Source organism: Burkholderia sp. MSMB1835 (assembly GCF_001526365.1).
GTDB lineage: Bacteria > Pseudomonadota > Gammaproteobacteria > Burkholderiales > Burkholderiaceae > Burkholderia.
Genome location: NZ_LOYP01000012.1, coordinates 56933 through 112634, shown reverse-complemented (window position 1 = coordinate 112634; position 55702 = coordinate 56933). Strand labels below are relative to the sequence as shown.

55 protein-coding genes (2 of these 55 cut by a window edge) are annotated in these 55702 nt (G+C 68.1%); 44 read left to right on the top strand and 11 right to left on the bottom strand.

All coding sequences use genetic code 11. From position 1 onward, the window contains the following. The 7 genes from WS96_RS05980 to WS96_RS05950 all read left to right on the top strand — a co-directional run. Nucleotides 1-210, top strand: partial view of an acyl-CoA dehydrogenase family protein gene (locus WS96_RS05980; RefSeq protein WP_059831195.1) — the final stretch only. It extends 927 nt beyond the left edge of the window; 210 of the gene's 1137 nt are visible here — the last part of the coding sequence; the start codon falls outside the window, past its left edge; the stop codon is at nucleotides 208-210. 29 nt (nucleotides 211-239) lie between these two features. Continuing rightward, nucleotides 240-1445, top strand: a complete 1206-nt coding sequence (locus tag WS96_RS05975) for a CaiB/BaiF CoA transferase family protein (protein ID WP_059831230.1) — start codon at nucleotides 240-242, stop codon at nucleotides 1443-1445. 103 nt (nucleotides 1446-1548) lie between these two features. Beyond that, nucleotides 1549-1854 carry a DUF485 domain-containing protein gene (locus WS96_RS05970; protein ID WP_034208474.1) on the top strand — a complete coding sequence of 102 codons (306 nt, stop codon included), beginning with the start codon at nucleotides 1549-1551 and terminating at the stop codon, nucleotides 1852-1854. A gap of 11 nt (nucleotides 1855-1865) precedes the next feature. After that, complete coding sequence (locus WS96_RS05965; protein ID WP_059831194.1) at nucleotides 1866-3551, top strand: cation acetate symporter; 1686 nt, start codon at nucleotides 1866-1868, stop codon at nucleotides 3549-3551. Between the two features lie 356 nt (nucleotides 3552-3907). After that, a complete protein-coding gene (locus tag WS96_RS05960; RefSeq protein ID WP_034208472.1) occupies nucleotides 3908-5197 on the top strand; it encodes a dicarboxylate/amino acid:cation symporter in 1290 nt (429 codons plus the stop codon). 4 nt (nucleotides 5198-5201) lie between these two features. Further along, complete coding sequence (locus WS96_RS05955) at nucleotides 5202-7211, top strand: sensor histidine kinase (RefSeq protein ID WP_059831192.1); 2010 nt, start codon at nucleotides 5202-5204, stop codon at nucleotides 7209-7211. A gap of 82 nt (nucleotides 7212-7293) precedes the next feature. Beyond that, nucleotides 7294-8646: a sigma-54-dependent transcriptional regulator gene (locus tag WS96_RS05950; protein ID WP_034208470.1), complete on the top strand. Its 1353-nt coding sequence runs from the start codon at nucleotides 7294-7296 to the stop codon at nucleotides 8644-8646. A gap of 98 nt (nucleotides 8647-8744) precedes the next feature. Here the strand turns inward: WS96_RS05950 and WS96_RS05945 are convergent, their stop codons facing one another. Then, nucleotides 8745-9281, bottom strand: a complete 537-nt coding sequence (locus WS96_RS05945; protein ID WP_059781412.1) for a peroxiredoxin family protein — start codon at nucleotides 9279-9281, stop codon at nucleotides 8745-8747. 157 nt (nucleotides 9282-9438) lie between these two features. Between WS96_RS05945 and WS96_RS05940 the strand changes: the two genes are divergently transcribed. Then, nucleotides 9439-10011, top strand: a complete 573-nt coding sequence (locus tag WS96_RS05940; protein WP_059831228.1) for a hypothetical protein — start codon at nucleotides 9439-9441, stop codon at nucleotides 10009-10011. Nucleotides 10012-10344: 333 nt separating this feature from the next. On the opposite strand, the gene WS96_RS05935 is transcribed toward WS96_RS05940, so the two are convergent. Next, on the bottom strand, nucleotides 10345-11949 hold the full coding sequence (locus WS96_RS05935; RefSeq protein ID WP_059831190.1) for a YifB family Mg chelatase-like AAA ATPase: 1605 nt from the start codon (nucleotides 11947-11949) through the stop codon (nucleotides 10345-10347). Nucleotides 11950-12226: 277 nt separating this feature from the next. Beyond that, the gene (locus WS96_RS05930) at nucleotides 12227-12478 is read right to left on the bottom strand and encodes an accessory factor UbiK family protein (protein WP_006489451.1); all 252 of its coding nucleotides are present in this window, start codon (nucleotides 12476-12478) and stop codon (nucleotides 12227-12229) included. Between the two features lie 355 nt (nucleotides 12479-12833). Here WS96_RS05930 and WS96_RS05925 point away from each other — a divergent pair, with 355 nt between their 5' ends. From WS96_RS05925 to ptsP, 7 genes are all read left to right on the top strand, one after another. Continuing rightward, on the top strand, nucleotides 12834-13172 hold the full coding sequence (locus WS96_RS05925; RefSeq protein ID WP_006398175.1) for a P-II family nitrogen regulator: 339 nt from the start codon (nucleotides 12834-12836) through the stop codon (nucleotides 13170-13172). 37 nt (nucleotides 13173-13209) lie between these two features. Next, nucleotides 13210-14721 carry an ammonium transporter gene (locus tag WS96_RS05920; protein ID WP_059825185.1) on the top strand — a complete coding sequence of 504 codons (1512 nt, stop codon included), beginning with the start codon at nucleotides 13210-13212 and terminating at the stop codon, nucleotides 14719-14721. Nucleotides 14722-14964: 243 nt separating this feature from the next. Further along, nucleotides 14965-16254: a glutamate--cysteine ligase gene (gshA, locus tag WS96_RS05915; RefSeq protein ID WP_034208466.1), complete on the top strand. Its 1290-nt coding sequence runs from the start codon at nucleotides 14965-14967 to the stop codon at nucleotides 16252-16254. 26 nt (nucleotides 16255-16280) lie between these two features. After that, nucleotides 16281-17237 carry a glutathione synthase gene (gene gshB, locus WS96_RS05910; protein WP_059825182.1) on the top strand — a complete coding sequence of 319 codons (957 nt, stop codon included), beginning with the start codon at nucleotides 16281-16283 and terminating at the stop codon, nucleotides 17235-17237. 231 nt (nucleotides 17238-17468) lie between these two features. Further along, nucleotides 17469-17939, top strand: coding sequence for a PTS sugar transporter subunit IIA (locus tag WS96_RS05905; RefSeq protein ID WP_034208464.1), 471 nt, complete (start codon nucleotides 17469-17471; stop codon nucleotides 17937-17939). A gap of 73 nt (nucleotides 17940-18012) precedes the next feature. Continuing rightward, nucleotides 18013-18282, top strand: coding sequence for an HPr family phosphocarrier protein (locus WS96_RS05900; protein ID WP_006477716.1), 270 nt, complete (start codon nucleotides 18013-18015; stop codon nucleotides 18280-18282). A gap of 201 nt (nucleotides 18283-18483) precedes the next feature. After that, nucleotides 18484-20256 carry a phosphoenolpyruvate--protein phosphotransferase gene (gene ptsP / locus WS96_RS05895; RefSeq protein WP_034208770.1) on the top strand — a complete coding sequence of 591 codons (1773 nt, stop codon included), beginning with the start codon at nucleotides 18484-18486 and terminating at the stop codon, nucleotides 20254-20256. 67 nt (nucleotides 20257-20323) lie between these two features. On the opposite strand, the gene WS96_RS05890 is transcribed toward ptsP, so the two are convergent. The 3 genes from WS96_RS05890 to gpmA all read right to left on the bottom strand — a co-directional run bounded on the left by WS96_RS05890 (nucleotide 20324) and on the right by gpmA (nucleotide 23724). After that, entirely contained in the window at nucleotides 20324-21076 is a 753-nt protein-coding gene (locus WS96_RS05890) for a HesA/MoeB/ThiF family protein (protein ID WP_059781419.1), read from the bottom strand. A 104-nt stretch (nucleotides 21077-21180) separates the two neighbouring features. Continuing rightward, complete coding sequence (locus tag WS96_RS05885) at nucleotides 21181-22734, bottom strand: S41 family peptidase (RefSeq protein ID WP_034208462.1); 1554 nt, start codon at nucleotides 22732-22734, stop codon at nucleotides 21181-21183. A gap of 243 nt (nucleotides 22735-22977) precedes the next feature. Continuing rightward, nucleotides 22978-23724, bottom strand: coding sequence for a 2,3-diphosphoglycerate-dependent phosphoglycerate mutase (gene gpmA, locus WS96_RS05880; protein WP_034208461.1), 747 nt, complete (start codon nucleotides 23722-23724; stop codon nucleotides 22978-22980). 134 nt (nucleotides 23725-23858) lie between these two features. Here gpmA and WS96_RS05875 point away from each other — a divergent pair, with 134 nt between their 5' ends. The 5 genes from WS96_RS05875 (at nucleotide 23859) to WS96_RS05855 (ending at nucleotide 26777) form a co-directional block, all read left to right on the top strand. Then, nucleotides 23859-24281: a rhodanese-like domain-containing protein gene (locus WS96_RS05875; RefSeq protein ID WP_034208460.1), complete on the top strand. Its 423-nt coding sequence runs from the start codon at nucleotides 23859-23861 to the stop codon at nucleotides 24279-24281. Next, the gene (grxC, locus tag WS96_RS05870; RefSeq protein ID WP_006477722.1) at nucleotides 24278-24538 is read left to right on the top strand and encodes a glutaredoxin 3; all 261 of its coding nucleotides are present in this window, start codon (nucleotides 24278-24280) and stop codon (nucleotides 24536-24538) included. Before WS96_RS05875 ends, grxC begins: the two co-directional genes overlap by 4 nt. A gap of 107 nt (nucleotides 24539-24645) precedes the next feature. Continuing rightward, entirely contained in the window at nucleotides 24646-25137 is a 492-nt protein-coding gene (gene secB / locus WS96_RS05865) for a protein-export chaperone SecB (RefSeq protein ID WP_006481561.1), read from the top strand. A 25-nt stretch (nucleotides 25138-25162) separates the two neighbouring features. Then, entirely contained in the window at nucleotides 25163-26161 is a 999-nt protein-coding gene (locus WS96_RS05860) for an NAD(P)H-dependent glycerol-3-phosphate dehydrogenase (RefSeq protein ID WP_059831188.1), read from the top strand. Nucleotides 26162-26252: 91 nt separating this feature from the next. Continuing rightward, nucleotides 26253-26777 (top strand): O-acetyl-ADP-ribose deacetylase, encoded by a 525-nt coding sequence (locus WS96_RS05855; protein ID WP_059831186.1) that lies wholly within the window; start codon nucleotides 26253-26255, stop codon nucleotides 26775-26777. 33 nt (nucleotides 26778-26810) lie between these two features. Here WS96_RS05855 and trmL read toward each other — a convergent pair whose 3' ends face one another. Then, on the bottom strand, nucleotides 26811-27281 hold the full coding sequence (gene trmL, locus WS96_RS05850) for a tRNA (uridine(34)/cytosine(34)/5-carboxymethylaminomethyluridine(34)-2'-O)-methyltransferase TrmL (RefSeq protein WP_059831184.1): 471 nt from the start codon (nucleotides 27279-27281) through the stop codon (nucleotides 26811-26813). Between the two features lie 101 nt (nucleotides 27282-27382). Beyond that, entirely contained in the window at nucleotides 27383-28180 is a 798-nt protein-coding gene (locus WS96_RS05845; RefSeq protein WP_059831182.1) for a phosphoribosyltransferase family protein, read from the bottom strand. 81 nt (nucleotides 28181-28261) lie between these two features. Here WS96_RS05845 and WS96_RS05840 point away from each other — a divergent pair, with 81 nt between their 5' ends. From WS96_RS05840 to WS96_RS05810, 8 genes are all read left to right on the top strand, one after another. Beyond that, nucleotides 28262-29227, top strand: a complete 966-nt coding sequence (locus WS96_RS05840; protein ID WP_059831180.1) for a methyltransferase domain-containing protein — start codon at nucleotides 28262-28264, stop codon at nucleotides 29225-29227. Nucleotides 29228-29422: 195 nt separating this feature from the next. Beyond that, complete coding sequence (locus WS96_RS05835) at nucleotides 29423-29947, top strand: DUF2244 domain-containing protein (RefSeq protein ID WP_052100358.1); 525 nt, start codon at nucleotides 29423-29425, stop codon at nucleotides 29945-29947. Between the two features lie 56 nt (nucleotides 29948-30003). Further along, entirely contained in the window at nucleotides 30004-31590 is a 1587-nt protein-coding gene (gene coxB, locus WS96_RS05830; protein ID WP_059831178.1) for a cytochrome c oxidase subunit II, read from the top strand. 43 nt (nucleotides 31591-31633) lie between these two features. Then, nucleotides 31634-33241 (top strand): cytochrome c oxidase subunit I, encoded by a 1608-nt coding sequence (ctaD, locus tag WS96_RS05825; RefSeq protein WP_006477731.1) that lies wholly within the window; start codon nucleotides 31634-31636, stop codon nucleotides 33239-33241. A 91-nt stretch (nucleotides 33242-33332) separates the two neighbouring features. After that, nucleotides 33333-33473, top strand: a complete 141-nt coding sequence (locus tag WS96_RS34000) for a cytochrome oxidase small assembly protein (protein ID WP_006486385.1) — start codon at nucleotides 33333-33335, stop codon at nucleotides 33471-33473. A 35-nt stretch (nucleotides 33474-33508) separates the two neighbouring features. After that, on the top strand, nucleotides 33509-34120 hold the full coding sequence (locus WS96_RS05820; RefSeq protein ID WP_034208453.1) for a cytochrome c oxidase assembly protein: 612 nt from the start codon (nucleotides 33509-33511) through the stop codon (nucleotides 34118-34120). A gap of 16 nt (nucleotides 34121-34136) precedes the next feature. Then, the gene (locus tag WS96_RS05815) at nucleotides 34137-34337 is read left to right on the top strand and encodes a DUF2970 domain-containing protein (RefSeq protein ID WP_034208452.1); all 201 of its coding nucleotides are present in this window, start codon (nucleotides 34137-34139) and stop codon (nucleotides 34335-34337) included. Nucleotides 34338-34496: 159 nt separating this feature from the next. Next, the gene (locus tag WS96_RS05810; RefSeq protein WP_034208451.1) at nucleotides 34497-35354 is read left to right on the top strand and encodes a cytochrome c oxidase subunit 3; all 858 of its coding nucleotides are present in this window, start codon (nucleotides 34497-34499) and stop codon (nucleotides 35352-35354) included. 182 nt (nucleotides 35355-35536) lie between these two features. On the opposite strand, the gene WS96_RS05805 is transcribed toward WS96_RS05810, so the two are convergent. Further along, nucleotides 35537-35746 (bottom strand): twin transmembrane helix small protein, encoded by a 210-nt coding sequence (locus WS96_RS05805; RefSeq protein ID WP_006752055.1) that lies wholly within the window; start codon nucleotides 35744-35746, stop codon nucleotides 35537-35539. A gap of 84 nt (nucleotides 35747-35830) precedes the next feature. On the opposite strand from WS96_RS05805, the gene WS96_RS05800 reads away from it, so the two are divergent. Genes WS96_RS05800 through WS96_RS05780 form a run of 5 tightly spaced genes read left to right on the top strand, consistent with a single transcriptional unit; the run spans nucleotide 35831 to nucleotide 39913 of the window. After that, nucleotides 35831-36541 (top strand): SURF1 family protein, encoded by a 711-nt coding sequence (locus tag WS96_RS05800; protein ID WP_059831176.1) that lies wholly within the window; start codon nucleotides 35831-35833, stop codon nucleotides 36539-36541. A gap of 60 nt (nucleotides 36542-36601) precedes the next feature. Further along, a complete protein-coding gene (locus tag WS96_RS05795; protein ID WP_059831174.1) occupies nucleotides 36602-37228 on the top strand; it encodes an SCO family protein in 627 nt (208 codons plus the stop codon). A 25-nt stretch (nucleotides 37229-37253) separates the two neighbouring features. Continuing rightward, nucleotides 37254-38366 carry a COX15/CtaA family protein gene (locus WS96_RS05790; RefSeq protein ID WP_059831172.1) on the top strand — a complete coding sequence of 371 codons (1113 nt, stop codon included), beginning with the start codon at nucleotides 37254-37256 and terminating at the stop codon, nucleotides 38364-38366. Between the two features lie 8 nt (nucleotides 38367-38374). Continuing rightward, nucleotides 38375-39277 (top strand): heme o synthase, encoded by a 903-nt coding sequence (gene cyoE / locus WS96_RS05785; RefSeq protein WP_059831170.1) that lies wholly within the window; start codon nucleotides 38375-38377, stop codon nucleotides 39275-39277. An 18-nt stretch (nucleotides 39278-39295) separates the two neighbouring features. Next, nucleotides 39296-39913 carry an SCO family protein gene (locus WS96_RS05780; RefSeq protein ID WP_034208447.1) on the top strand — a complete coding sequence of 206 codons (618 nt, stop codon included), beginning with the start codon at nucleotides 39296-39298 and terminating at the stop codon, nucleotides 39911-39913. Nucleotides 39914-40060: 147 nt separating this feature from the next. On the opposite strand, the gene WS96_RS05775 is transcribed toward WS96_RS05780, so the two are convergent. Beyond that, on the bottom strand, nucleotides 40061-40351 hold the full coding sequence (locus tag WS96_RS05775; protein ID WP_059831168.1) for a YciI family protein: 291 nt from the start codon (nucleotides 40349-40351) through the stop codon (nucleotides 40061-40063). Nucleotides 40352-40591: 240 nt separating this feature from the next. Between WS96_RS05775 and WS96_RS05770 the strand changes: the two genes are divergently transcribed. Together WS96_RS05770 and WS96_RS05765 are read left to right on the top strand one after the other, a co-directional pair. Next, complete coding sequence (locus WS96_RS05770) at nucleotides 40592-42229, top strand: methyl-accepting chemotaxis protein (protein WP_059831166.1); 1638 nt, start codon at nucleotides 40592-40594, stop codon at nucleotides 42227-42229. 233 nt (nucleotides 42230-42462) lie between these two features. Next, nucleotides 42463-43278, top strand: a complete 816-nt coding sequence (locus tag WS96_RS05765; RefSeq protein ID WP_059831165.1) for a MetQ/NlpA family ABC transporter substrate-binding protein — start codon at nucleotides 42463-42465, stop codon at nucleotides 43276-43278. An 87-nt stretch (nucleotides 43279-43365) separates the two neighbouring features. Here WS96_RS05765 and WS96_RS05760 read toward each other — a convergent pair whose 3' ends face one another. After that, nucleotides 43366-43683, bottom strand: coding sequence for a VF_A0006 family four-cysteine protein (locus WS96_RS05760; protein ID WP_059781438.1), 318 nt, complete (start codon nucleotides 43681-43683; stop codon nucleotides 43366-43368). Between the two features lie 335 nt (nucleotides 43684-44018). Between WS96_RS05760 and WS96_RS05755 the strand changes: the two genes are divergently transcribed. The 9 genes from WS96_RS05755 to WS96_RS05715 form a co-directional block, all read left to right on the top strand. Next, nucleotides 44019-44984: an ABC transporter substrate-binding protein gene (locus WS96_RS05755; RefSeq protein WP_059831163.1), complete on the top strand. Its 966-nt coding sequence runs from the start codon at nucleotides 44019-44021 to the stop codon at nucleotides 44982-44984. Nucleotides 44985-45123: 139 nt separating this feature from the next. Further along, nucleotides 45124-46020: an ABC transporter permease gene (locus WS96_RS05750; protein WP_059831161.1), complete on the top strand. Its 897-nt coding sequence runs from the start codon at nucleotides 45124-45126 to the stop codon at nucleotides 46018-46020. A gap of 1 nt (nucleotide 46021) precedes the next feature. Then, nucleotides 46022-46816, top strand: a complete 795-nt coding sequence (locus tag WS96_RS05745) for an ABC transporter ATP-binding protein (protein WP_059831159.1) — start codon at nucleotides 46022-46024, stop codon at nucleotides 46814-46816. Between the two features lie 337 nt (nucleotides 46817-47153). Then, the gene (gene imuA, locus WS96_RS05740; RefSeq protein ID WP_059831226.1) at nucleotides 47154-47861 is read left to right on the top strand and encodes a translesion DNA synthesis-associated protein ImuA; all 708 of its coding nucleotides are present in this window, start codon (nucleotides 47154-47156) and stop codon (nucleotides 47859-47861) included. Next, a complete protein-coding gene (locus tag WS96_RS05735) occupies nucleotides 47794-49281 on the top strand; it encodes a Y-family DNA polymerase (protein WP_059831157.1) in 1488 nt (495 codons plus the stop codon). Before imuA ends, WS96_RS05735 begins: the two co-directional genes overlap by 68 nt. A 6-nt stretch (nucleotides 49282-49287) precedes the next feature. Continuing rightward, entirely contained in the window at nucleotides 49288-52503 is a 3216-nt protein-coding gene (locus tag WS96_RS05730; RefSeq protein ID WP_059831156.1) for an error-prone DNA polymerase, read from the top strand. Nucleotides 52504-52861: 358 nt separating this feature from the next. Then, on the top strand, nucleotides 52862-53596 hold the full coding sequence (locus WS96_RS05725; protein WP_059831153.1) for a GntR family transcriptional regulator: 735 nt from the start codon (nucleotides 52862-52864) through the stop codon (nucleotides 53594-53596). A 116-nt stretch (nucleotides 53597-53712) separates the two neighbouring features. After that, entirely contained in the window at nucleotides 53713-54816 is a 1104-nt protein-coding gene (gene nagA, locus WS96_RS05720) for an N-acetylglucosamine-6-phosphate deacetylase (protein ID WP_034208765.1), read from the top strand. After that, nucleotides 54809-55702 carry the 5' portion of an SIS domain-containing protein gene (locus tag WS96_RS05715; protein ID WP_059831152.1) on the top strand. Its footprint extends 123 nt past the window's final position, so 894 of the gene's 1017 nt are visible here — the first part of the coding sequence; its start codon is at nucleotides 54809-54811; the stop codon falls past the right edge of the window. The genes nagA and WS96_RS05715 overlap by 8 nt, the downstream gene beginning before the upstream one ends.

The window sequence follows — 55702 nt, the reverse complement described above, 5'->3', positions numbered from 1 at the left end:
GTGCGCGAGCGCGCGCTCGCGGCGGCGAAATACAGCATCGGCCGGATCGGCACGCTCGTCGCCGAGGAATGCATCCAGCTGCACGGCGGAATCGGGATGACGTGGGAATTGCCGCTCGCGCACTACGCGAAGCGGCTCGTGATGATCGATCACCAGCTCGGCGACGAGGATCACCATCTCGCGCGCTACATCGCGCTGTCCAAACGATAACGGCGCAAACGCGAATGGAGGAGACGACGATGACGAACGACACGCGCGCGCTGCCGCTGGCCGGCGTGAAGGTGCTCGATTTCTCGCGCGTGCTCGCGGGCCCGTGGTGCGCGATGGTGCTCGCCGATTTCGGCGCGGAAGTGATCAAGGTCGAGCATCCGGCGCGCGGCGACGATACGCGCGACTGGGGGCTGCGGATCGGCGACACCGAGACCACGTATTTCAACAGCGTGAACCGCAGCAAGCGCTCGATCTGCGTCGACCTGCAGACGGACGCCGGCCAGCGCATCGCGCGCGAGCTGGCCGCCCGGGCCGACGTGGTGCTCCACAACTTCAAGTGCGGCGGCGCGGAGAAGCTCGGGCTCGGCTATGACGCGCTGGCCGAGCTGAATCCGCGCCTCGTGCACTGCGCGATCTCCGGCTACGACCGTTCGGGCCCGGAGGCCGCGCGGCCCGGCTACGACCTCGTCGTCCAGGGCGAGGCCGGGCTGATGGCGCTGAACGGCGAGGCCGGCCAGCCGCCGCTGAAGTTCGGCGTCGCGGCGGTCGACCTGTTCACCGGCATGTATTCGGCGCAGGCGATCCTCGCCGCACTTTACGAGCGCCATGCGACGGGGCGCGGTCGCCGCATCGAGATGGCGCTGTTCGACTGCGGGCTGATGATCACCGCGTACTACGGGCTCGACGCGCTGCTGATGGGCGAGGACCCGCCGCGCTACGGCAACGCGCATCCGTCGATCGTGCCGTACGGCGTATTCGATGCGGCCGACGGCCCGCTCGTGATCACGGTCGGCAACAACACGCAGTTCGCGCGCTTTTGCGACGCGATCGAGCGGCCCGATCTCGCGGCCGACGAACGCTACAGGACCAACCTCGGCCGTTCGGAGAATCGCGCCGACCTGCTGCCCGAGATTCGCCGCGAACTCGCGCGCCGCTCGCGTGCGACGCTGCTGGCGGCGCTCGCCGCCGCGGGCATTCCGTGCGGCGAAGTGCTCGGGCTGCACGAAGCATTGACGTCGGAACGCGCCACCCGCGCCGGGCTCGTCACGCGGCAGCCGCATCCGGTCGCGGGCGGGGTCGACGTGCTCGCGCCGCCGTACCGCTTCGACGGCGCGCGGCTGCCGGTGCGCGGTGCGCCGCCGGTGCTCGGCGCGGATACGGACGCGGTGCTCGGCGGCTGGCTCGGGATGTCGGCCGACGAGGTTGCGCGGCTGCGTGCGGCTCGCGTCGTGTAACGCGTTGCATGGATTGCCGCCGCGGCGCGGGCGGAGCAGTCGATACGCGCCGACCATCCACGAGACAGCTCTCGCGATACGACGAGACGATATTGGAGACAACATGGAGCTTTCCGTCATCGAATCGGTCACGGCGCGCCCTGACTACCAGCAGCTCGTGCGGGCACGGCGCCGCTTCAGCTTCATGCTGACGGCGCTGATGATCGCCACGTACTACGGCTTCATCCTGCTCGTCGCGCTCGCGCCGCACGTGCTCGCCGCGCCGCTGTACCGCGGCGCGACGACGACGGTCGGGATCGCCGCGGGCGTCGCGATCATCCTCGTCGCGATCGGCCTGACCGCGTGCTACGTGCTGCGCGCGAACCGCGCGTTCGACCGCCGCGTCGACGCGATCCTGCAGCGTTCGTAACGGAGGCCGACATGCGATTCGTTTCGCGCGCGCTCGTCGCGCTGGCCGTTCTCGTTTCCTCCGCCGCCCGTGCGACCGGCGTCGCCGGGCCGATGCCCGACAAGGTCGAGCTGAACCCGGTCGCGATCGGGATGTTCTTCGCGTTCGTGTTCGCGACGCTCGCGCTCACGCGCTGGGCCGCGCGCCGCACGCGCTCGACACGCGACTTCTACACGGCCGGCGGCGGCATCACCGGGCTGCAGAACGGGCTCGCGATCGCGGGCGATTACATGTCGGCCGCGTCGTTCCTCGGGCTGTCGGGCATGGTGTTCATGTTCGGCTTCGACGGGCTGATCTATTCGATCGGCTTCCTGGTGGGCTGGCCGTTCGTGATGTTCCTGATCGCCGAACCGTTGCGCAACCTCGGCAAGTTCACGTTCGTCGACGTCGTCGCGTACCGCTTCGCGCAGCGGCCGATCCGGCTGCTGACGTCCGCGAACGCGCTGACGATCGTCGTGCTGTATCTCGTCGTGCAGATGGTCGGTGCGGGCAAGCTGATCCAGCTGCTGTTCGGGCTGTCGTACGGCACGGCCGAGCTGATCGTCGGCGTGTTGATGGTCGTCTACGTGTTCTTTGGCGGGATGACCGCGACCACCTGGGTGCAGGTGATCAAGGCCGTGCTGCTGCTCTGCGGCGCGACGCTGCTCGCGTTGCTGGCGCTCGGCGAATTCGGCTTCGACATCGACGCGATGTTCCGCCGCGCGGTGGCCGTGCATCCGGGCGCGCTGTCGATCATGGGGCCGGGCAAGCTGATCCGCGATCCGGCCAATGCGCTGTCGCTCGGCATCGCGCTGATGTTCGGCACGGCCGGCTTCCCGCACATCCTGATGCGCTTCTTCACGGTGCCGAACGCGAAGGAGGCGCGCAAGTCGGTGCTCTACGCGACGGGCTTCATCGGCTATTTCTACCTGCTGACCTTCGTGATCGGCTTCTCGGCGATCGTGCTGCTCGCGCAGCATCCGGAATTCTTCCGGCTCGGCGCGAACGGCACGTTCAACCTGACGCACGACCTGCTCGGCGGCTCCAACATGGTCGCGGTGAAGCTCGCGCAGGCGGTCGGCGGCAACTGGTTCTACGGGTTCATCGCGGCCGTCACGTTCGCGACGATCCTCGCGGTGGTCGCGGGCCTCACGCTCGCGGGCGCGACGACGATCTCGCACGACCTGTACGCGCAGATGTGGGCGCGCGGCAAGCCCGACGAGCGGCTGGAAATGCGCATCTCGCGCGCGGCGACGATCGCGCTGTCGGCCGTCGCGATCGCGCTGTCGATCCTGTTCGAGCACGTGAACGTCGCGTTCATGGTCGGGCTCGTCGCGGCGGTGGCCGCGAGCGCGAATTTCCCGGTGCTCGCGATGTCGATCTTCTGGCGCGGGATGACGACGCGCGGCGCGGTGCTCGGCGGCGGCCTCGGCCTCGTGTCGGCGGTCGCGCTCACGGTGCTGTCGAAGTCGGTGTGGGTCGACGTGCTGCATCATGCGCACGCGCCGGTGTTCCTCGACAACCCGGCGCTCGTGTCGGTGCCGCTCGCGTTCGTCGGGATCGTCGTCGGCTCGCTCGCGGATCGCGGCGAGCGCGCGCGCCGCGAGCGCGACGCGTTCGCGCGGCAGGAGTTCTACGCGCAGACGGGCGTGCTCGCGAGCCGGGCCGTGCAGCACTGATTCGTCGGATCGATGTGCCCATCCGTCCGGATCGCCGGACGGATATTTTCCGGAAATCCGGAATCCCGGATTTCCTTGCCTGCCGCATTATGAGAAATACAATGAAAACAACGGCTTGAGGGGTTCCGAAAACCTGGCATCGACCTTGCATTATGAAAAGCACGGCCATCCCCCGGCCCGACTATTAAACCAAGGAGACAATCGATGACCACTGCCTTCCATCCCCTCCGGACGTCCTGAGGCATCGCTTGTTGCGGCACGGCAGCCGCGCGGGCGAGTGACTTTTCCCCTGGGCATTCGTCCGCGCGCGTGACGCCGTTTCCACCGGCTCATCATCTACTTCAGCAGGAACCATCGTGAAGAAGAAACCCTTCTACAAAGTGCTCTATGTGCAGGTGATCTTCGCCATCATCGTCGGCGTGATCCTCGGCCACTACTACCCGGCGCTCGCCACCGACATGAAGCCGCTCGGCGACGGGTTCATCAAGCTGATCAAGATGGTGATCGGCCCGATCATCTTCTGTACGGTCGTCACCGGCATCGCCGGCATGGAGGACATGAAGAAGGTCGGCCGCGTCGGCGGCAAGGCGCTGCTGTACTTCGAGATCGTGTCGACCTTCGCGCTGGTGCTCGGCCTCGCGGCCACGCACCTGCTGCGTCCGGGCGTCGGCTTCAACATCGATCCGGCGACGCTGAACGGCAAGGAAGTCGCGTCGTACGCGGCGAAGGCGCACGGGCAGTCGACCGTCGACTTCCTGATGCACATCATCCCGAACACGATGGTCGACGCGTTCGCGCAGGGCGAAATCCTGCAGATCCTGCTGATCGCGCTGCTGTTCGGCAGCGTGCTCGCGCACCTCGGCGAGCGCGGCAAGGTCGTGACCGACTTCATCGACGGCCTGACGCGCGTGCTGTTCGGCATCGTGCACATCGTCACGAAGCTGGCCCCGATCGGCGCGTTCGGCGCGATGGCGTTCACGATCGGCAAGTACGGCGTCGGCTCGCTGGTGCCGCTGCTCAAGCTGATCGGCACGTTCTATCTGACGTCGGTCGTGTTCGTGCTCGTCGTGCTCGGCGCGATCGCGCGCTTCACCGGCTTCTCGATCATCCGCTTCGTGTCGTACATCAAGGAAGAGCTGCTGATCGTGCTCGGCACGAGCTCGTCGGAAGCCGCGCTGCCGCAGTTGATGGAAAAGCTCGAGAAGGCGGGCTGCTCGCGTTCGGTCGTCGGCCTCGTCGTGCCGACCGGCTATTCGTTCAACCTCGACGGCACCAACATCTACATGACGATGGCCGTGCTGTTCATCGCGCAGGCGACCAACATCGAGCTGACGTGGATGCAGCAGCTCACGCTGCTGGCCGTCGCGATGCTGACGTCGAAGGGCGCGAGCGGCGTGACCGGTGCGGGCTTCATCACGCTCGCCGCGACGCTGGCCGTCGTGCCGACGATCCCGCTGTCGGGCATGGTGCTGATCCTCGGCATCGACCGCTTCATGAGCGAATGCCGGGCGCTGACGAATATCGTCGGCAACGGTGTCGCGACCGTCGTCGTGTCGGCGTGGGAGAAGGAGCTCGACCGCAACAAGCTGCGCCAGGCGCTGAAGGGCGGCGCCGAAGTCGCGCCGACCGAGACGGCCGGCGTCTGACGCGATGAACGAGCAGGCGGCGGCACGGCCCGCCGGCCGTGCGGCCCGCGGCGGCCGGGGCATCGGGGCGGAGGCCTATGACACAATAGGCGATCCGCATCGCCAGGAAGCCTCGACCGTGACGCGCCGCCTGCTCATCCTCGTCGTGCTTGCCGCCGCGCTCGTCGCGGCGTGCGCGCTCACGTGGACGATCACGTGGCAGCGGGGCGTCGCCGAGCTGCAGCGCAATGCCGCGGTGCGCGTCGAGCGCACCACCAACGCGCTCAAGAGCACGCTCGACCGCTACGAATCGCTGCCTTATCTGCTCGGCAGCCATCCGTACGTGCAGGATCTGCTTGCCGAGCCGAAGCGCGGCGACTACACCGCCCGCGTCAACCGCTATCTCGAAGACCTCAACGAACACGCGCACGCGACCGTCACCTACGTGATCGGCGCGGACGGCCTGTGCGTCGCCGCCAGCAACTGGCGCGCACCCGACAGCTTCGTCGGGATCGAATACCGTTTCCGCCCGTATTTCCTCGATGCGATGAACGGCCGGGTCGGCCGCTTCTTCGGGATCGGCACGATCTCGCGCGATCCCGGCTACTACATCTCGCAGCCCGTGTGGCGCGACGGCAAGATCGCGGGCGTCGTCGTCGTGAAGCTCAATCTCGAATGGTTCCAGGGCGCCGACGCGTCCGAGCCGCTCGTCGTCGTGGACGATCACGGCGTCGTGTTCCTGTCGTCCGTGCCCGCGTGGAAGTACCACACGCTGCGCCCGCTCACGGGGCCCGTCGCCGCGTCGATCTACGAAACGCGCCAGTACGCGCAGCAACCGGTCACGCCGCTGCCGCTGCGTGTCGAGCAGACGCTCGGCGCCGATGCGGAGATCGTGCGCCTCGGTGCCGGCCGGCGCGCGCCGCGCTTTCTCGCCAGCAAGCGCCGGATCGGCGAGCCCGACTGGCTGCTCGTCACGCTCGCGCCGATCGCGCCGATCGATGCCGATGCGCGCAACGCCACGATCGTCACCGGCTTCGGCTTCGTGTCGGTCGCGCTGCTCGCGTTCTACTGGCGGATGCGCCGCGCCCGCGTGCGCGAGATGATCCGCGGCCGCGCGCTGCTGCAGCAGGCGTACGCGGAGCTGAACCGGCGCGTCGAGGAGCGCACGGCCGATCTGTCGCAGGCGAACGAGCAATTGCAGAAGGAAGTCGGCGACCGGATCCGCGCGGAGCAGGAACTGCGCGCCGCGCACGACGAACTGATCCAGGCGAGCAAGCTCGCCGCGCTCGGCCAGATGGCGGCCGGCATCACGCATGAACTGAACCAGCCGCTCGCGGCGCTGCGCAGCTTCTCGGACAACACGCGCGTGCTGCTCGATCGCGGCGAGCAGGCCGCTGCGCGCGAGAATCTCGAGGCGATCGCCGCGCTCACCGAGCGGATGGGCAAGATCACCAACCAGCTGAAGCTGTTCGTCGGCCGCGCGAAGCCGCGCAACGAGCAGGCGCTCGTCGTGCGCGCGCTGCGCAGCGTGCTGTCGCTGCTCGACGAGCGCCTGCGCGGCGTCGCGCTCACGCTGACGCTGCAGGACGCGACCGTCTCGCCCGCGCACGACGCACCGCTCGATCTGGCGCGCGACTATCCCGAACTCGTCGCGCGCTGCGAGGACCTGCGCCTCGAACAGGTGCTGATCAACCTGCTCGGCAACGCGCTCGACGCGGTGGCCGGCGTCGCGGCGCCGGCCATCGAGGTCACGATCGCGGTGTCGGCCGCGACGCTCGCGGTCGAGGTGCGCGACAACGGCTGCGGCATCGCGCCCGATTTGTTGCCGCGCCTGTTCGAGCCGTTCTTCACGACCAAGGAAATGGGGCGCGGGCTCGGGCTCGGTCTCGCGATCTCGTCGTCGATCGCGAGCGACGCGGGCGGCGCGCTGACCGCACGCAACGCACCGTCGGGCGGCGCGCTGTTCGTCTTGACGCTGCGGCGCGCCCGCACGCATCATCCGGACTCCGTGTCCGAGCCGGCGGGCTCGCATTAGCGTGAGCAGGCCGGTCGGCGAACGACCGGCATCAACGAGATGCCGCGCGCGCCGCGCGGCTTGTCAGGAGCGAGTGAGTACGATGGCCAACCGGCTGCAAGTGATCTATATCGAAGACGATGCGCTCGTGCGCCGGGCGAGCGTGCAGAGCCTTCAACTGGCGGGTTTCGACGTCGCCGGCTTCGAGTCGGCCGAAGCGGCCGAGAAGGCGATCGTCGCGGATACCGCCGGCGCGATCGTCAGCGACATCCGGCTGCCCGGCGCGAGCGGGCTCGACGTGCTCGCGCAGTGCCGCGAGCGCGTGCCCGACGTGCCGGTGATCCTCGTCACCGGGCACGGCGACATCTCGATGGCCGTGCAGGCGATGCGCGACGGCGCCTACGACTTCATCGAAAAGCCGTTCGCGGCCGAGCGCCTGATCGAGACGGTGCGCCGCGCGCTCGAGCGCCGCGAGCTCGTGCTCGAGAACCACGCGCTGCGGCGCGAGCTGGCCGGGCAGAACGTCGTCGCGCCGCGCATCATCGGCCGCAGCCCCGCGATCGAGCAGGTGCGCAAGCTGATCGCGAACGTCGCGCCGACCGACGCGTCGGTACTGATCAACGGCGACACGGGCGCCGGCAAGGAGCTGATCGCACGCAGCCTGCACGAGTTGTCGCCGCGCCGCGACAAGCCGTTCATCGCGGTGAACTGCGGCGCGCTGCCCGAGCCGATGTTCGAGTCGGAGATGTTCGGCTACGAGCCCGGCGCGTTCACCGGCGCCGCGAAGCGGCGCGTCGGCAAGCTCGAATACGCGTCCGGCGGCACGCTGTTCCTCGACGAAATCGAAAGCATGCCGCTCGCGTTGCAGGTGAAGTTGCTGCGCGTGCTGCAGGACGGCGTGCTGGAGCGGCTCGGCTCGAACCAGCCGATCCGCGTGAACTGCCGTGTGGTCGCCGCCGCGAAGGGCGACATGAGCGAGCTCGTCGCGGCCGGCACGTTCCGGCGCGACCTGCTGTACCGGCTCAACGTCGTGACGATCGCGTTGCCGCCGCTCGCCGAGCGCCGCGAGGACATCGTGCCGCTGTTCGAGCATTTCATGCTCGATGCGGCCGTGCGCTACGGCCGGCCCGCGCCGGTGCTGACCGACCGGCAGCGCGCGAGCCTGATGCAGCGCGACTGGCCGGGCAACGTGCGCGAGCTGCGCAACGCCGCCGACCGCTTCGTGCTCGGCGTGGCCGACGTGCCGCAGCAAACGGGCGCCGCCGACGACGCCGACAACGACCAGACGCTGAAGGAGCGCATCGAGCAATTCGAGCGCGCGGTGATCGCCCAGGCGCTGAACCAGACGGGCGGCGCGGTCGCGGCAACGGCCGACCGGCTGCATGTCGGCAAGGCGACGCTGTACGAGAAGATGAAGCGTTACGGGCTGTCGGCGAAAGGCGAAACCGAGCGCTGAAAAGCAAACGGACCGCGGAACCGGGGCGTCCGGTCATGCGGTCCGTTGCGTGCCGGAACGGCGCGGTGCGCGCGCCTTCCGGCCGGATCGGGCGGCGCTCAGGCTGCGTTGCCGTCGAGCGCCTTCTTGAGCAGCGCGTCGAGTTCCGCGAATTGCGGCGCGCCGACGTAGCGCTTCAGGATCTTGCCGTCCTTGTCGACGACGAAGGTCGTCGGCGTGAGTTGCACGTTGCCGAACTGCTTCGCGACGCTGCCGTCGTCGAGCGCGACCTTGAACGGCAACTGGCGCGTCTGCGCGTAATTCGCGACGTACATCGGCGGATCGTAGTTCATCGCGACCGCGACGAATTCCAGCCCCTGACCCTTGAAGCGATTGTAGGTATCGACCATCTGCGGCATTTCCTGCATGCAGGTCGCGCAGCTCGTCGCCCAGAAATTCACGAGATAGACCTTGCCCTTCAGGTCGCCGGCGGTCGAGACTTTCTGGCCCGACAGCAGCGTGAAGGTGGCGTCCGGCACGCTGGACTTGCCGTTGAACGCGAAGAAGCCGGCGACGGCGATCGCCGCGACGACGGCGGCCGCGGCGAGGTAGCGGACGGGGCCGGCACTGCGGCGGGTGGAAGGCGTGGTGTTCATCTGGTGCTCTCGGAGTCGATGACGCTGATCGACGCAAAGGACGTCGAAATTCGGCGCTCATTTTAGCGCGAATGCGGTGCGCGCACCGGCAGCCGCCACGCATCCCGGTTTTCCGGTTCGACGGATAATGGTCGTTTTGCCTGCCGCGATCCACGCCATGCCGAAGGAAGTCATCGATTCGTTGCGTCCCCTTTTTCACTCGCTGCGACACTTCGCCGCGCTGGCCTGCGTGAGCGCCGCGCTCGCCGCGTGCTCGCCGTCGTACGACTGGCGCACGCTGCACAACGACGCCGGCTACACGATCGACCTGCCGGCGAAGCCGACCGTCGAGGAGCAGCCGGTGGCGCTCGGCGGTACGTCGATGCCGATGCGGATGCAGGCCGCGCACGTCGACGGCGCGGTATTCGCGGTCGGCACGCTGACGTTGCCCGACGATCGCGACGATACACGCCGCGCGGCGCTCGAATTCCTGCGCGCGGGGTTGTCGCGCAATCTCGAAGGCGCGCCGCGGACGGCGGCGGTGCCCGTGCCGCTCGCGGCCGGCGGCGCCGTGAACGGGCTCGAGCTGCGCATCGCGGGTGCCGCTGCCGGCGGCGATCGCGCGCGCAAGACGATCGTCGCGCGGCTCGCCGCGCGCGGCCGGCACGCGTACCAGGCCGTCGTGATCGCCGACGGGCCGCTCGCACAGGAGCAGCTCGATCAATTTTTCGGCTCGTTCAAACTCGATTGACGACGGCCGGCGAGCTCGCTCGGACACGCCGTGACAACTGAAAGTTCATTCGCAGCTTTCGACGCTAATCGCCGGATTTTGCGAGGGTTTTTCGGCTATCCACAGCGCATGTGGATAACTTTGTTGAAAAGTGGCGGGGATTTCCCGCGAAGCCGCGCGGGACGGCCTTCCGGCCCGTTTGGTCGCCCATCCTCCTTTTGAGAAAAATCAATCGAAACAACGGGATACGAATTCCGCCCGGCAAAGGCCGCGACGAGCCGCGATCCAGGGCCGGATTCGTGGAATTGTGTATAAGTCAAGTCTTGACAGCCTGATTTTGTCCTCCTGGGCCGCTCACGGCGCCGTCAGTGCACGCCGGTAGCGGATCGCCTCGGCGATCTGCGCGGCCGTCGGCAGCGGATCGCCGGCCAGATCGGCGATCGTCCGCGCGACTTTCAGCACGCGGAAATACGCACGCGCCGACCAGCCGAAGCGCTCGCCGGCCTCGCGCAGCAGCCGCTCGCCTTCGTCGGTCGGTCGGCACAGGTCGTCGGTTTCGCGGCCGCTCAGCATGTGATTCGTCTTGCCCTGTCGTTCGAGCTGCAGCGCACGCGCCTGCGCGACCCGGGCCGCCACCGCCGCGCTCGGCTCGCCGGGCGCCGTCGCGCGGGTCGCGAGTTCGGCCGGCGACAGCGCGGGCAGGTCGATCTGGATGTCGATGCGGTCGAGCAGCGGCCCCGACAGCTTGCGCAGATAGCGGGCGGCCGCGTCCGGCGAGCAGCGGCAGCGCCCGGACGGATCGCCGTGCCAGCCGCACGGGCACGGGTTCATCGCGGCGATCAGCTGGCACGCGGCGGGGAAGTCGGCCTGCTGGGCCGCGCGCGAGATCGTGATGCGACCGGCTTCGAGCGGCTCGCGCAGCATTTCCAGCACGTGCCGGTCGAATTCCGGCAGTTCGTCGAGAAACAGCACGCCGAGGTGCGCGAGCGTGATTTCGCCCGGCTGTGGCGGATTGCGGCCGCCGACCAGCGCGGCGGCGCTCGACGAGTGATGCGGCGCGCGGAACGGCCGGCGGCGCCACTGCGCGGGCGAGAAGCCGAGCCGGCTCGCGGACAGCAGCGCGGCCGAGGTCAGCGCCTCGTCGTCGGTCAGCGGCGGCAGCAGGCCGGCCAGCCGCGCCGCCAGCATCGACTTGCCGGCGCCCGGCGGCCCGACCATCAGCATGTGATGGCCGCCCGCGGCGGCGACTTCCAGCGCGCGTCGCGCGCCGCGCTGGCCGATGACGTCCGCGAGATCGGGCGCGGCGGGTGCCGGCAGGCCGTCGAGACAGGGCGCGGCGACCGGCGCGAGCCGCCCGTCCGGCGCATCGGCGAGGTGCGCGCACAGCGCCGGCAGGTCGCGCGCGCCGAATACGGTCACGCCCGGCACGAGGGCGGCCTCGGCGGCGCTGTCGAGCGGCAGGTACAGCTCGGGCGGACGCGCTGTCGCGCTCGAATCGCGCGGAGCGCCGGAATCCACGCCCGGGCCGCCGGCCAGGCCCGCGCCGGATTCCTCCGCACGCCGGTCCCGCGCGGCGCCGCACGCCATCGCGAACGCGCCGCGCATCGGCCGCAGCGCGCCCGTCAGCGACAGCTCGCCCGCGAATTCGCGGCCGGCCAGCGCGTCGGCCGGGATCTGGCCGTTCGCGGCGAGAATGCCGAGCGCGATCGGCAGGTCGAAGCGGCCCGACTCCTTCGGGAGGTCGGCCGGCGCGAGATTGACGGTGATGCGGCGCACCGGGAATTCGAATCCGCAGTTCTGCAGCGCGGCGCGCACGCGCTCGCGGCTTTCGCGGACTTCGAGATCGGGCAGCCCGACGATCGAGAACGACGGCAACCCGTTGGCGAGATGGACTTCGACGGTGACGTCCGGCGCGCGGCCGGAGGCGGGCGCGCGACTGCGCACCACGGCGAGCGACATGGCGAGGCTCCTGTAAACAGGCGGACGACGGCCGTTCGGGGCCGCATGCCGCGGGACTCGGAGGAATCGGGTGCGCGCTTGCCGGCGTGGCGCGGGGAAAGAACGAGGTGCTGCGAAGAGCGACGAACTGCGAAGAGCGACGGACTACGAAGAGCGATCGACTACGAAGAGGGGCTGCGAAGAACGACGGACGACGAAGCGTGGCGAAACGGCTTCGGGGTGGCGGGCGCGGGCCGCACGAGGCGGCCCGCGCCCGGACCTTGCGGCCGGTGGGGCGTCAGGCCTGCGGGGCGGCGAGCTTCTGCTCGAGTTCCGCGACGCGCTTCTCGAGCTCCTCGAGGCGCACGCGGGTGCGGGCGAGCACCTGTGCCTGCGTATCGAATTCCTCGCGCGTGACGAGATCGAGCTTCGAGAAGCCTTGCGACAGCATGGCCTTCACGTTGCGCTCGACGTCCTTGGCCGGCGAGTTTTTCAGCAAATCGCTGACGCGCGACTGCAGATCGTTGAAAACGTCGCTGGGTTGCTTCATGTGATTCCCCTTCCTTGCACAAAAAATGTGCATCTTCAGTTGCATACGTGCCCATGATGCACGCATGACCGGAAATGGTGCGCGCGGGGCGCGAATTCCGGGCATGGCGCCCGCATGGGTGAATGGCCCGGCGATCCGGGACGTGCGTGCACTCTAGCAACGATCCTTTCGCCGCGCCAGCAAACCGGGCCATGTTGGCCATTCGGCCGGGCTTTCGGGCCTTACATCGCGGGATGCGACCCCGTTCCGGAGCCCTTCGAGACGGTGCTCGGACCAACATGGCATGCGAGTTGCTGAGAAGAGTCCGTTACAACATTCCAACTCATCCGACGGGACAACCCAGCGAGAGGACTTCATGAAACTCATTACCGCAATCATCAAGCCGTTCAAGCTCGATGAGACGCGCGAAGCGCTGTCGGCGCTCGGCGTCTCGGGCATCACGGTGACGGAGGTCAAAGGGTTCGGGCGCCAGAAGGGGCACACCGAGCTGTACCGCGGCGCCGAATACGTGGTCGATTTCCTGCCGAAGATGAAGATCGAGGCGGCCGTGTCCGACGATCTCGTCGACCAGGCGGTGGAAGCGATCGAGCGGGCGGCGCGCACGGGCAAGATCGGCGACGGCAAGATCTTCGTCACGCCGATCGAACAGGTGATCCGGATTCGCACCGGGGAGACAGGCGCGGACGCGCTGTAACAGAACAGACAAGACAAGCGACAAGAGGAAACCCAAGATGCGCAAACTTCTGATGTCCCTGCTGATGGCCGGCTCGCTGATCGCGGCTGGCGTTGGCTCCGCGCTCGCCGACGACGCGGCGTCCGCCGCGGCTGGTTCCGCCGCGGCTGCTTCCGCGCCGGCCGCCGCCACTTCCGACGCATCGGCTGCCGCCGCACCCGCTTCGGCGCCGGCCGCCGACGCATCCGCCGCCGCTGCCGCACCCGCTTCGGGCGCGGCCGACGCATCGGCCGCCGCATCCGCGCCGGCCGCCCCGGCGGCGCCCACCGCGCCGTTCTCGGTCGATTCGTCGAAGATCAGCGCGGGCGACACCGCGTGGATGCTCACGTCCACCGCGCTCGTGCTGTTCATGACGATCCCCGGCCTCGCGCTGTTCTACGCGGGCATGGTCCGCAAGAAGAACGTGCTCGCGACCGTGATGCAAAGCTTCGCGATCACCGCGCTGATCACGGTGCTGTGGACGGTGGTCGGCTACAGCCTCGCGTTCACGCCGGGCAACGGCTTCATCGGCGGCCTGTCGCGCGTGTTCCTGCACGGCATGAACTACATCAAGGGCGACAAGGCGACGACGCTGACGGTCAGCCATCTCGCGTCGACGATTCCGGAGTCGGTCTACTTCGTCTACCAGATGACGTTCGCGATCATCACGCCGGCGCTGATCTGCGGCGCGTTCGCCGATCGCATGAAGTTCTCGGCGATGCTCGTGTTCATGACGCTCTGGTCGCTGATCGTCTATGTGCCGATCGCGCACATGGTGTGGGAGCCGACCGGCTGGCTGTCGGCGGACGGCGTGCTCGACTTCGCGGGCGGCACCGTCGTGCACATCAACGCCGGTATCGCGGGCCTGATGTCGTGCCTGGTGCTCGGCAAGCGCGTCGGCTACGGGCGCGAATCGATGGCGCCGCACAACCTCGTGCTGACGATGATCGGCGCGTCGATGCTGTGGGTCGGCTGGTTCGGCTTCAACGCGGGTTCCGCAGTCGCGGCCGACGGCCGTGCCGGCTTCGCGATGCTGACGACGCAGGTCGCGACGGCCTGCGCGGCGCTCGGCTGGATGTTTGCCGAATGGATCGCGAAGGGCAAGCCGTCGGTGCTCGGCATCGTGTCGGGCGCGGTCGCGGGTCTGGTGGCGATCACGCCGGCGGCCGGCTTCGTCGGCGTGGCGGGCGCGCTCGTGATCGGTATCGCGGCGGGCGTCGTGTGCTTCTGGTCGGCAACGTGGCTCAAGTCGAAGCTCGGCTACGACGATTCGCTCGACGCGTTCGGCGTGCACGGCGTGGGCGGGATCCTCGGCGCACTGCTGACCGGCGTATTCGCGGTCAAGGACATCGGCGGCATGGACGGCAGCCTGCTGCTGCAGGCGAAGGGCGTGCTGATCACGCTCGTGTACAGCGGCGTGCTGAGCTTCGTGCTGCTGAAGCTGATCGATCTGACGATCGGCTTGCGCGTGTCCGAAGAGGAAGAGCGCGAAGGCCTCGACGTGGTGCTGCACGGCGAGCACGTGGAATAAGTCACACGAACCATGGCGGGCCGCCGCGACGACGGCGCCCGCCCCCGAATGAGCGCAGCGACTTCGGCCCGCCTACCCGGCGGGCTTTTTTTCTCCTGACGCGTGCTGCCGTAGCGGATAACCCTTTACTCTATCGGGTCAATAGCCGAAAACTTCCTCCATATCCTTGTGAAGCCGGGAACAATCCCCAAATGGGCAAGGCAATTGCTCTACAATCTTCATTCTCCCGCTCGCGAGTGATTCATGGTTCCCCACCTCGTTACCGCGTTGAACGGTCCGCTGCTCGAACTCGAGCAGAAGATCCTCGACGCGACGCCTGCGATCGAACGCTGGTTCAGGCTCGAATGGCAGGAACACACCCCGCCGTTCTATTGTTCGGTGGACCTGCGCAATGCCGGCTTCAAGCTGGCGCCCGTCGACGCGAACCTGTTTCCCGGCGCCTTCAACAATCTGCCGTCCGAAGTGCTGCCGCTCGCCGTGCAGGCCGCGATGGCCGCGATCGAGAAGATCTGCCCGGACGCGAAGAATCTGCTCGTGATTCCCGAGCTGCCGACCCGCAACGCGTTCTACCTGGAAAACGTCGCGCGCCTCGCGACGATCATGCGCCAGGCCGGCCTGAACGTGCGTTTCGGCTCGCTCGACCCCAGCATCACCGACATGACGCCGATCACGCTGGCCGACGGCCAGAAGATCGTGCTCGAACCGCTCGAGCGTTCGCAGCGCCGCCTCGGCCTGAAGAATTTCGATCCGTGCTCGATCCTGCTGAACAACGACCTGTCGGCCGGCATCCCGGCCGTGCTGGAAAACCTGCACGAACAGTACCTGCTGCCGCCGCTGCACGCGGGCTGGGCCGTGCGCCGCAAGTCGACGCACTTCGCGTGCTACGACGACGTCGCGAAGAAGTTCGCGAAGATGGTCGGCGTCGATCCGTGGATGGTGAATCCGTATTTCGCGCACGTCGAAGGCGTCGACTGGCAGGCGCATGAAGGCGAGCAGGCGCTCGCCGACGCGATCGACGGCGTGCTGAAGAAAATCGCGCGCAAGTACCGCGAATACGGGATCAGCGAGAAGCCGTACGTCGTCGTGAAGGCCGACGCGGGCACCGCGGGCCGCGGCGTGATGACCGTGCACGACGCGGCCGAGATCGGCCGCATGACGAAGGCCGAGCGCGCGCAGATGGCCGAGTCGAAGGCCGGCCTCGCGGTGCGCGACGTGATCGTGCAGGAAGGCGTCTACACGTTCGAGCGCGTCGGCGACGAGGTGGCCGAGCCGGTCGTGTACATGATCGACCGCTACGTGGTCGGCGGCTTCTACCGCACGCACGGCGGCCGCGAGCGCGACCAGAACCTGAACGCGCCCGGCATGCACTACGTGCCGCTCGGCTTCGAGCACACCGCGCTGCCGGATGCCGGCGCGAAGCCGGGCGCCGCGCCGCCGAACCGTTTCTACATGTACGGCGTCGTCGCGCGGCTGTCGCTGATCGCGTCGTCGATCGAACTGGAAAAGACCGACCCCGAAGCCATCCAGGTGTAACGGACTTCGCTACGTACAGGACCCGCATGGACATTCTTTTTATCGCCGACCCGCTCGAGCATTTCAAGATCTACAAGGATTCGACCTACGCGATGATGGCGGAGGCCGCCCGGCGCGGGCATGCGGTGTACGCGTGCGAACCGCGCCACCTCGCGTGGACGGGCTCGGCCGTCGAGGCCGACGTGCGGCGCATCGCGTTCGTCGGCGAACTGGACGACCTGCATCGCGACACCTGGTTCGACGCGGGCGCGGTCGATGCGCGCCGTCTCGAATCGTTCGGCGCGGTGCTGATGCGCAAGGATCCGCCGTTCGACATGGAGTACGTGACGTCGACGTGGCTGCTCGAGCTGGCCGAGCGTGCCGGCGCACGCGTGTTCAACCGGGCGCAGTCGATCCGCGACCATTCGGAGAAGCTCGCGATCGGCGAATTTCCGCAGTTCGTCGCGCCGACGCTCGTCACGCGCGACGCGAAGCGGCTGCGCGCGTTCCACGCCGAGCACGGCGACGTGATCCTGAAGCCGCTCGACGGAATGGGCGGGATGGGCGTGTTCCGCGTGAAGCCGGACGGCATGAACCTCGGTTCGATCGTCGAGATGCTGAGCCACGACGGCACGCGCTCGGTGATGGCGCAGAAGTTCATCCCCGAGATCAAGGCCGGCGACAAGCGCATCCTGCTGATCGGCGGCGAGCCGGTGCCGTATTCGCTCGCGCGGATTCCGCAGGGCAGCGAGGTGCGCGGCAATCTCGCCGCGGGCGGGCTCGGCGTCGCGCAGCCGCTGACGGCCCGCGACCGCGAGATCGCCGCAACGCTCGGGCCCGTGCTCGCGTCGCGCGGGCTGCTGCTGGTCGGCCTCGACGCGATCGGCGACTGGCTGACCGAGGTGAACGTCACGAGCCCGACGTGCTTCCGCGAGATCATGGAGCAGACGGGCTTCGACGTCGCCGCGATGTTCATCGACGCGCTGGAGCGTGCGGCCGCGTAGGCCGCCTTCCGCGCAACCCCGGCGGCGGCCGCGCAGGCCCCCCGTCGCCGGAGCCGCTTGACCGGCCTGCTACAATGCCCGCTTGCCCGGTGCCGCGATCGGCGCACCGAAGGCCCGGCGGTCGGGCCGACACTGTTGCAAGGCTGAACATGAAACGTTCCCCATACTCGCTACGCTTATTGCCCCGCCGCGGGGTATCGGCCCGCCAGGGGCGGCCGGGAGCGATCTGACATGGCCGGGATTCTGATCATCGCGCACGCGCCGCTCGCCACCGCGCTGCGGGACTGCATCGCGCACATCTACGGCGGCGTGCCCGCCCGCATCGGCTGCATCGACGTGATGGCGGACAGCGATCCGGCCCAGGTGATGGCGTTTGCGCACGCGGAACTGGCGCGGCTCCGGGAAGACAACGGCGTGGTCGTGCTGACCGACATGTACGGCGCGACGCCCGCGAACATCGCGGGCCAGCTCGCGAAGCTCGACAACGTGCGCGTGCTCGCGGGCGTGAACCTGCCGATGCTCGTGCGGGCCGTCTGCTACCGCACCGTGCCGCTCGACAAGCTGGTCGACAAGGCGCTGTCCGGCGGCGCGAAGGGCGTTCACGAGGTGTCGGCCGGCACGCCGCCGCCGCCGTCGGAGACCGGCTGCGGCCAGTGCGCGCCGATTCCGCCCGAACCGCAACCGCGCACCGAATCGCACTGAGCCGCCGTTTTCCGTTTTAGCCCGACCCGCCGGCGCGCGCCGCCGGCGGTCCCGACCGACCCGACCGAGAATCATGCTTCAACAAGAAACCACCATCGTCAATAAATTGGGGCTCCATGCGCGCGCATCGGCCAAGCTTACGCAACTGGCCGGCAACTTCCAGTCGGAAGTCTGGATGACACGCAACGGGCGCAAGATCAATGCGAAGAGCATCATGGGCGTGATGATGCTGGCGGCCGGCATCGGCAGCACCGTGACGATCGAGACCGAAGGGCCCGACGAGCGGGAAGCGATGGATGCGCTGCTGAAGCTGATCGCCGACAAGTTCGGCGAAGGCCAGTGAGCGCGACGCGGAATCATTGCCTTTTCCAGTCAGAATGCCGCGGATGTCGCGGCATTTTTTTCGTCGGAAGCATTGATGCGGAATGCGCAATGCTGCGCTGCATGCAGTCAGCGGGGAGTCGCGGAATTTATAATCGCTAACCGGGGTCATAAGCGCATCGCAGCAGTGTGCCGCGGCTTTACTTGTACAGAGGAGGTGCGCGTGTCCTTCACGCTGCATGGCATTCCCGTCTCACGAGGTATCGCGATCGGGCGAGCCTATCTGATCGCGCCGGCGGCGCTCGACGTCGCCCATTACCTGATCGAGGCCAATCAGACCGACGCCGAAGTGGAGCGATTCCGCACGGCGCGCGACGTCGTGCGTCGCGAGCTCGAAGCGCTGCGCGCCGACCTGACCGACGACACCCCGAGCGAAGTCGGCGCATTCATCGACGTCCACACGATGATCCTGAGCGACGAGATGCTCGTGCAGGAAACCATCGACCTGATCCGCACGCGCCGCTACAACGTCGAATGGGCGCTGACCGAGCAACTCGAGCTGCTCACGCGCCATTTCGACGACATCGAGGACGAATACCTGCGCGAGCGCAAGGCCGACATCGAGCAGGTGGTCGAGCGCGTGCTGAAGGCGCTCGCCGGTGCGCCGTCCGCGTCGCAGGCGCTCGACGGCGCGGCCGCGAACGGCACGAACGAGATGATCGTCGTCGCGCACGACATCGCGCCGGCCGACATGATGCAGTTCAAGACGCAGTCGTTCCAGGCGTTCGTCACCGATCTCGGCGGCCGCACGTCGCACACGGCGATCGTCGCGCGCAGTCTCGGCATTCCGGCCGCGGTCGGCGTGCAGCATGCGAGTGCGCTGATCCGCCAGGACGACCTGATCATCGTCGACGGCGACCAGGGCATCGTGATCGTCGATCCCGCGCCGATCGTCCTCGAGGAATATTCGTACCGCCAGTCCGAGAAGGTGCTGGAGCAACGCAAGCTGCAGCGCCTGAAGTTCTCGCCGACGCAAACGCTGTGCGGCACGAAGATCGACCTGTACGCGAACATCGAGCTGCCCGACGACGCGAAGGCGGCCGTCGAGGCCGGCGCGGTCGGCGTCGGCCTGTTCCGCTCCGAGTTCCTGTTCATGCATCAGAAGGAGATGCCGGAAGAGGAGGAGCAGTTCGCCGCGTACAAGCGCGCCGTCGAATGGATGAAGGGCATGCCGGTGACGATCCGCACGATCGACGTCGGCGCGGACAAGCCGCTCGACGCGCTCGACGAAGGCTACGAAACGGCACCGAACCCGGCGCTCGGCCTGCGCGCGATCCGCTGGAGCCTGTCCGAGCCGCAGATGTTCCTCACGCAGTTGCGCGCGATCCTGCGCGCGTCCGCGTTCGGCCAGGTGAAGATCCTGATCCCGATGCTCGCGCACGCGCAGGAGATCGACCAGACGCTCGACCTGATCCGCGAGGCGAAGCGCCAGCTCGACGACGCGGGGCTCGCGTACGATCCGAACGTGCGCCTCGGCGCGATGATCGAGATCCCGGCTGCGGCGATCGCGCTGCCGCTGTTCCTGAAGCGCTTCGATTTCCTGTCGATCGGCACGAACGACCTGATCCAGTACACGCTCGCGATCGATCGCGCCGACAACGCGGTCGCGCACCTGTACGACCCGCTGCATCCGGCCGTGCTGCACCTGATCGCGTACACGTTGCGCGAAGCGAAGCGCGCGGGCGTGTCGGTGTCGGTATGCGGGGAGATGGCGGGCGACCCGGCGCTCACGCGCCTGTTGCTCGGGATGGGGCTCACCGAGTTCTCGATGCATCCGAGCCAGTTGCTCGTCGTGAAGCAGGAGATCCTGCGCGCGCACCTGAAGGCGCTCGAAAAGCCGACGGCCGACGTGCTGGCCGCGTTCGAGCCGGAAGAAGTGCAGGCGGCGCTGCAGCGGCTGTCGATCGCCGAGCCGCGGGCGGATGCGGCTGCCTAGGCGTTCTTGCCGCCGCTAACCATCGCGAAACGTCACGCATGCGCGGCCCGCGCATGCCCGTCGCGCGTCAGTGCCGGCCCCTGCACACCGGGCAGTCGGCCTGGCGCGCGATTTTCATCGTCGTCCATTCCATCCGCAGCGAATCGAGCATCATCAGCCGCCCGTTCAGCGTCTTGCCGATGCCGCCGATCACGCGCAGCGCCTCGGCCGCCTGCATCGCGCCGATGATCCCGACGGTCGGCGCGAACACGCCCATCGTCGCGCACGCGACTTCCTCGAACGGCTGGTCTTCCGGAAACACGCACGCATAGCAGGGCGCGGCCGCGTCGCGGAAGTCGAACGTGCTGATCTGGCCGTCGAAGCGAAGCGCGGCGCCCGACACGAGCGGCACGCCGTGCGCGACGCATGCGCGGTTGATCGCGTGCCGCGTCGCGAAGTTGTCGGTGCAGTCGAGCACGACGCTCGCATGCGGCACGTGCGCGTCGAGCCACGCGTCGTCGACGCGCGCCGCGACCGCGTTCACCGTCACCTCCGGGTTCAGTTGCGCGAGCGTGTCGCGCCCCGATTCGACCTTGCTGCGGCCGACCGATGCCGTCACGTGCAGGATCTGCCGCTGCAGGTTCGTGAGGTCGACCGTATCGGCGTCGACGAGCGTGAGCGTGCCGACCCCCGATGCCGCGAGATACATCGCGGCCGGCGAGCCGAGGCCGCCCGCGCCGACGACGATCGCATGCGCGTCGAGAAAGCGCTGCTGCGCGTCGATGCCGATCTCGTCGACGAGGATGTGGCGGGAGTAGCGAAGGAGTTGATCGTCGTTCATGGGGGCTCGTGAGCGAGGCGGGCGGACGTTCGTTATTTTAGGCGCGCATGAAAAACGGGCCATCGCGGTCTTCCCGCGATGGCCCGTCGGATGCCGGCCGGCGCTTACTTCGGCGCGGAGGCGGGCTTCGGTGCGGAAGCCGGCTTCGCGGCGCTTGCGCCCGATGCCTTCGCGGCCGCGGCGGCCTTGCCGGCCGGGCTCTTCGTCGTGCTCTCGGCGAGCAGCGACTTCGATTCCTGGACCGGCTTGCCTTCGAGCTTGTTGAGCGCCTGCTGCATCATGAAGTCGTCGGCGCTGCCGAACTCGATCGGCTTGCGATCGCGATCCTTCTGGCGCTGCTCCGGCGTCTTCTTGTCGTTCTGCTCTTCGAGAATGCGCAACTGATCCAGCCGGCGCTGCTCGCGCTCTTCCTGTTCCTTCTTCTCGTTCGGATCCTGCGTGTTCGCGAGGTGGTTCGTGTAGTCGACCTCGCGCGTCACGAGCACGTCGTCCGGATCGCCGTCCGCGTACTGATCGACCGGCACGTCCGGCGTGATGCCCTTGTTCTGGATCGAACGGCCGCTCGGCGTGTAGTAGTACGCGGTGGTCAGGCGCAGCGCGGTGTCGGCCGTCATCGGGCGGACCGTCTGCACCGAACCCTTGCCGAACGTCGTCTTGCCCATGATCTGCGCGCGCTTCGAATCCTGCAGCGCACCGGCGACGATTTCCGACGCGGACGCCGAATACGCGTTCGTCAGCACGATCATCGGCACGGTCTTGAAGACCGGCGGCAGGTTCTTCAGCGGATCGCCGTCGAAGGACGGCAGGCGATAGTTGTCGTACGTATCGCGGTAGACCTGCTTCGAATCGGGGATCTGGCCGTTGGTCGACACGACGACCGAGTCGGGCGGCAGGAACGCGCCGGCCACGCCGACCGCGCTCTGCAGCAGGCCGCCGCCGTTGTTGCGCAGGTCGAGGATGAGGCCCTTCAGATTCGGTTGCTGGCGCGCGATGTCCTGCAGCTTCTGCGCGAGATCCGGCGTCGTGCGCTCCTGGAAGCTCGTGATGCGGACATACGCGTAGCCCGGATCGAGCATCTTCATCTTCACGCTCTGGACCTTGATGATCGCGCGCGTGACCGTGACCGGGAACGTGCGGTCGTCGCTCTTGCGGAAGATCGTCAGCGTGACCTTGGTGCCCGGCTCGCCGCGCATCTGCTTCACGGCCTTGTCGAGCGTCATGCCGCGCACCGGCTTGTCGTTGATGCGCGTGATCAGGTCGCCCGGACGGATGCCGGCGCGGAACGCCGGGGTATCCTCGATCGGCGAGATCACCTTGACGAGGCCGTCTTCCTGCGAGATCTCGATGCCGAGGCCCGCGAAGCGGCCCTTCGTCTGCTCCTGCAGCTCGTCATAGTCGGTCTTGTCGAGGAACGACGAGTGCGGATCGAGGCTCGACACCATGCCCTTGATCGCGGCCGTCAGCAGCTTCTTGTCGTCGACCGGTTCGACGTACTCGCGCTTGATCTGTCCGAATACTTCCGCGAACAGGCGGAGCTGGTCGAGGGGAAGCGGCGCCGTGGCGGTCTGCTCGGCCGATGCGGAAACCTGCAGCGTGGCGAACACGCCCGTGGCGAGGCCCGCGGCAATCAGGCCGATGTTCTTCAAATTCATTCGCATAGAGATCTGGTGCGGTCGGGAAGCGCGTGGCGGTAGCGGGGATGTAGCGGACAAGTATAACTGTTCGTCCGATAACTCAGTGGAACGGCGCGAAAAGCGTCGAAAAGGCCACAGAGGGCCGGCGGGGCACGCCGGGCGCGCTGTGCGGGGTTCGAAAGCGGATTCGACCGCAGCAGGGCCGCGAAGGTTCGCGCGACGTGCGGCCCGGCGTTCGAGGCCGGGCCCGGCACGCCGCGCCGGGCGTCAGCCCGCCTTGCCCTGCTTCGCGACGGCGGCCTGCGCCTGCGCGATCGCTTCCTGGTCGCCGAGGTAATAGTGCTTGATCGGCTTCAGGTTCTCGTCGAGTTCGTAGACGAGCGGCACGCCGTTCGGGATGTTCAGGCCGACGATGTCGCTGTCCGAGATGCCGTCGAGGTACTTGATCAGCGCGCGCAGCGAGTTGCCGTGCGCGGCGATCAGCACCTGCTTGCCGGCGCGCACCGCCGGCGCGATCGACTCGTTCCACAGCGGCAGCACGCGCGCGACCGTGTCTTTCAGGCACTCGGTGAGCGGCAACTGCTCGCGCGGCACCTTCGCATAGCGCGGGTCGCCGAACGGCGCGCGCTCGTCGGTCGGCTCGAGCGCGGGCGGCGGCGTGTCGTAGCTGCGGCGCCACACGAGCACCTGCTCGTCGCCGAACTTCGCGGCCGTTTCCGCCTTGTTCAGGCCCGACAGCGCGCCGTAGTGGCGCTCGTTCAGGCGCCACGAGTGGACGACCGGCAGGTACATCAGGTCCATCTTGTCCTGCACGTGCCACAGCGTGCGGATCGCGCGCTTGAGCACCGACGTATACGCGATGTCGAACGTGTAGCCGGCCTCCTTGAGCAACTCGCCGGCCTGGTAGGCCTCGTTGCGACCCTGTTCGGTCAGGTCGACGTCGACCCAGCCGGTGAAGCGGTTTTCCTTGTTCCACGTCGATTCGCCGTGGCGGATGAGAACGAGTTTGTACATGGATCTTGCGGTCGGTAGTGAAGGGAAGCGGGCGCGTCGCGCGGCGCCCGGACCGGGCCCGCCATCGCGCAAGGCGGTTATTTTATAATGGCGGGATTGTCCTCATCCGATTTCTCTTCTTCCGGCGGAATTCCGTGACGTTCTTTACCAATTACACCAACCTGGCCCTTATCGCGATCCTGGTGGTTTCCGGCGGCCTGCTCGCATGGCCCGCACTGCGCCGCGGTCGCGGCGGCCTGTCTGCCGCGGAGGCGACGCAACTCATCAACCGTCGCAACGCGGTCGTGATCGACCTGCGCGCGGCCGCCGATTTCGCCGCCGGCCACCTGCCGTCGGCGCGTCAGGTCGCGCCGGGCGAGATCGGCGCGAAAATTGCGCAGGTCGCGAAGAACAAGAGCACCCCGGTGCTGCTCGTCTGCCAGAACGGCCAGCAGTCGCAGAAGGCGGCGCGCGAGGTCGAGGCGGCGGGTTACGCCGAGGTGCACGTGCTCGAAGGCGGCGTGGCCGCCTGGCAGCAGGCCGGGATGCCGGTCGTCAAACAAGGAGTGGCGAAGTGAACAAGGTTTTGATGTACAGCACGCAGGTGTGTCCGTATTGCATGCAGGCCGAGCGCCTGCTGAAGCTGCGCGGCGTCGAGCAGATCGAAAAGGTGCTGATCGATCGCGATCCGGCCCGCCGCGAGGAAATGATGACGCGCACGGGGCGCCGCACGGTGCCGCAGATCTATATCGGCGACACGCACGTCGGCGGCTACGACGATCTGTCGAAGCTCGACCGCGAAGGCGGCCTCGTGCCGCTTCTGCAAGCGGCCTGATTAGGGCAGAATGGCCGCCGGCCGCGCCGCGGCTTGGGCGCGCAGGATTCATCCGTGGCGGCCGGCGAACAGCCGGGCCGCCCCGTCACCACTTTTAGGGAAACACCATGTCCGACGTCGAAAACCAACCGTTCTTCAACATCCAGCGCGTCTACCTGAAGGATATGTCGCTCGAGCAGCCGAATTCGCCGGCGATCTTCCTCGAGCAGGACATGCCGTCGGTTGAAGTCGAAGTCGACGTCAAGGCCGACCGCCTCGCGGAAAGCGTGTTCGAAGTCGTCGTGTCGGGTACCGTCACCGCGAAGGTGAAGGACAAGGTCGCGTTCCTGATCGAAGCGAAGCAGGCCGGCATTTTCGACATCCGCAACATTCCGGACGAACAGCTCGACCCGCTCGTCGGCATCGCGTGCCCGACGATCCTGTTCCCGTACCTGCGCTCGAACATCGCCGACGCGATCACGCGTGCGGGCTTCCCGCCGATCCACCTGGCGGAAATCAACTTCCAGGCGCTGTACGAGCAGCGTCTCGCGCAGCTTCAGCAGCAGGCTGGTGCGGCAGGCGCACCGAACGGCGCGCCGAATGGCACGACGCTGAACTGACGTTTCGCTCGGACCGGTGCTGGGTATGAAAGTAGCCGTTCTCGGCGCCGGTGCCTGGGGCACCGCGCTCGCGGGCCATCTGGCCGCGCGGCACGATACGCTTTTGTGGGCGCGCGACGCCGCGCTCATCGCCGGGCTGCAGGCCCGGCACGAAAATTCCCGCTATCTGGACGGCATCGCGCTGCCCGATGCGCTGCGCTACGACGCCGATCTCGGCGCCGCGCTCGCGCATGGCGCCGCGGACGACGCGCTGTGCGTGATCGCCGCGCCGGTGGCCGGGCTGCGCACGCTGTGTCGCGCGATGCGCGACGCAGGCTGCGTGCCCGCGCACATCGTCTGGGTCTGCAAGGGCTTCGAGGCCGACACGCATCTGCTGCCGCATCAGGTGATCGCGGCCGAGCTGCCCGAACAGCGGAGCAACGGCGTGCTGTCCGGCCCGAGCTTCGCGCGCGAGGTCGGACAGTCGCTGCCCGTCGCGCTGACGGTGGCGAGCACGTCGGCCGAATGCCGCGAGCGCACGCTCGCCGCGTTCCATCACGGCGCGATGCGGATCTATACGGGCGACGACGTGGTCGGCGTCGAGGTCGGCGGCGCGGTGAAGAACGTGCTGGCGATCGCGACCGGCATTTCCGACGGCCTCGGCCTCGGGCTGAACGCGCGCGCCGCGCTGATCACGCGCGGCCTCGCCGAAATGTCGCGGCTCGGCGTGGCGCTCGGCGGCCGCGCGGAAACCTTCACGGGCCTCACCGGCCTCGGCGACCTGATCCTCACCGCGACGGGCGACCTGTCGCGCAACCGCACGGTCGGCCTGCAACTGGCGGCCGGCCGCACGCTGAACGACATCCTCGGCGCGCTCGGCCACGTGGCCGAAGGCGTGCGTTGCGCGCAGGCCGTGCTGGCGCTCGCGCGCGCGCAGTCGATCGAAATGCCGATCACGGAAGCGGTGTGCGGCGTGCTGTTCGACGGCATCGCGCCGCGCGACGCGGTCAGCGGTCTGCTGCGCCGCGACGCGCGCGCGGAGTAGGCTCGGCGGGATCGCCCGGCACGGGTGCGCCGGGCACGCGGCGCCAAAGCGGACTACGCTTGAAGCGTCTCCGGCGTTCCGCGAGGTCGTCATGCTGCAGATCTATTCCACCACGCTCGATGCGCAGGTCGTCGACATCACGACGCTCGACGTCGATGCGATCGTCAACGCCGCGAACGGCTCGCTGCTCGGCGGGGGCGGCGTCGACGGCGCGATTCACCGCGCGGCCGGCCCCGGCCTGCTCGCCGAGTGCCGCACGCTCGGCGGCTGCGACACCGGCGACGCGAAGCTCACGCGCGGCCACGGGTTGCCCGCGCGCTACGTGATCCACGCGGTCGGGCCGGTATGGTATGGCGGCGCGCGCGGCGAGGCCGAGCTGCTCGCATCGTGCTACCGGCGCGCGATCGAGCTGGCCGAAGAGGTTGCCGCGACGTCGATCGCGTTTCCGGCGATCAGTTGCGGCGTCTACCGCTATCCGGCCGAAGCCGCCGTCGATATCGCGGTCGGCACCGTCATCGAGATGCTCGCGCAGGCGCTGAACCTTGCCCGCGTGGTATTCGCGTGCTTTTCCCCCGACATCTACGACCTGTACCGCGCGCGCCTCGTGCGAACCTGACGCGTTCGGCGCCCGGGCTGCGTGCGGCGCGCGTCAGGCACCGCCTTCGAAGCCGGCCTGACGCCAGGCCTCGAACACGACCACCGCGACCGTGTTCGACAGGTTCAGGCTGCGGTTGTCCGGCCGCATCGGCAGGCGCACGCGCTGTTCGTTCGGAAAGCGCTCGAGCAGCTCGGCGGGCAGGCCGCGCGTTTCGGAGCCGAACACGAACCAGTCGCCGGGCAGGAACGCACGATCGTGGAAGCGGCCCGAGCCGCGCGTCGTGAACGCGAACATCCGCGTGGGCTCGGGCGCTTCGGCGGCGACGAATGCGTCCCAGTCGCGATGCACGCGCATCTGCGCATACTCGTGATAGTCGAGGCCGGCGCGGCGCATCCGCGCGTCGTCGAGCGGAAAGCCGAGCGGCTCGATCAGGTGCAGGTGCGCGCCGGTGTTCGCGCACAGGCGGATCACGTTGCCGGTATTCGGCGGAATTTCGGGGGCGACGAGAACGACGTTGAACATGTTTCGATTGGGCTGGGGCGGCCGGAGCGGCGCAGCGCGCGCGTGCATCCGGCCGGCCGGTTCGTGACGGCCGCACGCGGGCGGCCGGCTTCTCTATCTAATTAATCCCTGGCGGTGCGCAGCGCAACCAGATTCGTCACGCGCGCGGCGCCCGCCGCCTTCAGCGCCTGCGCGGCCGCCGCGAGCGTCGCGCCGGACGTCATCACGTCGTCGACGAGCGCGATGTGGCGACCGGCGACGCCGCCGGCCACCGCGAAAGCCGCCATCACGTTGTCGCGTCGTGCGTGCCGGTCGAGCCGCGACTGCGGCGCGGTGTCGGCGACGCGCGCGAGCAAGGCCGCGTCCGCTTGCACGCCGAGCCTGCGCGCGAGCGGACGCGCGATCGCCCACGCCTGGTTGTAGCCGCGCGCGACGAGCCGCCGGTGCGACAGCGGCACGGGCGCGACGAGGCCGAAGCCGCGCGCATCGCGCGTATCGTCGACCAGCCGTGCGAGCCGGGCCGCGAATTCGCCGCCGAGCGCGAGCCGCGCATGAAACTTCAGGCCGCGCGCAAGCCCGTCGAGCGGCGCACGGTAATCGGCGAGCGCGAGCGTTGCGTCGAACGGCGGCGGCGCGGTGCGGCACGCGTCGCACCGGTACGCGGCCGCTCGGCCGGCGCCGGGGCGACGGCCGCCGGGCGATCGCACGTGCCCGACGCCGAGCGGCAGCGCGCAGACGTCGCAGCGCAGCCGCGCTTCATTCCAGTACGCGGCATCGCAGGCGACGCAAATCACGGCGTGTGACAAATTGCCGCATAGCGCGCACCGGTTCGGCAACGCGACCGCGGCAACGCGCGCGCCCCATGTTCTGGCGTGCGACAAAACGACGCGCACCGAGCGTTCGGCGGAACCGCGGACCATCGCAACACTCCTAGCATGCCGCCTCAATGAAGCTTGCGAGGCGAGCGAGTATACTTCGGGCTCTTCGCCAGTGTGCCCGACATGTCCCCAGCTTCGACTTCAACCGGCCGTCCGGCCAATGACGCCAGGCGCCTGCGGCGGATCTTCGACCGCCGTGCCGCCACGTTCGATGCGGTTGCGTTCCTGCCGCGCGAGATCGCGCAGCGGATGAACGAGCGCCTCGAATACATCAAGGTGAGCCCCGCGGCCGTGCTGGATGCGGGCTGCGGCCCGGGCGACGATCTCCCGGCGCTGCGCGCGCGCTTTCCGGAAGCGCCGGTGTTCGGCGTGGACCTGTCCGGCGCGATGCTCGCGCGGGCCGGCCGGCGCGAAGTCGAGCAGACCACCTGGCGCCGCTGGCTGCCGGCGTCGCTCGGCCGGGCGCTGGGCCAGCGCGGCCCGCGCGTCGCGCAGGCCGACTTCGCCGCGCTGCCGTTCCCGGGCGGCGCGTTCGACCTGATCTGGTCGAATCTCGCGCTCCACTGGCATTCGCGTCCCGATACCGTCTTCCCCGAATGGCAGCGCGTGCTGCGCGTGAACGGGCTCCTGATGTTCAGCACGCTCGGCCCCGACACGCTGCGCGAGCTGCGCGCGGCCTGCGCGGACGCCGAAGCGGCGCTCGGCATCGCGCCGCCCGCCGCGCGCGTGATCGATTTCGTCGACATGCACGACCTCGGCGACATGCTCGTCGAGAGCGGCTTCGAGATTCCCGTGATGGACCAGGAAGTGCTGACCGTCACCTACAAATCCGCCGATTCCCTGCTGGCCGACGTGCGCCGCTGGGGCGCCTATCCGTTCGAGCGCACGGCGCCGCGGCACGCGATGCGGCGCTTTCGCGCGGCGCTCGGCGATGCGCTGGACGCGCGCCGGCGCGAGGACGGCACGATTGCGCTGACCTTCGAGGTGATCTACGGCCACGCATGGAAGGCCGTGCCGCGCACGACCGCGGAAGGGCATGGGATCGTGCGCATCGAGGACATCGGCAAGGGGCGTCCGAAGAATCGGTAAAGCGGTAAAGAGGGGTTTTGTTATGTCTGAAATTAGCGGCGCAAAGCGGGGTCGAATTGGCGGCTAAAACGGCCGGAAAGCTTGTCGCGCTTGGCTTGGCGGGCGATAGGCGCTTGCTTGTGGATGCCATTGAACCCGCCTATAATGCGTCAGCTTGTCGTCCCGGGGTCCCCGCAATACGGGGCGACGAGTCCGATGCAGGCATGCATCGCATGCCATTCGCGTGAGGCGGCGATGGAAGCAGCGAGGGTTTTGGCGGAGACGGCGGACAGCGAACCGATCCTCGAAGATTGGCTCATGAAACGCAACTGTTCGGTGTCGCCACGCCAGTTCGTGCTGTTTTACGCGTCGCTCGCGGGCTTCTCGCTGGCGATCGCGGCGTTGCTGATGTGGAGAGGGGCCTGGCTCGTCATGCCCTTCACCGGCATCGAGTTGCTGGCGGTGGGTGTCGCATTTGCGATCTACGCTCGCCATGCGGTCGATTACGAGCGCATCAGGCTGTTTCCGCACCGGCTCGTGATCGAGCGGATGGATGCGGAGCGGCTCACGCAGATCGAATTCAACCCGCGCTGGGTGCGGGTCGAGCCGGGTGCGACGCCACGCGATCCGATTCGGCTGGTGTCGCGCGGGCAGACCGTCGTAATCGGGCAGCATCTCGCGCAGTACAAGCGTGCGCAGTTCGCCGACGAACTGCGCGTGTCGCTCAGGCGCTGCGGCTGACGAGGCGCAGCCATCGGCCGGAACGGGCCGGCGGCTTGCGACGGGGGAGGGTTTGAATGGAAATTTTGGGTAAGGATGCTATGAAAACAATCAAGCGAGCCCTCGCGGGCGTGCTGGCATGCAGCGGATTGCTCTTTGCCGGTGCGGCCCTGGCGGTCGGTGATAGCCCGGGCGGCCCCCGTGTCAACGAGATCAACTTTCAGCCGCCGGTCACGAAAATCGCCGAGGAGCTCTACGATCTCCACACGATGATGCTGATCCTGTGTACGGTGATCTTCGTCGGCGTGTTCGGCGTGATGTTCTATTCGATCTTCGCGCACCGCAAATCCAAGGGCCACAAGGCCGCCAATTTCCATGAAAGCACGACCGTCGAGATCATCTGGACGATCGTGCCGTTCGTCATCGTCGTGCTGATGGCGCTGCCGGCGACGAAGGCCGTCGTCGCGATGAAGGACACGACGAACGCCGATCTCACGATCAAGGTCACCGGCTACCAGTGGAAGTGGGGCTACGACTACGTGAAGGGCCCGGGCGAGGGCATCGGCTTCCTGTCGACGCTGACCACCCCGCGCGACGAAGTGATGGGCAAGAAGCCGATCACCGACACCTATCTGCAGGAAGTCGACAATCCGCTCGTCGTGCCGGTCAACAAGAAGATCCGCATCATCACGACCGCGAACGACGTCGTCCACTCGTGGTACGTGCCCGCGTTCGGCGTGAAGCAGGATGCGATCCCCGGCTTCGTGCGCGACACCTGGTTCAAGGCCGACAAGGTCGGCACGTTCCGCGGTTTCTGTACCGAGCTGTGCGGCAAGGAACACGCGTACATGCCGGTCGTCGTCGAAGTCCTGTCGGACGACGACTACGCGAAGTGGGTCACCGCGCAGAAGGCGAAGCTCGCCAGCGCGGCGGTCGATCCGAACAAGGTCTACACGATGGCCGAACTCGTCGCGCACGGCGAGGAAGTCTACAAGGCGAACTGCGCGGCCTGCCACCAGGTGAACGGCAAGGGCCTCGGCGCGTTCCCGGCGATGGACGGCAGCCCGATCGTGAACGGCCCGATCGCGGCCCACGTCGAGCGCGTGCTGCACGGCAAGGGCGCGATGCCGTCGTGGGCATCGCTGTCGGACCTCGACATCGCTTCGGTCGTCACGTACGAACGCAACTCGTGGGGCAACCACAAGAACGACCTGCTGCAGCCGAAGCAAGTGGCTGACGCACGCAACGGCAAGATGCCGGAAGACACCGCGGGCGCGGCACCGGCAGAAGCGGCTTCGGCACCGGCGCAAGCCGCGTCGGGCGCCGAGCAGCCGGCGGCAACGGCATCGGCCGCGCTGTCGACGATCTACTTCGAGACGGGCAAGAGCGTGCTGCCGGCCGACGCGAAGGCGGCGATCGCCGCCGCGGCCGACTATGCGAAGGCGCATCCGGACGCGAAGCTCGCGCTGTCGGGCTTCACCGACAAGACCGGCTCGGCCGACGCGAACGCCGAACTGGCGAAGCATCGGGCCCAGGCCGTGCGCGATGCGCTGAAGGCAGCAGGCGTGGCGGAAGACCACATCATTCTCAAAAAGCCGGAAACGATCACGGGCGGGGCTGACGCGAAAGAAGCCCGGCGTGTCGAGATCGGCCCGGCGGCTTGACGTGTCGCTGAGTTAGTCGACGTATTCGCATTAGGAGATTCTCATGTCTAGCATCGGGCACGACGTAGCCGCGGACCACGCGCACGACGACCACGCGCACGAAGCCCCGCACGGCTGGCGTCGCTGGCTGTTCGCCACCAACCACAAGGACATCGGTACGCTGTACCTGCTGTTCTCGTTCATCATGTTCCTGTCGGGCGGCGTGATGGCGCTCGGCATCCGTGCCGAGCTGTTCGAGCCGGGCCTGCAGATCATGCGTCCGGAGTTCTTCAACGAACTCACGACGATGCACGGCCTGATCATGGTGTTCGGCGCGATCATGCCGGCCTTCGTCGGCTTCGCGAACTGGATGATTCCGCTGCAGATCGGCGCATCCGACATGGCGTTCGCGCGGATGAACAACTTCAGCTTCTGGCTGCTGCCGGTCGCGGCCGTGCTGCTGGTCGGTTCGTTCTTCGCGCCGGGCGGCGCGACGGCCGCCGGCTGGACGCTGTACGCACCGCTGTCGACGCAGATGGGCCCGGGCATGGACTTCGCGATCTTCGCGGTCCACATCATGGGCGCGTCGTCGATCATGGGCGGGATCAACATCGTCGTGACGATCCTGAACATGCGCGCACCGGGCATGACGCTGATGAAGATGCCGATGTTCGCGTGGACGTGGCTGATCACCGCGTACCTGCTGATCGCCGTGATGCCGGTGCTGGCGGGCGCGATCACGATGGTGCTGTTCGACCGCCACTTCGGCACGTCGTTCTTCAACGCGGCAGGCGGCGGCGACCCGGTGATGTACCAGCACATCTTCTGGTTCTTCGGCCACCCCGAGGTGTACATCATGATTCTGCCGGCGTTCGGGATCGTGTCGCAGGTGATCCCGGCGTTCGCGCGCAAGACGCTGTTCGGCTACAGCTCGATGGTGTACGCGACGGCGTCGATCGCGATCCTGTCGTTCATGGTCTGGGCGCACCACATGTTCGCCACGGGCATGCCGGTCACCGGCCAGCTGTTCTTCATGTACGCGACGATGCTGATCGCGGTGCCGACGGGCGTGAAGGTGTTCAACTGGCTCGCGACGATGTGGCGCGGCTCGATGACGTTCGAAACGCCGATGCTGTTCGCGATCGGCTTCCTGTTCGTGTTCACGTTCGGCGGCCTGACGGGCCTGATGCTCGCGATGGCGCCGCTCGACATCCAGTATCACGGCACCTACTTCGTGGTCGCGCACTTCCACTACGTGCTGGTGGCCGGCTCGCTGTTCGCGCTGTTCTCGGGCTGGTACTACTGGGCGCCGAAGTGGACGGGCTGGATGTACAACGAGACGCGCGGCAAGATCCACTTCTGGGCGTCGATGATCTTCTTCAACCTGACGTTCTTCCCGATGCACTTCGTCGGTCTCGCGGGCATGCCGCGCCGCTATGCGGACTACCCGGCGCAGTTCACGGACTTCAACCAGGTGGCGACGATCGGCGCATTCGGCTTCGGCCTCGCGCAGGTGTACTTCCTGTTCGCGGTCGCGCTGCCGGCCTACCGTGGCGGCGGCGAGCTGGAAAAGGCGTCGGACAAGCCGTGGGACGGCGCGACCGGCCTCGAGTGGACGGTGCCGAGCCCGGCTCCCTTCCACACGTTCGAGCAACCGCCGCACGTCGAATAAGCGTCACCCGGCGTTCCGCCGCTGCCTGCCGCGCAGGCAGGCGCGGCGGGCGCCGAATCGATGGATCAGCGAAGTTTCAGCGAAGTTGCAGATGACCCGGAATCCACAAGAAAGACGAACGCCCGAGCAGATCCGCGCGGGCAACAAGCGGCTCGGCCTCACCCTGCTCGTCATCGCCGCCGTTTTTTTTGTGGGTGTCGTGATCAAGCAGTGGTGGCTGTCCACCCACTGATGCAGTAATTGACGCAGTAGCGAGGAAGTCGTCGTATGTCGAAGCCGGAAGAGGGCGCCGTGGATCGTGCGTTCAATCGTTCGATGCTGGTGAAGCTCTTCGTCGTGGCCGGGCTGATGTTCGGTTTCGGCTTCGCGCTGATCCCGATGTATCGGGCGATCTGCCAGATCACCGGTATCAACAACCTGGTGCAGCGCGATGTCAGCGAGCGCGAGGTGAAGAACTCGCAGGTCGACTATAGCCGCACGGTGTCGGTCGAGTTCGATGCGAACGCACGCGGGCCGCTCGGGTTCAAGCCGGAGCACAACAGCCTCGACGTGCATCCGGGCGAACTGACGACGATCGTGTACGACGTGACGAACGGGCAGGGCCGGCCGGTCGTCGCGCAGGCGATTCCGAGCTACGCGCCGAAGCAGGCGACGGAGTTCTTCAAGAAGATCGAGTGCTTTTGCTTCACGCAGCAGACGCTGACCGCGAACGAGTCGCGCAAGATGCCGGTGGTGTTCGTGATCGACCCGAAATTGCCGAAGGACGTGAAGACGATCACGCTGTCGTACACGTTCTTCGAGCTGAATACCCCGGCCACGCCGGCACCGGCGCAGCGCAGCACGGCGGCGGCGCAGGGTGCGGCGAAGCCGGACGCATGAAGACGGAGGCGGGGCGATGACGGAGATCAAGCGGAGCGGGACGTTCGGACAGGCGCTGAGAGCGGTGCTGTGGTCGTTCTTCGGGGTGCGCAAGCGGCGCGACCTGGAGGCCGATGCGACGCAGCTCAATCCGCTGCACGTGCTGATCGTCGCGTTGATCGCGGCCGGCGTGTTCATCGGCGTGCTGATCCTGATCGTGCGTGCCGTCGTGGGCTGAGGCGCGCGGCGAGCGGCGCGCGGCTAGCGGCCACGAAAGAATGCAGTGCGCGGCGCCACGGCGCGGTGTGCAGGAAAGAGCGGCGGCGGTCTCGCCGCGCAAGAAATAAAGCCGGAGCGGTTTCCGGTACACAAATTGGACTGAAGTGGAGAATCAAGCATGAGCGGTCAAAACCAGACCCCGTACTATTTCGTGCCGCATCCGTCGCAGCATCCGATCAGCGCGGCCATCGGCCTGCTGGTCATGCTCGGGTCGGTAGCGCTGTGGATCAACGGTCACGACTGGGCGCCGTTTACGGCGCTGCTCGGCCTGCTGTGGTTGCTCTTCACGCTGTATCACTGGTTCGGCGACGCGATCGCCGAATCGGAAGGCGGTCATTACGGCAAGAACGTCGACAAGTCGTACCGCTGGAGCATGAGCTGGTTCATCTTCTCCGAAGTCATGTTCTTCGGCGCGTTCTTCGGCGCGCTGTTCTATGCGCGTGAAATCGCGCTGCACCAGCTCGGCAGCCTCGACTACAAGCTGATCTGGCCGGACTTCTCCGCCGTGTGGCCGAACGAAGGCCCCGCCGCGCTCGCCGGTCACTTCAAGACGATGGGCCCGTGGCCGATCCCGACGCTGAACACCGCGCTGCTGCTGTCGTCGGGCGTGACGCTGACGATCTCGCACCACGCGCTGCGCGACGATCATCGCAAGAAGGCGATTGCATGGCTGGCCGCGACGCTCGTGTTCGGGATCTGCTTCCTGTTCCTGCAGGGCTTCGAGTACTACCACGCGTACAACGAACTGAACCTGACGCTGAACTCGGGCGTGTACGGTTCGACGTTCTTCCTGCTGACCGGCTTCCACGGCTTCCACGTGTTCCTCGGCGGCACGATGCTCGCGGTGGTGCTGGTGCGGATGATCCGCGGCCACTTCAAGCCCGATCATCACTTCGCGTTCGAAGGCGCCGCGTGGTACTGGCACTTCGTCGACGTCGTCTGGCTCGGCCTGTACGTCGTCGTCTACTGGCTGTAAATGGAAAAACGGCCCGCGCAGCAATGCGCGGGCCGTTTTCATTGGTGTGCGGGCGCGGCGGCGAAGCCGCGGCCGACACCGCCCCGGCGCCGCCGCGACTCAGTCAGGCGGCGCTTTTGCTTGGTGGCGCGGCCGTGCGGCGAAATGTCACAGCGGTCGCGGCAGCCGGCGCGGCAACGGCATCAACGTCCGATCGGCAGGCCGGTCGAATGGATCCAGCCCATCCAGTTCGCGAACAGGATGAACAGGAACAGCGACACCGACAACCCGACGCGGGTGGCGAGCGACCAGACCATGCGCTTCGTATGGCCGCGGTCGTGCATCATGAAGTAGAGCGCCGAGCCCATGCTGGCAATGATGAGGACGAAGGCGATGGGAACGAGTATGTGCATGACACGAACCGGACGACGGCAATTCGAAAGGAAGAGGATAATTATCGCACTTCGCTTTCGCGCACGTGCCGGGCGGGCCGCACGATGAAGATTCGCTGGCTGCCTGCGCTGCTGATCCTCGTCGTCGTCGCCGTCACGATCCGTCTCGGTTTCTGGCAACGCGACCGCGCGCACCAGAAGGAGGCGCTGCAGGCGAGCATCGCGCGCTACGAGCAGGCGGCGCCGGTCGATCTCGGCGCGCAGCCGGTTTCGCTCGCGTCGATCGAGTTTCACCGCGTGCGGGCGAAAGGCCGGTTCATGCCCGAGCAAGCGGTGTTCCTCGACAATCGGCCGTATAACGACCAGCCGGGTTTTTACGTCGTGATGCCGTTTAAACTCACGGGCGGCGGCGTCGTGCTCGTGAACCGCGGCTGGCTGCCGCGCAACATCGCCGATCGCACGGCGATCGAGCCGTTCGCGACGCCGGCGGGCGAGGTCGAGATCGTCGGCATCGCGCGCGCCGATGCGTCGCGCGCGTTCGAACTCGGCGAAGGCGGATCGGCCGCGCACCAGAAGATCCGGCAGAACCTCGATGTCGCCGCGTACGCAAAGGAAACCGGGCTGCCGCTGCAGCCGTTCGTGATCCAGCAGACGAGCGACGACGGCGACAAGCTCGTGCGCGACTGGCCGGCGGCGACGACCGGCGTCGAGCGCAATTACGGTTATATGTTTCAGTGGTGGGCGATGGCGGCGGCCGCGCTCGGCTTCGGCCTGTACGCCGCGCGGCGTGCGGCGAAGAAGTCGACCGGCGCGTGAGCGTCATGCCAGGACGCGGCGCCGGCGCCGCGGGTTCGTTTCGAGAGGTCTGATTTGTCCATGCAATCTTCCCGTCAAGGTCCGGCCGCAGCGCCGATGTCGCCCGCGGCCCGCAAGCGCGGCCGGTGGATGCTCGTGCTGCTGGGTCTCGTGTGCGCCGCACCGATGATCGCGTCGTATTTCACCTATTACGTGATCAAGCCGAAGGGTGGATCGACGAATTACGGCACGCTGATCGAGCCGCAGCGCCCGATCCCGGCGGATCTGCAGGTCACCGACGAAACCGGCAAGACGGTACCGCTGTCGTCGCTGCGCGGTGTCTGGCTGTTCGTGATGACCGACCGCAGCGCGTGCGACGACGCCTGCGCGCGCAAGCTGTATTTCATGCGCCAGATCCGCGTCACGCAGGCGGGCGAGCGGCACCGGATCACGATGGTGTGGCTGCGCAGCGATGCGGGCGCGACGCCGCAAAAGGTGCTGGACGCGTATCCGGACACGCGCCGGCTCGTCGCGGATCCGGCCGCGGTGGCCGCGTGGCTGCCGGCCGATGCCGGCACGAAGGACACCGACCACATCTACATGGTCGACCCGAACGGCAACCTGATGATGCGTTTCCCGAAAGACCCGAATCCCAGCAAGATCAAGTCGGACGTGACGAAGCTGCTGAAGTGGTCGAGCATCGGTTGAGGCGAGAGAACGAGGCACCATTCCGATGTCGTATCTACTGCAACTCGGCCTGATCGGCCTGTGCATCGCGCTGCTGCCGCTGTCGTACGTGTGGGTGAAGGCCGACGACGACAAGTTCCGCAAGCTCGTGTGGATCACCACGTTCCTGACCCTCGACCTCGTGATGTTCGGCGGCTTCACGCGGCTGACCGATTCGGGGCTCGGCTGCCCCGACTGGCCCGGCTGCTACGGCACGTCGTCGCCGTTCATCGCGCACGCGGCGATCACGGCCGCGCACCAGGCGATGCCGACCGGGCCGGTCAGCATGACGAAGGCGTGGATCGAGATGATCCACCGCTATTTCGCGATGGCGATCGGCGTGCTGATCATCGCGCAGGTGGCGATCGCGTGGGCCGCGCGGCTGCGCCGCCGCCCGCTGCACGTGTCGCCGTGGTGGCCGACGAGCCTGCTGCTGCTGATTCTCGTGCAGGGTGCGTTCGGCGCGTGGACGGTCACGATGAAGCTGCAGCCGGTGATCGTCACGATCCACCTGCTGCTCGGCCTCACGCTGCTCGGCACGCTCGGCTGGCTCGCGGCGCGGCAGACGCCGCTGCCGTCGCATGACCCGGAGGCCGGGCGTTACCGGGCGGCCGCGCTCTCGGCGCTCGTGCTGCTGGTCGTGCAGATCGCGCTCGGCGGCTGGGTCAGCACCAACTACGCGGTACTCGCGTGCACCGACTTCCCGACCTGCAACGGCCAGTGGATTCCGCCGATGGATTTCCAGCACGGCTTCCACCTGTGGCGCGCGCTCGGGATGACGAAGGACGGCGACGCGATCACGCAGGACGCGCTGGTCGCGATCCACTGGACGCACCGCACGTTCGCGTTCGTCGTGGTCGCGTATCTGGTCGCGTTCGCGCTGAAGATGCGCCGCTTCGCATCGCTGCGGCGGCCCGCGAACGGCGTGCTGCTGGTCGTCCTGCTGCAGTTCGTGACGGGCCTGACCAACATCGTGCTGCAGTGGCCCCTGCCGGTCGCGGTCGCGCACAACGGCGGCGCCGCGATCCTGCTGCTGCTCGTCGTCATGTTAAACTTTCGCATCCTTTCAAGCCGCCCCGGCCGTGTCGCGCAGCCTGCGCGCGACGCCGCCCCGGCGTGACCGCCCCCATGCAAAGCACCCTCTCCCAATCGCCCGGTAGCCGCTTTTCCCAGTACATGGCGCTGACGAAGCCGCGTGTCACGCAGCTCGCGGTGTTCTGCGCGGTGATCGGCATGTTCCTCGCGACGCCGGGCATGGTGCCGTGGCATGTGCTGATCGGCGGCACCGTCGGCATCTGGCTGCTGGCCGGCGCCGCGTTCGCGATCAACTGCCTCGTCGAGCAGAAGATCGACGCGATGATGCGCCGCACCGCGTGGCGCCCGTCCGCGCGCGGCGAGATCACGCCGCCGCAGATCCTGCTGTTCTCGGCCGTGCTCGGCAGCGTCGGCGCATGGACGCTCTATACGTTCACGAACCCGCTGACGATGTGGCTGACGATCGCGACGTTCGTCGGCTACGCGGTGATCTACACGCTGCTGCTCAAGCCGATGACGCCGCAGAACATCGTGATCGGCGGCGCGTCGGGCGCGATGCCGCCGGCGCTCGGCTGGGCGGCGGTCACCGGCGCGGTGCCGGGCGACGCGTGGATCCTCGTGCTGATCATCTTCGTCTGGACGCCGCCGCATTTCTGGGTGCTCGCGCTCTATCGCCGCAAGGATTACGAGAACGCCGGGCTGCCGATGCTGCCCGTCACGCACGGCGAGCAGTTCACGCGCCTGCACATCCTGCTGTATACGGTGATCCTGTTCGCGGTCACGCTGATGCCGTTCATTTCCGGGATGAGCGGAGCCGTCTACCTGACGAGCGCGGTGCTGCTCGGCGCGGTGTTTCTCGCGTATGCGTGGAAGATCCATCGCGACTATTCGGACGAACTCGCCCGCAAGGCCTTCCGCTACTCGATCGTCTATCTGTCGCTGCTGTTCGCGGCGCTGCTCGTCGATCACTATGCACGCCCGCTGCTCGGCGTGTAACCGCACGGTTTGAACGCAATGCTCCCATCACGGTTCGGGCGCCGCGCGCGCCAAGGCTGGATGCTCGCGTGCGCATTCACGGCAGCGCTGCTGCTCGCCGGATGCGACAACGCGCCGAAATTCCAGAATCTCGACATCACCGGCAACACGCAGTTCGGCAGCGACTTCTCGCTGCCCGATACGACCGGCAAGGTTCGCACGCTCGCCGACTTCAAGGGCCGTGCGGTCGTGATGTTCTTCGGCTATACGCATTGCCCGGACGTGTGCCCGACCACGATGGCCGAATTGTCCGAAGCGCTGAAGCAGCTCGGGCCGGATGCCGCGAAACGCGTGCAGGTGCTGTTCGTCACCGTCGATCCGGAGCGCGACACGCCGGCGCTGCTCGGCCAGTACGTGCCCGCGTTCGATCCGTCGTTCATCGGCCTGCGGCCGGCCGACGAAGCGCAGCTCAAGAAGGTCACGAAGGATTTCCGCGTGTACTACGCGAAGGTGCCCGGCAAGACGCCCGGCAGCTACACGATGGATCACACGGCCGCGAGCTACGTGTTCGACCGCGACGGCAAGCTGCGCCTGTTCGTGCGCGACGGCCAGGGCCCGGCCCCATGGGTCCACGACCTGAAGCTGCTGGTCGACTGACCGGCCGCCGCCGGGCGAGCGGCCCGGCGTGTCGCGTGACGGCCGTCCTGCGCCGTCGCGTTTTCCCCCTCTCATCGTGGTGCGCATGCCGACGCGCTGCCCGCCGGGCGGCGCGTCGGCATGCGCGCGCATGGCGCCGACGTCGCGTTACGGCAGCGCCGGCACGTTGAAGCCGGAGGCGGCGCGCGTGATCCGGAATTCCGTCACGCGATACGTGGCGAGCCCCTCGGTGACGAACGGGTCGGTCTCGAGGATCGTGTCGAGCGCGTCGCGATCGATGCGGGCCGCGAGGATCACGCCGCCTTCGCGCGGCACCTTCGGCCCCGCCGCGATGAAGATGCCCTTGTCGAACTGCGGCTGCAGGTACGCGCGGTGGCGTTCGAGCGCGTCGTCGATGCGCTCGAGCGACGCGGTGTAGTGGATGTCGATGACGTACATGGATGGCCCTGGAAGGATGCCGGCGCTTCGCGCACTGGCCGGCCGGTCTTTTTAGCACAGCGGACGCGGGCTGTCGCGCCGGCGCGGCCTCGCGACGGGCGCCGTGCCTGTCGATCGCCGGTTCGCCGCGGCCGCGCGTATTCAAGATGTAAGCCTCGCTGCCGTAAATGAAAGAGCAACCGTTTGCGCGCGGCAGGCCGTTCGCGCGTCGGATGCTTCGACATCGACAGAGGCACGCAGATGAGCAGAATGAGTTTGAACCGCAAGCTGTGGCTCGCGCTTGCGCTGGTATGGATCGGTCTCCTGGGCGTCGGCGCATGGAGCGCCTACGAGACGCGCGCGACGATGCTCGCCGAACGCAAGGCCGGCATCGCGAATCTCGTCGATTCGGCGGCGGGCATCGTGAAGGCCTATCACGCGCTCGTGCAGAACGGCACGCTGCCCGAGGCCGACGCGAAGCGCGACGCGCTCGCGCGTCTCGCCGCGATGCGCTACGGCGATTCGGGCTACGTGTTCGTGATGGATTCGAAGCCGGTCGTGCTGATGCATCCGACGCTGCCGAAGCTCGTCGACACGCAGGTCGGCGACTATCTCGATCCGGACGGCAAGCCGCTGTTCGTGACGATCCTGAACGCGGCGAAGGCGACCGGCAGCGGCTTCGCCGAATATCGCGGGCGGCTGCCGCACAGCGAGACGGCCGTGCCGAAGATCAGCTACGTCACGCGGTTCGCGCCATGGGACTGGAACATCTCGAGCGGCGTGTTCCTGAAGGACATCGACACCGTCTACTACCGGACGCTGCTCGGCCATCTGGCCGTGGTGTTCGTGATCGGCCTCGTGATCAGCGCGGCGATGCTGGTGATCATCCGCAACGTGCGCGGCAGCCTCGGCGGCGAGCCTGACGAGGCGGCCGCGCTCGCGACGCGCATCGCGCAGGGCGACCTGACGCAGCCGGTACCGGTGCGCGCGGGCGACCGCACGAGCATGATGGCCGCGATGCACGACATGCAGGCGCGGCTGCAGGCGACGATCGGCGGGATTCGCCAGTCGGCCGAAGCGATCGCGTCGGCGAGCCGCCAGATCTCGGCCGGCAACGACGACCTGTCGCAGCGCACCGAGGAGCAGGCCGCGTCGCTCGAGGAAACGGCCGCGAGCATGGAGCAACTGACCGCGACGGTGAAGCAGAACGCCGACAACGCGCGGCAGGCGAGCGGGCTCGCGAACAATGCGTCGGACATCGCGCGCACGGGCAGCGACGTCGTGAACCGCGTGATCGGCACGATGGGCGAGATCGACGACAGCTCGCGCAAGATCGCCGACATCATCGGCGTGATCGAGGGCATCGCGTTCCAGACCAACATCCTCGCGCTGAACGCGGCGGTCGAGGCCGCGCGTGCAGGCGAGCAGGGGCGCGGCTTCGCGGTGGTCGCGGGCGAGGTGCGCTCGCTCGCGCAGCGCAGCGCGACGGCCGCGAAGGAGATCCGCGCGCTGATCGTCGATTCGGTCGAGCGCGTGCGCAACGGCTCGACGCTGGTCGGCCAGGCCGGTACGACGATGGGCGAGATCCTGCAGGCGGTCGCGCGCGTGACCGACATCATGGGCGAGATCGCGGCGGCATCCGAGGAGCAGGCGAGCGGCATCACGCAGGTCGGGCGCGCGGTCACGCAGATGGACCAGGTGACCCAGCAGAACGCGGCGCTGGTCGAGGAAGCCGCGGCGGCGGCCGCGTCGCTGCAGGAACAGGCCGCGCGGCTGCGCGATGCGGTCGGCGCATTCCGGGTCGGCAATACCGGCGGCCCGGCCCCGCGCGGGGCCGGCGCGCGGGCGGCCGAACCGGCCTTCGGCGCGAAGGCCGCCGACGAGACGGTGGCGGCGTGACGCGTGACGCGTGTCGGCCGATGGGCCGATGCGTCGATGGACCGATGCGCCAAGAAAAACTGCAACTAACGGCCGAGTCGTGCGTCGGCCGCCCGCACGGCGCGGGTGCATACCCATATGAGCGGGATGTATTTCACTTCCCGCCGATCCTGTGACACCATTTGGCCCTTCCTGCGAGTCGGGGCATACCCGTATCGCGCCCCATTTCAAGTAAGCAAGCAAGCGAGAAACAGATGAAGCGTCGCAGTCTCCTGAAGGTATTTTCCGTGCTGGCCACCGGTGCCGCGCTGACGCTGTCGGCAGGCGCGCACGCCGACGACAAGGTGATCAAGGTCGGCACGGTCGCCGGCCCGGATTCGGAAGTGTGGCAAGTCGTGCAGAAGGTCGCGAAAGAGAAGGAAGGCCTGAACGTGAAGGTCATCGAGTTCAACGACTACGTGCAGCCGAACGCGGCGCTCGACTCGGGCGACCTCGACGCGAACAGCTTCCAGCACCAGCCCTACCTCGACAGTCAGGTGAAGCAGCGCGGCTACAAGCTCGTCAGCGCGGGCCTGACCTACATCTCGCCGATCGGCGTGTACTCGAAGAAGTTCAAGTCGCTGAAGGATCTGCCGCAGGGCGCGAAGCTCGCGGTGCCGAACGATCCGTCGAACGAAAACCGCGCGCTGCTGCTGCTGCAGACGCAAGGCGTGATCAAGCTGAAGTCGGGCGCCGGCACGGGCGGCAACAACGCGACGGTGCTCGACATCGCCGAGAACCCGAAGAAGCTGAAGATCTCCGAACTCGACGCCGCGCAACTGCCGCGCGTGCTGTCGGACGTCGACGCGGCCGTGATCAACACGAACTACGCGCTCGCCGCGAACCTGCAGCCGACCAAGGACGCGATCGCGCTCGAATCGCTGACGAGCCCGTACGCGAACCTGATCGCCGTGCGCGCGAAGGACAAGGATCAGCCGTGGGTGAAGAAGCTGGTCAAGGCGTACCAGTCGCCGGAAGTGAAGGAATTCATCAAGAAGCAGTTCAAGGGCTCGATGGTCGCGTCGTTCTGAACGCCGCTCACCGGTCGGACCGCTGAACGAAAAGGGCCTGCATCGCGCAGGCCCTTTTTTCATTGGCGCGGCAGGCGCGCGCCTGCCCTACATCTCGCCGCGCCGCGAGCAGATCGCCATGATCTGCTGGATCGCGTAGTTGTCGCGCACGCCGGGCAGCGACTGCACGACGCACTCGTGATAGCGCCGCTCGCGCGGCAGCAGCATCGCGTTGTTGCGGTACAGCGCGTCGCACGAGCGCTGGATCAACTGCGCGGCGGCGCCGTTGCGGCTTTCGCGCAGCGCATTGAGCATGCAGTCGTCGTATTGCGCGCTGCCGTCGGTCAGCGCGAATGCCGCGCCTGGCAGCGCCTGCGTGACGGCGGCGAAGGCCGCGAAGGCGATCGCGCGAATCGTTCGTTTCATGTCCCCTCCGATGGTGTGGATCGGGTCGGCGGACAGCATAACGTAAAGCCGCGAGCGCGGCTGGCGCGTTGCGCCGGGACCGGCGCGGAGCGCCGCCAGCCGGGCTTCCCAGGCATTTCATGGGGGCGCGGCGGCGGCGCGCATCGGCCGCTTGCGCGAAAGCGCGGAGTCAGGCGGTGGTCTGCGGAAATGGTATCCTCGTGCGTTCGCCGCCGCGCGCTTTCCCGGAGCGTGCGCGGGCCGATCGCCCGCGTCTCGCACGTGCGGCGGGCGCCCGCCCGACGGCGGCGGGAATCCATCATCCAGAACCGACACAATACGGGGGAGACTCACCCATGAATCGTTTCAAGACTTTCGCGCTCCGTTCGATCACGGCCGGCGTCGCCGCACTCGCGCTGGCCGGCGTCGCGCACGCGCAGACGGTCAAGGTCCTGTCGATCGTCGACCATCCGGCGCTCGATGCGATCCGCGACGGCGTGCGCGCCGAACTGAAGGCGCAAGGTTACGGCGACGACAAGCTCAAGTGGGAATACCAGAGCGCCCAGGGCAACACGGGCACGGCCGCGCAGATCGCGCGCAAGTTCGTCGGCGACAAGCCCGACGTGATCGTCGCGATCGCGACACCGGCCGCGCAGTCGGTCGTCGCGGCGACGAAGAGCGTGCCGGTCGTCTACTCGGGCGTGACCGATCCGGTCGCCGCGCAACTCGTGAAGGGCTGGGGGCCGTCGGGTACCAACGTGACGGGCGTATCCGACAAGCTGCCGCTCGACCGCCAGGTCGCGCTGATCAAGCGCGTCGTGCCGAATGCGAAGACGGTCGGCATGGTCTACAACCCGGGCGAGGCGAATTCGGTCGTCGTCGTGAAGGAGCTCAAGGAGCTCCTCGCGAAGCAGGGAATGGCGCTGAAGGAAGCGGCCGCACCGCGCACCGTCGACATCGGCCCGGCCGCGAAGAGCCTGATCGGCAAGGTCGACGTGATCTACACGAATACCGACAACAACGTCGTGTCCGCGTACGAAGCGCTGGTGAAGGTCGCGAACGAAGCGAAGATTCCGCTCGTCGCCGGCGACACCGACAGCGTGAAGCGCGGCGGCATCGCGGCGCTCGGCATCAATTACGGCGATCTGGGCCGGCAGACCGGCAAGGTCGTCGCGCGCATCCTGAAGGGCGAGAAGCCGGGCGTGATCGCGTCGGAGACGAGCAGCAACCTCGAACTGTTCGTCAATACGGGCGCGGCCGCGAAGCAGGGCGTCACGCTGGCGCCGGATCTCGTGAAGGAAGCGAAGACGGTCATCAAGTAAGCCCGCGGCCCGAGCGCCGCGCTGGCAGGCCCGATCCGGGCCTCGACGACATCGCCGGACGGGCGGCTCCCACCCGGGCCGCCCGTTCGCTTCGCCCGGCCGTACACGTCCGGCCGGGAAGCAACAGGATTTCCCCATCATGTCTCTGTTCTCGTTTCTGGGCGCACTGGAGATCGGCCTGATCTTCAGCCTCGTCGCCCTCGGGGTGCTGATCTCGTTTCGCATCCTCAACTTCCCCGACCTCACGGTCGACGGCAGCTTTCCGCTCGGCGGCGCCGTCGCCGCGACGCTGATCTCGGCCGGCTACGACCCGTTTTCCGCGACGCTGCTCGCGATCGTCGCGGGCGCGCTGGCCGGCTTCGTCACCGGCTGGCTGAACGTGCGCCTGAAGATCATGGATCTGCTCGCCAGTATCCTGATGATGATCGCGCTCTACTCGGTGAACCTGCGGATCATGGGCCGGCCGAACGTGCCGCTGATCACCGAGCCGACGCTGTTCACCGTGCTGCAGCCCGACTGGATGCCCGACTACGTGCTGCGCCCGGCGCTGCTCGCGATCGTCGTCGTGGTCGCGAAGCTCGGCCTCGACTGGTTCTTCTCGTCGCAGCTCGGCCTCGCGATGCGCGCGACCGGCGCGAATCCGCGGATGGCGCGTGCGCAAGGCATCGCGACCGGTCGCGCGACGCTCGCCGGGATGGCGCTGTCGAACGCGCTCGTCGCGCTCGCGGGCGCGTTGTTCGCGCAGACGCAGGGCGGCTCGGACATCTCGATGGGGATCGGCACGATCGTGATCGGGCTGGCCGCGGTGATCATCGGCGAGACGCTGCTGCCCGCACGCCGGCTGGTGCTGACGACGCTCGCCGTCGTGCTCGGCGCGATCGTCTACCGCTTCTTCATCGCGCTCGCGCTGAACAGCGAATTCATCGGCCTGAAGGCGCAGGACCTGAATCTCGTGACGGCCGCGCTCGTCACGATCGCGCTGGTGCTGCCGGCGACGCGCAAGAAGCTGTTCGCGCGCAAGAACGGAGGGACATGACATGCTGTCCGCACAAGACCTGAAACTCACGTTCAATCCCGGCACGCCGATCGAGACGCGCGCGCTGCGCGGGCTGTCGCTCGAGATTCCCGACGGCCAGTTCGTCGCGGTGATCGGCTCGAACGGCGCCGGCAAGTCGACCTTCCTCAATGCGGTCAGCGGCGATCAGCGCGTCGATGCGGGGCGCATCGCGATCGACGGCGCGGATGTGACGCGCCAGGCCGCGTGGGACCGCGCGCACCTCGTCGCGCGCGTGTTCCAGGATCCGATGGCCGGCACCTGCGAGGCGCTGACGATCGAGGAGAACATGGCGCTCGCGATGGCGCGCGGCGTGCGGCGCGGTTTCCGGGCCGCGCTCGATCGCCCGTCGCGCGAGCTGTTCCGCGACAAGCTGCGGCTCCTGAACCTCGGGCTGGAAAACCGGCTGACCGACCGGATCGGGCTGCTGTCGGGCGGCCAGCGGCAGGCCGTGAGCCTGCTGATGGCGTCGCTGCGGCCGTCGCGCATCCTGCTGCTCGACGAGCACACGGCCGCGCTCGACCCGAAGACGGCCGCGTTCGTGCTGGAGCTGACCGCGCGCATCGTCGCCGAGAGCAAGCTGACGACGATGATGGTCACGCACAGCATGCGGCAGGCGCTCGATTACGGCGACCGCACGGTGATGCTGCACCAGGGGCAGGTCGTGCTCGACGTGTCGGGCGACCAGCGCAAGGGGCTCGACGTGCCGGACCTGCTGCAGATGTTCGAGAAGGTGCGGCACGAGCAGCTCGACGACGACGCGTTGCTGCTGGGGTGAATGGGGTTGCTTTCGGCTGTTTTGGCTGGTCTCTCGGGTGTTCCCGGCTGCTTTCGCCGGATCCCGGCTGATTCGGGCTGAGCCGGGCTGATCGACCGGACGGCTGCCCGGGCCGCCCGGCCGGCGCGCAGGTTTGGCGTCGGTCGAGCGGTCCGTTTTCGTATGCGGAATACGGCCGTTCCGTCGCGTCGGCACGGCCTTCGATTCCGCAGCAGCGGACGCGTGCATTCCGGCCCTCCCGGGCCTTCCGACGATCTGCATGTCCCTTTTTGTTGAGGCCTGACAGCGCCCGTTGCGATCCTCTATACTGTATATCCATACAGCATCGAGCCGCATGATGTCCGCCTCATCCCTGTCCCCCGAATCCCTTCATCCGTCGCTGTGGCGCGGCTCGCAGCTCGCGCGCGGCGGTCTGCGCACGATCGACACGGGCTTCGCGCCGCTGTCCGCCGAGCTGCCGGGCGGCGGCTGGCCGGTCGGCGGGCTCGTCGAGCTGCTGGCCGCGCAGCCGGGCTGCGGCGAGATGCGCTTGCTCGCGCCCGCGCTCGCGCGCACCGTCAGCGCACGGCGGCCGCTCGCGCTCGTCGCGCCGCCGCAGGTGCCGCATGCAAGCGCACTCGCCGGTCTTGGCGTGCCGCCCGACGCGCTGCTGTGGCTGCGTGCCGGCAGCCGCACGGATGCGCTGTGGGCGGCCGAGCAGGCGCTCAAGGCAGGCTGCTGCGGGGCCTTGCTGCTCTGGCAGGACGCGCGCCCCGATGCGCTGCGGCGCCTGCATCTCGCGGCCGCGCGCACCGGCGACACGCTGTTCGTGATGCTGCGTCCGCTGGCGGCCGCGCGGCAGCCGTCGCCCGCGGTGCTGCGGGTCGCGCTGTATCCGGTGCCGGGCGGCGTGTCGCTCGACATCGTCAAGCGGCGCGGGCCCGCGCGCAGCGAGCCGCTCGTGCTCGATTTGCCGTCGCCCATCGTGGAGAGCCGCTATGCGCGTCTTGCTCGGCATCCATCTGCCGCGCCTGCCGCTCGACGTGTGCGTCCCGCCGCCGTCTGACGCAGCGGCCGGCGAGGCCGGCAGTGCGGTGCTCGAGCAGGGTGTCGTGCTGATCGCCGATGCGGCCGCGCGCCGGCAGGGCGTGCGTGCGGGCATGAAGCGCGGCGGCGTGCTCACGCTCGCGCCCGACACGCAGCTCGTCGAACGCGATCCCGCCCGCGAAGCCGATGCGCTGCGCGCGGTCGCGCTCGCGTTGCTGCGCTTCTCGCCGTGCGTCGCGCTCGACGACGAAGCCACGCTGATCGTCGACGTCGGTCCGAGCCTGCGCCTGTTCGGCGGCCTGCCGTCGCTGTGCCGCCAGGTGCGCGCGACGCTCGCGGCGCTCGGCTATGCGGCGCGCCTGTCCGCCGCGCCGACCGGGCGCGGCGCGTGGCTGCTCGCCCGCACGTCGGCGCGAGCGCGCATCCGGCGCCGCGTTGCGCGCCGGGTCTCGCTCGTCCGTACGCTCGACCGGCTGCCGTGTGTGCTGCTGCCCGATGCGCGTCCGTATGCGGGCTGGTTCGACGGCCTCGGCTGCCGCACGCTCGCCGATCTGCGCCGCCTGCCGCGCGCGGGGCTGCAGCGGCGCTGCGGCCCCGCGCTGCTGGCCGCGCTCGATCGGGCGTACGGCGAAGCGGTCGAGCCGCTCGCGTGGATGGCGGTGCCGCCCGTGTTCGACGTGCGGCTCGAATTGCCGGAGCGCGTCGAATACGCGGAGGCCGTGCTGTTCGCCGCGCGGCGGCTCGTCGTGCAGCTGTGCGGCTGGCTGGCCGCGCGGCAGCTGTCGTTGGCCGCGATGACGTTCGAGCTCGAGCACGAGCGCGGCCGTCAGGCCGTGCCGCCGACGCCGCTCGAGCTCGCGTTCGCCGCACCCGTGCGCGACGACGCGCATTTCATGCGGCTGCTCGGCGAGCGGCTCGCACGCGTCGAGTTGCCGGCCGCGGTGATCGCGGTGCGCCTGAAGGCCACGCGCGTCGAATCGGTCGCGCCGCCGGCCGACGATCTCTTTCCGGAGCCGGGCGGGACGCGGGAAACCCGCGAGCGGTTGTTCGAACTGCTGGTCGCCCGGCTCGGCGCGGAGAACGTATTGCGCGCGGCGCCTGTCGCCGATTACCGGCCCGAGGTGGCGAACCGCTGGCTGCCGCTCGATGCGCAGGCGGGCAAGCCGGCCGGCGGGCCGCCGGCCGTGCCGCCGCGTCCCGCGTGGCTGCTCGCCGAACCGCTGCCGTTGCTGATGCGAGGCGAGCGGCCGGTATTTCATACGCCGCTGCGGATGATGTCGTCGCCGGAGCGGATCGAGGCCGGGTGGTTCGACGGTCAGCTCGCTGCACGCGATTACCACGTCGCGCAGGACGAAGCCGGTGCGTGCTATTGGGTGTTCAGGGAGCGAGCGGGAAGCGAGTCCGAGCCGCACTGGTTCCTGCACGGCCTGTTCGGGTGAGCGAAGATGGTTGCGGATTTCGGCGGGCTGCCCGATTACGCGGAATTGTTCTGCCGTTCGAACTTTTCGTTCCTGCATGGCGCGTCGCATGCGGAAGAACTGGTCGAGCGTGCGGCGGAACTCGGCTATCGCGGGATCGCGATCACCGACGAATGCTCGCTCGCCGGTGCGCCGCGCATGCATGTCGCGGCGAAGGCGAAAGCATTGCCGCTCGTCATCGGGTCGTATTTCGACGTCACGCCGGACGACGTCGCGCCCGGCCACGATCCGGGCCCCGGTGCGTTCGGGCTCGTGCTGCTCGCGCAGAACCGCGAGGGGTACGGCAATCTTGCCGAGCTGATTTCGTGGCGGCGGATGGCGGCGCCCAAGGGAACCTACACGCTGACGCCGCGCATGCTGTCGGCGCCGCCGGCGGAGTTCGCACACTTGCGCGGCATGCCCGACTGCTTCGCGATTCTCGTGCCGACGTATCCCGTTCGCGCGAATGTGCTCGATGCGCAGGTCGCGTGGTTCCGCGCGACGTTCGGCGAGCGGGCGCGGCTCGGGCTCGTGCAATTGCAGCGCGCGCTGGATGGTGTGCAGCGCGACGAGATTCGCGAGGCCGGCGAGCGACGCGGCGTGCGCGTCGTCGCGCTGGGCGACGTGACGATGCACCGGCGCTCGTGCAAGCCGTTGCAGGACGTGATGACGGCGATCCGCGTCGGGATGCCGGTGTCGGAATGCGGCTATGCGCTGGCGCCGAACGCGGAGCAGCATCTGCGTTCGCGCGGGCGGATCGCGAAGCTGTTTTCGGCGGATGAAATCGCGGAGACGTGTGCGATCCTCGATGCATGCAATTTCGAACTCGCCGATCTGAAGTATGAATATCCCCTCGAACTCGTGCCGCGCGGACACACACCGACCAGTTACCTGAAGCAGGAGACGTGGGCAGGTGTCGCTCGACGCTATTGGAATGGGGTGCCGGCGAAAGTGGCGAAGCAGATTCGATATGAGCTTGCCCTGATCGCAAAGCTGAAATACGAGCCGTTCTTCCTGACCGTCTACGACATCGTCAAATACGCGCGCAGCCAGAACATCTTGTGCCAAGGGCGGGGGTCGGCCGCGAACTCGGTGGTCTGTTATTGCCTCGGCATCACCGAAGTCAATCCGGATCAAAGCACGATGTTGTTCGAGCGCTTCATCAGCGTGGAGCGCGGCGAGCCGCCGGATATCGACGTCGACTTCGAGCACCAGCGTCGGGAAGAAGTGATTCAGCACATCTACCAGAAATACGGACACGACCGCGCGGCGCTCGCGGCCGCCGTTTCGACGTATCGTCCGCGCGGCGTGCTGCGCGAAACCGGCAAGGCGCTCGGCGTCGATCCGATGCTGGTCGACCGTGTCGCGAAGGGGCATCGCTGGTTCGACGGCAGCCGCGATCTGCTGCAGCAATTCGCGTCGGTCGGGCTCGATCCGGCGACGCCGATCATTCGCGCATGGGCCGAACTGGCGGGGCGCCTGCTCAACTTTCCGCGTCACCTGTCGCAGCACTCGGGTGGCTTCGTGATCAGCCGCGGCAAGCTCACGCGGCTCGTGCCGGTCGAGAACGCGGCGATGGACGGGCGGCGCGTGATCCAGTGGGACAAGGACGATCTCGAAGCGCTCGGGCTGATGAAGGTCGACGTGCTCGCGCTCGGCATGCTGTCGGCACTGCATCGCGCGTTCGACCTGCGCACCGCGTGGCGCGGCCCGGCGAAGGACGGCAAGCCGTTCACGCTGAAGCACATTCCGCAGGACGACGAAGCGACCTACGACATGATCTGCCGCGCCGATACGGTCGGCGTGTTCCAGATCGAATCGCGCGCGCAGATGTCGATGTTGCCGCGCCTGCGGCCGCGCGACTATTACGATCTGGTGATCGAGGTTTCGATCGTGCGCCCCGGGCCGATCCAGGGCGGCGCCGTGCATCCGTATCTGAAGCGGCGCAGGATCAAGGCGGGGGAGGAGAAAGGGGAGATCACCTATCCGAGCGACGCGCTGAAGGAAGTGCTCGAACGCACGCTCGGCATCCCGATCTTTCAGGAACAGGTGATGCAGATCGCGATCGTCGCGGCCGGCTTTACACCCGGCGAAGCCGACAAGCTGCGTCGTGCGATGGCCGCGTGGAAGCGTCGCGGCGATCTTGGCCCTTACCACGACAAGATCGTCGACGGCATGCTGGCCCGCGGCTACACGCGCGAATTCGCCGAACAGATCTTCGAGCAGATCAAGGGCTTCGGCGAATACGGCTTCCCCGAGAGCCACGCGGCCAGTTTCGCGAAACTGGCCTACGCGAGCAGTTGGCTCAAATGCCACGAACCGGCGATCTTCCTCGCCGCGCTGCTGAACAGCCAGCCGATGGGTTTCTATCCGCCGTCGCAACTCGTGCAGGACGCAAAGCGCCACGGCGTGCAGGTCCTGCCGATCGACGTGACGCAAAGCGGTTGGGAGGCATCGCTCGAAGCGCTGCCCGGCCAGCCGCCGCCGCACGGCCAGCCGGCCGTGCGGCTTGGCCTGTCGCTCGTGAGCGGCTTCGGCGAAGCCGCCGCGCGCCGCATCGAAGCCGCGCGCGTAGCGGGCCCGTTCATGAGCGTCGACGAACTTGCCCGTCGCGCGCAGCTCGAACGGCGCGACCTCGAGGCGCTCGCCGCCGCGAACGCGCTCGCGACGCTCGCCGGCCATCGCCGCGACGCACTGTGGCAGGCCGTCGCGGCGGCGCCCGAACGCGACTTGCTCGCGGCCGCGCCGATCGACGAAGCCGAGAAGCCCGCGCTCGGCGCGCCGTCCGAAGCCGACGAGATCCTCGCCGATTACGACACCACCGGCCTCACGCTGAACCGCCACCCCGTCGCGTTGCTGCGGCCGGCGCTGCGCGCGCAGCGGCTGTCGTCCGCGGCCGAACTGCGCGATCGCCCGGACGGCCGGCTCGCGCGCGCATGCGGGATCGTGATCTCGCGGCAGATGCCGGGCACCGCGAAAGGCGTGATGTTCATGACGCTCGAAGACGAAACGGGCTGCGTGAACGTGATCGTCCGGCCCGAGTTGCTCGCGCGGCAGCGTCGCGAAACACTCGATTCGCGGCTGCTTGCGGCGTCCGGCGTGTGGCAGGTTGTGAGCGACGTAAGGCACCTCGTCGCGCAGCATTTCGAGGATCTGACGCCGCTGCTCGGCGGCCTGCGCACGTCGAGCCGCGAATTCCACTGACATTTCGCCGCCGCCCACGGCCCTCGAACGGCTCCCCTGATGCGAACCGCCGGCCCCGGCGGCACATCGCCACGCGATGCATACCAGTTGGCTCAATTGGTTCTATTCCGGTCTCATATCCCCTCCCGAAGCACGTCTGAATCCCGCCCGGTAACTGTCCCCTTGCATACCACCTCGGGTAAATCCCTATCCCGCACTGCGTTGTAAACAAAGGCTTTGCCGGCACTAAAACGCTTGCCGTGCAAGGCTTTCGGCGATTTTCGCAGCGCTAATACCAGTTCGTTGACTGGTATTATGATGGTTATATAATGCGTTCACTTTCGACGGTCCGAGATCGTCGTCCGACACGCGGAGGCACATGGAAACCGGCTGGTCCGAACTGGCGCCCGATCCCCTCGACGACACGCCCCTCTATCTGCAGCTCGCCCGCAAGCTGGCGAGCGCGATCCACGCCGGCGCGTGGCGAGCCGGCGAGGCGCTGCCGTCGGAGCGGCTGCTGTCGGTGTCGGTCGGCGTGTCGCGGATCACCGCGCGTCGGGCGCTCGCGCTGCTGGTCGAGCAGGGACTGATCAAGCGGGCGCGCGGCGCGGGCAGCTTCATCACGCCGCGTGTGGCCGATCCGCTGTCGCATCTCGTCGGCTTCACCGCGAAGATGCGGCAGCGCGGCTTCGTGCCCGATTCGGTGTGGCTGTCGCGCACGCTGCGCGCCGCGAGCCGCGACGAGACCACGCATCTCGGCCTCGCGCCCGGCGCGACGGTGGCGCGGCTCGAACGGCTGCGCCGCGCGGACGGCATCGTGATGGCCGTCGAGCATTCGACGCTGCCCGCCGCGGTGGTGCCCGATCCGCAGGTGCTCGGCGCGTCGCTGTACGAATACCTCGAGGCGCGCGGCATGACCGTCGTGCGCGCGCTGCAGCACTTTCGCGCGGCGAACGCGACGCACGCGATCGCGAAATGGATGGCGGTGAAGCCGGGCTCGGCCCTGCTGGTGATCACGCGGATCGGCTACGGCGCCGACCAGCGCGCGATCGAAATGAGCGAAACGTATTGCCGCGACGACTACTACGACTTCGTCGCCGAACTGAAACGCTGACGCGCGAGACTGCCGGCGCACCATGCGCGATGGAACGCAATCGCGCGCGACGAATCGCAACGAATTGGCAAATCACGACGCGGATGCCCGCGTCACCGGATCATCAAGAGAACGTCATGCTGACTGGCAACATCCTCACCCCCGACGGCTGGATTCACGGTTCGCTCGATAGCGAGAACGGCCGCATCACCACGCTCGACGGCGTGCCCGTCGATCCCGCGCAGAACGACGCACCGTACATCCTGCCCGGCTTCATCGACCTGCACGTGCACGGCGGCGGCGGTGCCGACGTGATGGAAGGCGGCGACGCGATCGAAACGATCGTCCGCACGCACGCGCAATTCGGCACGACGAGCCTGCTCGCGACGACGATGACCGCGCCGCGCGACGAACTGATGGAGGTCGTCGCGAACCTCGGCACCGTCGCGCGCAACCGCACGCCGGGCGGTGCGCGCGTGCTCGGCGTGCATCTCGAAGGGCCGTACATCAATCCCGGCAAGCTCGGCGCGCAGCCCGACGCGGCCGTGTCGGCGGCGCTCGACGAGGTGCTGAAGTACCTGTCGATCGCGCCGATCCGCGTCGTCACGCTCGCACCCGAAATCGCGGGCCACATCGAGATCATCGGCGAGATGGCCGCGCGCGGCGTGCGCGTGCAGCTCGGCCACTCGCTCGCGACCTACGACGACGCGGTCGCCGCGCTCAAGCACGGCGCATGCGGCTTCACGCACCTGTTCAACGCGATGTCGCCGCTGCATCACCGCAACCCGGGCCTCGTCGGCGCGGCGCTCGCGCACGCCGAATACGCGGAAATCATTCCCGACCTGCTGCACGTCCACCCGGGCGCGATTCGCGCGGCGCTGCGCGCGATTCCGCGCCTGTACGTCGTGACCGACAGCACGTCCGCCACCGGCATGCCCGACGGCGAATACCGGCTCGGCAGCCAGCACGTGACGAAGTGCCTCGGCGGCGTGCGGCTCGCCGACGGCACGCTCGCCGGCAGCACGCTGACGATGGACCAGGCGCTGCGCAATCTCGTGTCGCTCGGCCTGCCGATCGCCGACGTGTCGAACCGGATGTCGCGCTACGCGGCCGACTACCTCGGCGTCGCCGATCGAGGCCGCCTCGAGCGCGGCGCATGGGCCGACCTCGCGGTGTTCGATCGCGACCTGAACCTCACCGCGACCTATGTCGAAGGAGAATCGATTGTCGAATATGCTTAAGGAAGCGCGCGAGTCCACCCAGGTCGTCGCCGCGCAGATCGCCGACACCGCGCGCGTCGAAGCGCTCGCCGGCCAATTGCTCGATCACCCGCCGGCCGTCGCGCTGACGGTCGCGCGCGGCAGCTCGGATCACGCCGCCAGCTATTTCGCGAGCCTGACGATGAGCCGCCTCGGCGTGCCGGTCGCGTCGCTGCCGATGTCGGTGGCGACGCTGCAGCAGGCGCCGCTGAAGGTGCAGGACCAGCTCGCGATCGCCTTTTCCCAGTCGGGCAAGAGCCCCGATCTCGTCAATACGATGGCCGCGCTGCGCGAAGCCGGCGCACGCACCGTCGCCGCCGTGAACGTGCTGCCGTCGCCGCTCGCCGACGCGTGCGAGCACCAGTTGCCGCTGCTGGCCGGCCCCGAGCTGTCGGTCGCCGCGACCAAGAGCTATATCGCGATGCTGTCGCTGTCCGCGCAGATCGTCGCGTACTGGCAGCGCGACGCCGCGCTGATGACCGCGCTGCGCGGCCTGCCCGACGTGCTCGCGCAGGCCGGCCGGCTCGACTGGTCGCAGGCCGTCGCGGCGCTCGCGGGCATCGAACGGATGATCGTCATCGGCCGCGGCCTGGGCCTCGCGATCGCGCAGGAAGCCGCGCTGAAGCTGAAGGAAACGTCCGGCATCCAGGCCGAGGCGTTCTCGAGCGCCGAAGTCCGTCACGGCCCGATGGAGCTGATCGACCGCGACTATCCGCTGCTCGTGTTCGCGCCGCCCGGGCCCGAGCAGGCCGGCCTGCTGCAACTCGCCGCGGACATGCGCGCACGCGGCGCCGCCGTGTTGCTCGCGGCGCCCGCCGGCACGCCCGGCGTATCGGGCACCGTGCTGCCGCTCGCGCAGTCTGCCCAT

Excerpts from the sequence above, each read along its gene's own strand:
- WS96_RS05975 (WP_059831230.1), top strand. The coding sequence starts at position 240 with ATGACGAACGACACGCGCGCGCTGCCGCTGGCCGGCGTGAAGGTGCTC.
- WS96_RS05970 (WP_034208474.1), top strand. The coding sequence starts at position 1,549 with ATGGAGCTTTCCGTCATCGAATCGGTCACGGCGCGCCCTGACTACCAG.
- WS96_RS05965 (WP_059831194.1), top strand. The coding sequence starts at position 1,866 with ATGCGATTCGTTTCGCGCGCGCTCGTCGCGCTGGCCGTTCTCGTTTCC.
- WS96_RS05955 (WP_059831192.1), top strand. The coding sequence starts at position 5,202 with ATGAACGAGCAGGCGGCGGCACGGCCCGCCGGCCGTGCGGCCCGCGGC.
- WS96_RS05950 (WP_034208470.1), top strand. The coding sequence starts at position 7,294 with ATGGCCAACCGGCTGCAAGTGATCTATATCGAAGACGATGCGCTCGTG.
- WS96_RS05945 (WP_059781412.1), bottom strand. The coding sequence starts at position 9,281 with ATGAACACCACGCCTTCCACCCGCCGCAGTGCCGGCCCCGTCCGCTAC.
- WS96_RS05940 (WP_059831228.1), top strand. The coding sequence starts at position 9,439 with ATGCCGAAGGAAGTCATCGATTCGTTGCGTCCCCTTTTTCACTCGCTG.
- WS96_RS05935 (WP_059831190.1), bottom strand. The coding sequence starts at position 11,949 with ATGTCGCTCGCCGTGGTGCGCAGTCGCGCGCCCGCCTCCGGCCGCGCG.
- WS96_RS05930 (WP_006489451.1), bottom strand. The coding sequence starts at position 12,478 with ATGAAGCAACCCAGCGACGTTTTCAACGATCTGCAGTCGCGCGTCAGC.
- WS96_RS05925 (WP_006398175.1), top strand. The coding sequence starts at position 12,834 with ATGAAACTCATTACCGCAATCATCAAGCCGTTCAAGCTCGATGAGACG.
- WS96_RS05920 (WP_059825185.1), top strand. The coding sequence starts at position 13,210 with ATGCGCAAACTTCTGATGTCCCTGCTGATGGCCGGCTCGCTGATCGCG.
- gshA (WP_034208466.1), top strand. The coding sequence starts at position 14,965 with ATGGTTCCCCACCTCGTTACCGCGTTGAACGGTCCGCTGCTCGAACTC.
- gshB (WP_059825182.1), top strand. The coding sequence starts at position 16,281 with ATGGACATTCTTTTTATCGCCGACCCGCTCGAGCATTTCAAGATCTAC.
- WS96_RS05905 (WP_034208464.1), top strand. The coding sequence starts at position 17,469 with ATGGCCGGGATTCTGATCATCGCGCACGCGCCGCTCGCCACCGCGCTG.
- WS96_RS05900 (WP_006477716.1), top strand. The coding sequence starts at position 18,013 with ATGCTTCAACAAGAAACCACCATCGTCAATAAATTGGGGCTCCATGCG.
- WS96_RS05890 (WP_059781419.1), bottom strand. The coding sequence starts at position 21,076 with ATGAACGACGATCAACTCCTTCGCTACTCCCGCCACATCCTCGTCGAC.
- WS96_RS05885 (WP_034208462.1), bottom strand. The coding sequence starts at position 22,734 with ATGCGAATGAATTTGAAGAACATCGGCCTGATTGCCGCGGGCCTCGCC.
- gpmA (WP_034208461.1), bottom strand. The coding sequence starts at position 23,724 with ATGTACAAACTCGTTCTCATCCGCCACGGCGAATCGACGTGGAACAAG.
- secB (WP_006481561.1), top strand. The coding sequence starts at position 24,646 with ATGTCCGACGTCGAAAACCAACCGTTCTTCAACATCCAGCGCGTCTAC.
- WS96_RS05860 (WP_059831188.1), top strand. The coding sequence starts at position 25,163 with ATGAAAGTAGCCGTTCTCGGCGCCGGTGCCTGGGGCACCGCGCTCGCG.
- WS96_RS05855 (WP_059831186.1), top strand. The coding sequence starts at position 26,253 with ATGCTGCAGATCTATTCCACCACGCTCGATGCGCAGGTCGTCGACATC.
- trmL (WP_059831184.1), bottom strand. The coding sequence starts at position 27,281 with ATGTTCAACGTCGTTCTCGTCGCCCCCGAAATTCCGCCGAATACCGGC.
- WS96_RS05845 (WP_059831182.1), bottom strand. The coding sequence starts at position 28,180 with ATGGTCCGCGGTTCCGCCGAACGCTCGGTGCGCGTCGTTTTGTCGCAC.
- WS96_RS05840 (WP_059831180.1), top strand. The coding sequence starts at position 28,262 with ATGTCCCCAGCTTCGACTTCAACCGGCCGTCCGGCCAATGACGCCAGG.
- WS96_RS05835 (WP_052100358.1), top strand. The coding sequence starts at position 29,423 with ATGCAGGCATGCATCGCATGCCATTCGCGTGAGGCGGCGATGGAAGCA.
- coxB (WP_059831178.1), top strand. The coding sequence starts at position 30,004 with ATGGAAATTTTGGGTAAGGATGCTATGAAAACAATCAAGCGAGCCCTC.
- ctaD (WP_006477731.1), top strand. The coding sequence starts at position 31,634 with ATGTCTAGCATCGGGCACGACGTAGCCGCGGACCACGCGCACGACGAC.
- WS96_RS34000 (WP_006486385.1), top strand. The coding sequence starts at position 33,333 with ATGACCCGGAATCCACAAGAAAGACGAACGCCCGAGCAGATCCGCGCG.
- WS96_RS05820 (WP_034208453.1), top strand. The coding sequence starts at position 33,509 with ATGTCGAAGCCGGAAGAGGGCGCCGTGGATCGTGCGTTCAATCGTTCG.
- WS96_RS05815 (WP_034208452.1), top strand. The coding sequence starts at position 34,137 with ATGACGGAGATCAAGCGGAGCGGGACGTTCGGACAGGCGCTGAGAGCG.
- WS96_RS05810 (WP_034208451.1), top strand. The coding sequence starts at position 34,497 with ATGAGCGGTCAAAACCAGACCCCGTACTATTTCGTGCCGCATCCGTCG.
- WS96_RS05805 (WP_006752055.1), bottom strand. The coding sequence starts at position 35,746 with ATGCACATACTCGTTCCCATCGCCTTCGTCCTCATCATTGCCAGCATG.
- WS96_RS05800 (WP_059831176.1), top strand. The coding sequence starts at position 35,831 with ATGAAGATTCGCTGGCTGCCTGCGCTGCTGATCCTCGTCGTCGTCGCC.
- WS96_RS05795 (WP_059831174.1), top strand. The coding sequence starts at position 36,602 with ATGCAATCTTCCCGTCAAGGTCCGGCCGCAGCGCCGATGTCGCCCGCG.
- WS96_RS05790 (WP_059831172.1), top strand. The coding sequence starts at position 37,254 with ATGTCGTATCTACTGCAACTCGGCCTGATCGGCCTGTGCATCGCGCTG.
- cyoE (WP_059831170.1), top strand. The coding sequence starts at position 38,375 with ATGCAAAGCACCCTCTCCCAATCGCCCGGTAGCCGCTTTTCCCAGTAC.
- WS96_RS05780 (WP_034208447.1), top strand. The coding sequence starts at position 39,296 with ATGCTCCCATCACGGTTCGGGCGCCGCGCGCGCCAAGGCTGGATGCTC.
- WS96_RS05775 (WP_059831168.1), bottom strand. The coding sequence starts at position 40,351 with ATGTACGTCATCGACATCCACTACACCGCGTCGCTCGAGCGCATCGAC.
- WS96_RS05770 (WP_059831166.1), top strand. The coding sequence starts at position 40,592 with ATGAGCAGAATGAGTTTGAACCGCAAGCTGTGGCTCGCGCTTGCGCTG.
- WS96_RS05765 (WP_059831165.1), top strand. The coding sequence starts at position 42,463 with ATGAAGCGTCGCAGTCTCCTGAAGGTATTTTCCGTGCTGGCCACCGGT.
- WS96_RS05760 (WP_059781438.1), bottom strand. The coding sequence starts at position 43,683 with ATGAAACGAACGATTCGCGCGATCGCCTTCGCGGCCTTCGCCGCCGTC.
- WS96_RS05755 (WP_059831163.1), top strand. The coding sequence starts at position 44,019 with ATGAATCGTTTCAAGACTTTCGCGCTCCGTTCGATCACGGCCGGCGTC.
- WS96_RS05750 (WP_059831161.1), top strand. The coding sequence starts at position 45,124 with ATGTCTCTGTTCTCGTTTCTGGGCGCACTGGAGATCGGCCTGATCTTC.
- WS96_RS05745 (WP_059831159.1), top strand. The coding sequence starts at position 46,022 with ATGCTGTCCGCACAAGACCTGAAACTCACGTTCAATCCCGGCACGCCG.
- imuA (WP_059831226.1), top strand. The coding sequence starts at position 47,154 with ATGTCCGCCTCATCCCTGTCCCCCGAATCCCTTCATCCGTCGCTGTGG.
- WS96_RS05735 (WP_059831157.1), top strand. The coding sequence starts at position 47,794 with ATGCGCGTCTTGCTCGGCATCCATCTGCCGCGCCTGCCGCTCGACGTG.
- WS96_RS05730 (WP_059831156.1), top strand. The coding sequence starts at position 49,288 with ATGGTTGCGGATTTCGGCGGGCTGCCCGATTACGCGGAATTGTTCTGC.
- WS96_RS05725 (WP_059831153.1), top strand. The coding sequence starts at position 52,862 with ATGGAAACCGGCTGGTCCGAACTGGCGCCCGATCCCCTCGACGACACG.
- nagA (WP_034208765.1), top strand. The coding sequence starts at position 53,713 with ATGCTGACTGGCAACATCCTCACCCCCGACGGCTGGATTCACGGTTCG.